Raw genomic sequence first — 57,463 nt, forward strand, 5'->3', positions numbered from 1 at the left:
TGCCGGGTGGTGTGGCAGGGGATCGGTCAGCACGCTGACCGCCCCTATGCCGATTTTTGCCCGCAGCACCCGCGTTACAGCCGTAGGGTGCGCACCTGTGCGCACGCGCTACGTGTGTGTACCGGAGCCAACGGCGTTCATCTGTACCGCGTGCGCACTGGTGCGCACCCTACGCCTCAGGTAAGCATGGTTCCACACTTAATGGGGACATAGCTATTTTTTTGTGCACCAGCGCGCGTTACAGTGCGGACAGCCGCTGCGCAAGTGGCTCGAAGGAGGAGGCGACATAGACCGGCCGCGGGGCCAGCGGAAACGGAACCTGTTCGCCGCGTTTGATGAAGGCGGTCTGCATGCCCGACCAGGCGGCGCCTGCCACATCCCAGCCGTGCGCCGCCACCATCATGCAGTCGCCCGGCGGCGCGCCCATCTGCTCCGCGGCCCAGCGGTAGACCTCGGGCGCCGGCTTGAACTTGCCGACCTGTTCGACGCCGAACTGCGCCTCGAACAGGTCGGCCAGTCCCGCGTGCGCGAGTTGCCCGGCAATTGCGGAGGTCGCCCCGTTCGACAGGGCGGCCAGCTTGTAGCCTTCGCCGCGCAGGCGCTCCAGCGCCGGGCGCACGTCCGGATGCGCCGGCAGGGTCGCGAGCGGGGCCAGCGCCTCGGCGGCGTCCTGGTCTTCAAGCAGGATGCCGCGCCCTTCCGCCAGCATCCTGAGCACCGCCTTGCCCACTTCCGGGAGCGGCGCGAACTGGTTATTGATCGTCATGACCACCGCGTAGTGGAGCATGGCGGAAAACCAGCGCCTGGCGCTGTCCGCGCCCGGCAGGACCTGGCCGATACTGGCCTGCATGGGCGCAAGGTCGAGCATCGTCTCGATGACGTCAAAGAACAGCACCGTCGGTTTAATCGGATTCATTGTGCCTCCCGGGCCACGCGCAGGCGCCTGCCGTCAGCGCTTGGTGGTCGCGCGGCCCCATTTGGTTCCGCCGCCAAGGAGAGTGCTTGCGCTACGTGGCCTTGCGCATGAATCGGATCAGGTTGACGGGCCGGGCAGGGAACCCGGTCAGCGGCTCGCCATCGAACCACGGTCGGCGCAGGCAGGCCGTGTGCCGGTGCTCCCAACCTGAAAGAGGAGAACGACAATGAAAGCGGTTGTATTTCATGACGTCGGCGATATTCGCCTGGAGGATGTTCCTGAGCCGAAGATCGAGAATCCCAACGATGCCATCGTGCGCGTGACCGTCAGCGCGATCTGCGGCACCGACCTGCACTTCGTGCGCGGCAGCGTCAGCGGAATGCGTGCAGGTACGATTCTTGGCCACGAGGCGGTGGGGATCGTCGAGCAGGTCGGCAGCAACGTGCGCAATGTCGCCGTGGGCGACCGCGTGGTCATTCCCTCGACCATTGCCTGCGGCTACTGCTCGTACTGCCGCGCCGGCTACTACTCGCAGTGCGACACGACCAATCCCAACGGGCCGGCGGCCGGCACCTCCTTTTACGGCGGGCCGGAGGCAAATGGGGGATTTAACGGGCTGCAGGCGGAAAAGGCGCGCATTCCGTTCGCCAGCGTCAACCTGGTCAAGCTGCCGGACGAGATCACGGACGACCAGGCCATCCTGCTGTCCGATATTTTTCCGACCGGCTATTTCGGTGCCGAGCTCGCCAACATCAAGCCCGGCCACACGGTGGTGGTGTTCGGGTGTGGCCCGGTGGGCCAGTTTGCGATCGCGTCCGCCAAGCTGATGGGGGCGGGCCGGATCCTGGCCGTCGATAATCTGCCGGATCGGCTGGAAATGGCACGCAAGCAGGGCGCCGAAACAATCAACTTCGACGAGGAAGATCCGGTGAAGATGTGCAAGGAGCTGACCGGGGGGATCGGCCCGGACTGCGCGATCGATGCCGTCGGCGTGGATGCCACGTGTGCGCATCACGGTCCGGCAGCGGCCCAGGCCCAGCAGATGAAGCAGCAGTTCCAGCAGGAAGTGGCGGCGGTGGCGCCGAAACAGCATCCCTCCGGGCCGAACTGGCATCCGGGCGAAGCGCCGTCGCAGGCCCAGCAGTGGGCGGTCGAGGCACTGGCCAAGGCCGGCACGCTGGCGGTGATCGGCGTCTATCCGACCAACGATATGGCGTTCCCGATCGGGAAGGCGATGAACAAGAACCTGACGATCAAGATGGGCAATTGCAACCACCGCAAGTACATCCCCAACCTGATCGAGCTGGTGCGCAGCGCCGCCTTCGATCCGACCAAGATCATCACCCAGCACGAGCCGATGGATTCGGTGATCGATGCATACAAGGCGTTTGACGAGCACCGTCCGGGCTGGCTCAAGGTCGAGGTGGTGCCGAGCGGCGGTGCCAGGCCGTCGTGACCCCAGGCGCAGCCACAGGCGGCGCGTCGCCCGCAGCGCGCGCGGCGGTTGCGCGCAACCCAATCGTTCCTGCCGACGGGGCCGCCTGCTGTCTGTCCATTTCCCTTGCCTGGCGTTGGCCAGGCAGGGTTGAACATTCAATTGTGCGTTGAACGTCCAGAGTCTGTGACACTCTTACGGTCTTTCGACAACCGGCTTGTGTTTGTGATTGAGTAATTTATCGAGTTAACAAACCCCATTGCTCCATTGAACAGGAGGCGACAATAAGATGTTCAAGAGTTTTTTCCTTGGTGGCTTTGAATGCACCACCGGCTACAACCGGGACGGCGAGTGGATCGATCTGGTGGTCGACACCGCACACCACGAGCACGTGAGCGAAGACTACCGGCGCTTGCGCGAAGTGGGAATCCTCACCGTGCGCGATGCGATCCGCTGGCCGCTGGTCGACCTTGGCGACGGGCGCTATGACTTTTCAACTGCCGAGCCGCTTACCCATGCCTCCAGGCGCTACGGCATCCAGGTCATCTGGGACCTTTTTCACTACGGTTATCCGACCGACGTGGACTTGCTGTCGGACGGCTTTGTCGACCGCTTCGCCGACTACTGCGGCGCCTGCGCGCGCTACCTCCGGCGCCGGGTCGAGGGGCCGATCTGGTTCACCCCGGTCAACGAACCTTCCTACTTCGCCTGGGCGGCCGGGGAGGTGGCCCACTTCGCACCGCACCTGTCCGGCCGTGCGCAGGAATTGAAAATCGCGCTGGTGCGCGCGGCGATCCGCGGCATCGACGCGATCCGCGCCGAACTGCCGGACGCACGCTTCCTGCATGCCGACCCGGTGTGCCGGGTCGTTCCGGCCGACGACGATCCGGACAAGGCCGCGGCTGCCGCGCACTTCAACGAGCGCTGCGTGTTCGAGGCGCTGGACATGATGTCCGGCCGGGTGATGCCGGAACTAGGCGGCAGCCGCGAGCATCTCGATGTCATCGGAATCAACTATTACTGGAACTGCCAGTGGGTGCATGGCGAGGACGGCACCTGGCTGGAGCCGGACGACCCGCGCCGGCAGCCGGTGAGCGATCTGGTCAAGTCGGTGTGGGAGCGTTACGGCGGCGACATCGTGATCTCGGAGACCTCGCATTGGGGCGACAACCGGCCCGGCTGGGTCGAGCACCTGACCGGCGAGATCGTTGCGATGTTGCAGGCGGGGGTGCCGCTGCGCGGAGTCTGCCTGTATCCGATCATCGGCATGCTTGACTGGCACGCGCCGCGCCAGTGGATGCCGATGGGGCTGTGGGACGTTGACCACGAGGGCAATATGTCGCGCATCCTGCACCTGCCGACCTTCGAGGCGTTGCGGCGGGCGCAGCGGCGGATTGGGCCATATCTTATGGCGCAGGGGGCTACGCGCCTGCGCGCCTGAGGGGCGGCAGCGGCTGGGCCATCGCGCTTAGTTTTGACACTGGAACAGGCGCACCGGGCGCGGGTTGATGTACCGGTCGAAGATATTTGTCATTCTTTGGTTTTGAATTCGCCGGTCTTCAAGTCACGCTGGAAGGCAACACCCGGGGCTGAGCCCAGCAGGTGCGCGAACGAATCGTCTTGATTGAGGACGGCACCCAGTGAGACGTACAACACGTTCTCCTGATCGTCCAGGTACTGATCGCTTTCATTGCCGGCCATGATCCGCCAGCCGCTATCGTCATCTTCTTCGGGCTCTTCCCGGTAGATGTAGCCCGCCTTCTCTCCGTCGTACAGAACCTTACGCGTAACAAAGCAGCGCGGACGGTACTTCTTGACGGTATCGCGCTCGACCTCATCAAGGTCCGTTTGGATGATGTGCCGCTCCTCGAACTCCACTGGGTCGCCAAGCTTAAGTGTCTTCAGATAAAAGGGCTCATTGTCCAATTCGCCTTTGAAACGATCGCCATCGATCTCCGTGAGAGTCACCCACATGCGCTCGGCCGAGAGGCCATCGGGATCTGGCTGATCGAACTCGAAAATGAGCTTGACCAGGCTTCCCACGTGGAGCTTGCTGATGGTTGCTTTCGAGGGCTTATAGAAAGTGTAGGGATAGTGGCGCTGCGACTCTGCAGCATCGGTGAGCCACCAAGACTGGTTTTCCATTTTGCTCTTAAAGAGAGAAATGATTAACAAGGAATGCGGCTGTCCACGCGACGAAGAATCTCGCTCCCGTCCGCCGCGTGTTATCGATAGCCTGGCAATCAGGCGCTCTCATGCGCCGACCAGCGTCGCAATCGCTTCACCCACCTGGGCCGTGGTGGCCTTGCCGCCCAGATCCGCAGTGCGCGGGCCATCCCTGAGTGACTGCTCGATGGCGGCGAGGATGGCGTCGTGTGCGGCGCGATAGCGCGCGCCATCGGCGCCAGGCGCATCGGCCAGGAACGCCAGCATCATGGCGCCCGACCAGATCATCGCGATCGGGTTGGCGATGCCCTTGCCGGCGATGTCTGGCGCCGAACCGTGCACCGGCTCGAACAACGAAGGAAAGTTTCGCTCTGGATTCAGATTGCCCGACGGCGCCAGGCCAATGGTGCCGGTGCAGGCCGGACCGAGGTCCGACAAGATGTCGCCGAACAGGTTGGAGGCAACCACCACGTCAAAACGATCCGGCTGCAGCACGAAGCGCGCGGTCAGGATGTCGATGTGCTGCTTGTCGACGGCCACGTCCGGGTAAGCTGTACCGACCGCGTCGGCGCGGCCGTCCCACCACGGCATGCTGATGGCGATGCCGTTCGACTTGGTGGCCACCGTCAGGTGCCGCCGGGGGCGGGCGTTGGCCAGTTCGAACGCATATTTGAGCACGCGGTCGGCACCGTGGCGGGTGAACACCGATTCCTGGATCACCATTTCGCGCTCGGTGCCAGGGAACATGATCCCGCCCAGGTTGGTATATTCGCCCTCGGTGTTCTCGCGCACTACCAGAAAATCGATGTCGCCCGGTTTGCGGTTGGCCAGCGGGCAGGGCACGCCGTCGAACAGACGTACCGGGCGCAGGTTGATGTACTGGTCGAATTCGCGGCGGAACTTGAGTAGGGACCCCCACAGCGAAATATGATCGGGCACGGTGGCGGGCCAGCCGACCGCGCCGAAGTAGATGGCATCCATGCCGGACAGCTGCTCTTTCCAGTCCGGTGGCATCATGGCGCCGGTCTGCAGGTAATAGTCGCAATTAGCCCAGTCGAACTGGGTGAATTCGAGCGCAAGTCCGAAGCGGCGCGCCGCCGCTTCCAGCACCTTGATACCTTCGGGAAGGACTTCCTTGCCAATGCCGTCGCCGGCGATCGCGGCAATCCTGAAACTGCGTGTCATGCTTGTGCCTCTACAAAACTACGCCGGCAACCGGCAAGTGCCTCTATGCGACCGCTACGCGCCCGTCCAGTTCAATCGAAATGCCTCACTTGCCCGGCGCGGCGCCGCCAGACGGATTCTGCGCCAGGGCTTGTTGCTGCGCTTTGGCCTGTTGCTCTTTCTCTTTCTGCTTCTTCTTCGACAGGTGATGCCCGACTACGCAGCCGACGGCGGCGCCCGCCAGCCCGTGCTTGCCGGCCACATGGCCGCCGATGCCACCCACAATAGCGCCTTTGACGCAGCCGGCGCTGGCAACACCGCTTGTCGCGCCCAGCATTAGCGCGAGGAATAACGCGATCAGTCTTTGCATGGCAGAACTCCTTAGCTTGATGGCGAGCAATGCCTTGATAGCTGTGCTCGCCACGAAAAAACATTATAGTTGTTGCGAGCTCGTCATTTTGCACGATTTGGCGCGCGGGCAACTGGAAGAATCATTCGATGCGAATCGTTCGATGCAGTAGGAGGCCCTATGCGTAGACCAATCCTGGTGCTTGCCATGTTACTCGCCACCGCAACGGCGCTTGCCGACGACGCGGCCACCTGCGCCGCAGGCAGCGGCACCTACCTGACCGGGGTCGTGGTCGATCCGCCCAGGTTCGCGCACGGCTCCTTCCGCAGGGGTATAGAGCTGTCGCACACCCACCTGCGCGTGCGCCCCGACGGCAGAGGCCAAGTCTACGATGTCGCGATCGACAACGTCTTTGCTTCCGGTTACGACCCTGCCAAGGCCACGATCCCGGCGCCGATCGATTCGATCCAGAAAAACGACAGGGTGGCGGTGTGCGGCGCAACCTACACCACCGGCGGCCCGGGAATCCACTGGGTTCATCCGAATTGCCGCGGCAAGTCCGATCCCGCACATCCCAACGGTTTTCTCAAACGTATCGGGCCGGACGGCAAGGCCAGCGGTAATCTCGAGTCGAGCACCAATTATTGCAGCTGGTTCTGACCTTCGGGCGGGCGCGTTTGATGCCTGTCAACCGGGGCAGGCGGCTGGCGCATAACATCGACTGACATGTTGCCATCGTTGGCAGGGCTCATGTCATGAATCCCACTCATGCCGCTTCCGACTGGATACGCTGGTTTGGCGATCTGGGCATCGACGACGTGCCGCTGGTCGGCGGCAAGAACGCGTCGCTCGGGGAAATGTACCGCAACCTCACGGCGCAGGGCGTGCGCGTGCCCAATGGCTTTGCCGTCACCGCGGCTGCCTATCGCGCCACCCTGGACCGGGCCAATGGCTGGCAGGCCCTGCACCAGACGCTGGACGGGTTAGACCCCGCCAACGTGGACGATCTGCGTCGCCGTGCACAGGCCGCGCGCGAGATCGTCTATTGTGCGCCGCTGCCGGGCGAACTCGTGAGCCAGATCGTCCAGGCGTACAGAAAATTGCGGGAGGAATACGGCGAACAGTTGACTGTGGCGGTGCGCAGCTCGGCCACGGCGGAAGATTTGCCGACCGCGAGTTTTGCCGGCCAACACGAGACCTATCTCAATGTGGCGGGAGAGGCGCAGCTGCTCGACAGCGTGCGCCGCTGCTATGCCAGTCTGTTCAAGGACCGGGCGATCGTCTACCGCATCGAGAATGGCTTTGACCATTACAAGGTGTACCTGTCGGTTGGCATCATGAAGATGGTGCGCTCGGACCTGGCGGCGGCCGGCGTGACCTTTACGCTGGATACCGAAACCGGCTTTCGCGACGTCGTCTTCATCACCGGCTCCTACGGACTGGGCGAAAACGTGGTGCAAGGCACGGTCGATCCAGACGAGTTTTACGTCTTCAAGCCCACGCTGCGCAGCGGCCACCGCGCGGTATTGCGCCGTAGCCTGGGCAGCAAGGAAGTGCGGATGATCTATGCGCAGGATGCCGGGCGCGACACGACCAAAAATGTTCCGACCGCCCCACGCGAGCGTGAGCGCTTCTGCCTGTTCGACGACGAAGTGCTGCAACTGGCGGACGCCGCGGTGCGCATCGAGGATCACTACAGCGCCCGCGCCGGCCACCCCGTGCCGATGGACATTGAATGGGCCAAAGACGGCATCGACGGCCAACTTTACATGGTGCAGGCGCGGCCGGAAACGGTGGCCGCGCGCAAGACCGGCACCTTACTGGACGAATATCGGCTGGAATCCAAGGGCAAGGTGCTGGCCGCAGGGCGCGCAGTCGGCAGCAAGGTTGCCGCCGGGCGTGCCCGGGTAATCGATGATGTGCGCCAGCTGGGCCAGTTCCAACCCGGCGAAATCCTGGTGGCGGATACCACGACACCTGACTGGGGCACGGTCATGAAGACGGCTGCCGCGATCGTGACCAATCGCGGCGGACGCACCGCGCACGCAGCGATCGTCGCGCGCGAGGTGGGCCTGCCCGCGATCGTCGGCTGCGGCAACGCCACCGAAGTCATCCGTACCGGCGACGAGGTCACAGTCTCGTGCGCGGAAGGTGACGTTGGCCAGGTCTACGAGGGAAAGATCGCCTTCACTAAGACCTGCGTCGACCTGGCGAACCTGCAAATGCCGCGCACCCGGATGATGATCAACATCGGCAACCCCGACACGGCGTTCCAGACGCGCTTTCTGCCGAACGATGGTGTTGGCCTGGCGCGCATGGAGTTCATCGTCGCCGAGCACATCCGGATCCACCCCATGGCGCTGGTGCATCCGGAGCGCATCGGCGACCCGCAAACCCGGGCGCAGATCGAACGGCTCACGCACGACTATCCGGCACCGGGCGACTATTTCGTGCGCGAGCTATCCGAAGGCGTGGGCATGATCGCCGCGGCGTTCTATCCCAAGCCGGTGATCGTGCGCATGTCCGACTTCAAGACCAACGAATACGCGAGCCTGATCGGCGGCTCGTTCTTCGAGCCCGCGGAGCCCAACCCGATGCTCGGCTTTCGCGGCGCCGCACGCTACACCCATCCGGCCTATGCCGAAGGGTTCGCGCTCGAGTGCCGCGCGATGCAAAGGGTGCGCGGCGAAATGGGCCTGTCCAACGTGCGCCTGATGATTCCGTTCTGCCGGCGCGTCAAGGAAGCCGAAGACGTGCTGCGCAGGATGGCGGAGCTGGGCCTGCAACGCGGCAAGGATGGTCTCGAAATCTACGTGATGTGCGAAATTCCCAACAACGTGATCCAGCTCGATGCTTTCGCGCCGCTGTTCGACGGCTTTTCGATCGGGTCGAACGACCTGACCCAGCTGGTGCTGGGCGTGGACCGCGATTCGGAGATCGTGTCCTTCGATTTCGACGAGCGCGACCCCGGCGTGCTCGACATGCTGAGGCTGACCGTCGTCGGTGCCAAACGCAACGGGCGGCATGTCGGCATCTGCGGGCAGGCGCCATCGGACTATCCCGAGGTGGCGCGCTTTCTGGTAGAGCAGGGCATCGAGTCGATCAGCCTGAACCCGGATTCCGTGGTTGCAACAGTGCGCAACCTGGTCCAGTTCGAGCGCGAACTGGGCATTGCGCCGCGGCCGCCAGCCTGAGCCGCCATGGTATAGTCACCGGAACAAGAGCCTGCCTGCCGGCGTGCCGTCGCTTCTTCGTTCGGCGTCGCATCCGGCGCGGCTCGCAGATCGCTTGAAGGAAATGGCTATGGCAATGGTTTTGTCCTCATGAGCAATCCTGTCACCCGCATCGGCATCATTACCGGCGGCGGTGACGCACCGGGCCTGAACGCCGTGATCCGCGCCGTGGTGTTATCAAGCGACCAGCTCGGCTGGGAGTGCTACGGCATCCGCGACGGTTTCAATGGCCTGCTGGCGCCGCAAACGTGCATCGGCGAGCCCGTGCGGCGCCTCACGCCGGATGACGTGCATGCGATCGCCCACCTCGGCGGCACCATTCTCGGCACCACCAACCATGGCAACCCCATGCGCTATCCCGTCCAGCAGCCGGACGGCAGCATCGCCGAGGTGGACCGCACCGACGAGGTCGCCGCGCTGTGCGGCGAACGCGGACTGGACGCGCTGGTGATCATCGGCGGCGACGGCTCGATGGGCATCGCCGAGTGCCTGCACCGCAAGGGATTGCGCGTGGTCGGCGTGCCCAAGACCATCGACAATGACCTCGATCATACCTTCTCGACCTTCGGGTTCGATACGGCGGTCGGCTTTGCCACCGAATGCATCGACCGGCTCCACACCACGGCGCATAGCCAGCACCGGGTGATGGTGGTTGAAGTGATGGGCCGCTACGCCGGCTGGATTGCACTGCATGCCGGCATGGCTGGCGGGGCACACGCGATCCTGCTGCCCGAAATTCCGTTCGACATCGGCGTCGTCGCCGCTGCGGTCCATGCGCGCGATGCGGCGGGTGGCCGCTACTCGATCGTGGTGGTGGCCGAAGGGGCGCAGGCGGCTACCGGAGAACGCCAACTGCGCGAAGCGGCCGGCGCCGGCCACGCCGAGCGCCTGGGCGGCATCGGCGCCTGGGTCGAATCCGAGCTGGGACAACGTACAGGCAAGGAATGCCGCAGCGTGGTGCTCGGCCACCTGCTGCGCGGTGGCAGTCCGTCGGCGTTCGACCGGGTTATCGCGTCGCGTTTTGGCGCGGCGGCGGTGCGCGCGCTGGCGCGCGGACAGGCCGGCGTGATGGTGGCGCTGGGAGGCGACGGGATCGAGTCCGTCGCGCTGTCGCAGGTGGCAGGGCGCACCAAGTGTGTTCCAGTGGACAGCGACACGGTGCTCACCGCGTGCGAGCTGGGCATTTGCCTCGGCAACGCCCCTGTGCCAACTTAACAGCGGCGTCAGGACAGCTGCGGGCTATACTATTTCGAAACAGCACCGTGGGAGAACGATGGAAAGCTGGATCGAACGCAGGCGGCAAACCGACGAACCGACCTATCAGGCCAAACCTTTCAACGCGCAGGGCGCCGAAGCGGAATTTCTGCGCGACCGGGCGCGCGTCATCCATTGCGCGGCGTTTCGCCGTTTGCAATCGAAAACCCAGGTGCTGGGCATCGGCGAAAGCGATTTCTATCGCACGCGCCTGACCCATTCCCTGGAAGTGGCGCAGATCGGCAGCAGTATCCGCCATGTGTTGCATAGTGCCGGCGCCGCACAGCCATGGCACGCCTATCTGCCGCCGCCCGCGCTGGTCGAAGCGGTCGGCCTGCTGCATGACCTGGGCCATCCACCGTTTGGGCATGGCGGCGAGGTGGCGCTTAATTTCCTGATGAAGGATCATGGAGGGTTCGAAGGCAATGCCCAGACCCTGCGCATTATGGCGCGGCTCGGCGAATATTCGTCCGAGCATGGCCTCGACCTCACGCGGCGCGCGATGCTGGGCGCAATGAAATATCCCTGCCTGTATTCGGAGCTGGCGGTGCCCGAGCATGACGGCATACGGCCAGCCGATTGCAAGCCGCCGAAGTGCATTTATGACGAAGAAGCGGCGGTGCGGGACTGGATATTGCAGCCCTTGTCAAATGCGGACCAGGCCCGGTTCGTCCAGTTCTCTGTGCGGGAAGTGCGCGGACGCCGCGTGGCGACGTCGTTGCACAAGTCATTCGACACGTCGATTATGGAGTTGGCCGACGACATCGCATATGGCGTCCACGATTTCGAGGATGCGCTGGCGTTGCAGCTGATCGATGAAAAGCGCTGGCATGGCGAGGTTTCGCCCGCGATTTTCGAATGTGCCAGGGACGGGATTGCGGGGCAGGGGACGGAATTTTATCGGGCCAAGCTCTTTTCGCATTCGGACAAGGAGCGCAAGCACGCGATCAGCAAGCTGGTGGACTATTTCGTGTCCAGCGTGATCGTTACCGAAAAGCCGGATTTCAGCGCGCCGCTGTTTCGCTATAACGCGGCGCTGCCAGCCGAGCAGGCGCACGTGCTGCGGATACTGAAGGAGTTTGTGTTCGATCAGGTGATCCGGCGACCGCAGGTCCAGGCCATGGAATTCAAGGGCCAGCGGATCGTGCGGCGCCTGTTTGAAGCGCTGTACGAAAACCTGGGTCGCCTGCTGCCGCGCGACACGGCCAAGGACTTCGAAGAGTGCGCGAGCGAGCGCGGGAAGATGCGGATCGTGTCGGATTACATCTCGGGCATGACGGACAGCGATGCGACCCGGCTCTATCATCGGCTGTTCAGTCCTGACGTGGGGTCGATCTACGACCGGATCTGAAAGATGCGACATGGGCAAGCCAGGCACAGGGCGCCGATGGAACTCAGCGGACGATCAAGCAGTTTGCTGCACAGGCTCGGCTGGCGATGAAGGGGCTCGCACCATCTCCGGTACCTTAACGTCTTGTGCAATCTTACCGCCCACTAATATAATGACTCGACTTGCGCTTGCTATAGTCTCAGGGCGGTGTGCAATTATCACACGCGTTATGTTGAGAGCGCGTACAGCCAAGTTAACTTGCCGTTCTTTCTCGATGTCAAGGTGACTGGTTGCTTCGTCCAAGAAAAGAATGCGCGGCCGCTTGTAAAGTGCGCGAGCCAGCAGGATTCGCTGCTTCTGCCCACCTGATAGGACTGTGCCCATGTCTCCCACCAAGGTGTTGTATCCCATCGGCATTGCAGCAATGTCTATCGCGACTGCCGCCAGTTCCGCGCATTGTTCGATCCAGGTCTGGCTCGCATGAGGATCAAAAAAGCTGATGTTATCAGCGATTGAACCGGCAAAAAGGACGTCGTCTTGTAACACCGTGCCAACCATCTGGCGAACAGCGTCCAGGCCTAGATGGTCGATCGGAATACCACCAAGTTTGATTTCACCCTCGGTTACGGGTAAGACGCCCAACAAAACGTTGATGAGAGTTGTTTTACCGCCCCCGGATGGGCCAACGATGGCGACCGATTCGCCCGGAGCCAATTCAAAATCGACGCCATTGAGCACGTAGGGTTCCTGTGCGCCATATCGAAAGCGCAGTCCACGCACGCCGAGGCTAGGTTTGATCGTGTCTGGATCAACCAAGTTTTTTGCATCAGTTGATTCCGGTTCGGCCAATACAATGTCGGCAAGTCGTTCACCTTGGATACGCAACATCTTTAGTTCAAAGAATTTGTCGATCAGGCTGCTTACCCGACTGCCGAATTGTCCTTTGTAGGCGCTAAACGCCATCAGCACGCCTACGCTGAAATTTCCATCGAGGACAGCGCGTGCACCTAACCAGATGATCAGGATGTTTTCGGCGCCAAACAGCAGGCCATTGAGCAACTTGTAAAGGAGTTGTAATTTTTGAGTACGCAGTTCCGCGTTGATCTGATCGACGACAAGTGTGAGCCAGCCGGAACGGCGCTCGTCCTCCCGTCGAAACAGTTTGATGGTCTTTACGCCGCGAACAGTTTCGAGGAAGTGACTTTGCTGTCGCGCGGCGTGGACAATTTGTTCTTCGGTTGCCTGGCGCAGCGGACGATACCAGGCCCAGCGACCTGCAGCATAAAGCAGCATTGCTGTAATGGTTACCGCTGTCAGCATCGGACCGTAAAGGAACATAATGCCCAGCGTGATGAAGGTCATGAGCCCGTCGAGAACGGCCTCAATCAACGACGTGGTCAACACATGTTGGATCTGGTCCGTGGCGCCAAAGCGCGACACTACGTCGCCCAAATGGCGCTTCTCGAAATACGGTACGGGCAGGCGCAACAGGTGAGCGAAGACGTTGGCACGCCACTGCAAACTCAATGTCGTGCTCATGTAGAGCAGTACCCAAGCTCGCAGGGCGCTAACCGCTTGCTGCATCAACATGAGCAAACCGAATCCTAGCGCCAACGTGGTCAGAAGGTCACGATCAGCCGAAGTGATCACATTGTCGATCACCCACTGCAGGAAGAAAGGGGAGATTAGCGCGAAAACTTCAAGCGCAAGTGCGAGTGCCAAGACCTGTGCGCACGACGCGAATAGGCCAGTCACGCGGCCAAGCAGAGTGCTTAGGCGGAACGGTGTGCGCTCATCCAGTTGCTTGAATTCGGCGCCAGGCCAACATTCGAGGGCAACTCCTGTGAACGCCTTTGAGACGTCCTCGAGCGGGAGTGTGCGTACGCCGAAAGCGGGATCGAAGATCGTGACGTCCTTCGTGCGAACATCTTTGAGGACCACGAAATGATTGAAGTTCCAGTGCAAAATACAGGGACATCTTAGCTTGCCTAAGTCATCCAGATCGAGCTTTAGCGGACGGGTGCCGAGTCCCAATTGACCTGCGACCTGGATGAGACCGGCGAGGGTCGCGCCTTTGAGCGAAATCGGGAAGCGGCGCCGCAGGCCGGCCAGGTCGGCCCGATAGCCGTGAAAGCCGGCAATCATCGCAAGGCATGCCAGGCCACACTCCGTTGCTTCAGTTTGCAGTATCAGTGGCAGGCGGGAACCGAAGCCGAAGGATATCCTGTCCTGAAGGAGCATCGTAATTCCTTTTGTTCCTGAAGACCGAGCACAGGCACTCAATGTATGAGTCAGAGTTTTCCGGTAAGGCTATATAGGGGTTCAAACACCCATTCATAAAGCTTGCGTCGCTCATGAAGGATGTCAGCGTCGACCAGCATCCCGGCTTGCAACGGCAAAGGCTTGCCGTAGGCAGTGATGGTCTGGCTAGCTAAGCTCACGGTAATCCGGTAAAACGGCTCGTTACTGCTAATGGCAGAAACAGGTGTGTCTGCCAGTTCGCGGGCGGATAACGCTACCTGAGAAAGTGTGGCGACGACGCCGTGGGCGTGGCCAAATTTTTGGTAGGGATAGGCCTGATAGCGGAGAAGGACATGATCGCCCGGACGGATAAATCCGACTGCTCTACTTGGGGCAAACAGATGCGCTTGCAAAACGGAACCGTCGGGGATGATGCTGACGAGCGGCTTGTCGCCATCAACTGCTTGTCCGATCTCAGCCGTCACTGCGCTTGCAATCCCGCTTTCGTGCGCGATAATCGCAGTCAGACGTTTGCCTTCGCTTTCTGTCCATTCCTGATCGGTACTTGCGATAAGACGTTCAATCTGAGCCAACTGCGTCTGTTGCCTGAGTGGCAGGCTATCCAGTTCGCTTTGCTGGCTCTGGAGTTCTCGCTGGACGTTAAGCTGATCCCGTTCCAGGGCTTTAAGCCGATTGCGTTGTTCGAGAAAGTCGGCTTGCTTTTGCTGATAAATTTCAGTGGAAATAAATCCCTGGGCGAGCAATTGCGCAGCTCGCCTAACTGCCGCCTCGGCCAAGTCGTTGCGCGACCGTTGACCCGCGATCTGATTTATTAGATTCGCCTGCTCGGCCTGAAATCCAGCGATCTTCTTCCGCAACACGCTTGCTTCGTCCTGTTGAAGCTGCCGGGTGTGGCGTAGCTCATCGCTTAATGATTGTTTGCGCAGTGCGACCTGTCGGCTGATGTTTGCCTGGATGTCGTGTTGAGTGCTGCTCTGTCGTTCACTGGATGTAACGAACAGAACCTCTCCCTTCTTGATCCATTGGCCTTCGCGAACGTGCTTCTCTAAAACAATTCCCGGCTGAGATGCATAAATTCTAAGTTGCCCAGCGTCGGGAATTAGTTGTCCGATAACAGTACTTCGCTTCGTATAGCTGCCAAACGCCACAAACGAAGCGACTAGCAGTGCCATGGCTACCGTTATTCCTGTCAAGACGCGGAAGGACAGAGGCCGGATTTGTACGATCTCACCGAGCCACTGGACTTTGTTTGCGTTGATAGCGGCGCTTCGGAAGAGTGGTGTCGAGCTCACGGTTGGCGTTTCCATTTCTTAACCTGGCAGCCCATATTGAGCCTTGTCGGGTAGCAAGATGTTGAAGCGTATCAAATTTCTTTATCAGCTGGCCGATCAGCGGGCACTAACAAAGTACGAACTGTGCCTGATTCCACTACTACGCCTCAACTTGTTTTCTGTCCGTAAACAAACTTGCTTGGAGAATGAGTTGACGATGGTCAAAGACAGAGTTTAATACCCACAGCTGATGCTTTTTTTGATTGACATATCGCAACTTTTGTTCTCATTTCGATACCGGTCCGAGAAATAAATATATACTTGAAGCAACCAATATTCCTTGAAAGAAATTTTTGGGGTATATGGTAACGTCAGTAATGAGATAACTGAAGGGCAATTTCGCAAATATTTCTTATTTACTTGTAAAAGGAGAAAAATCATGAACGACGCTATTGGTTTGCCGGGCATCAAAAGCGAAATCCGCGAACTGTCAATTGATGAGGTAAATTGTGTAAGCGGTGGAGGACTGTCTGCAGGAGCTTCGGCAGCAGCAGCAGCCGGAATCGGGGCGGCTGCGTTCGGAAGCGGTTGGGGCGCGGTCGCGGTGGGAGCCGCGGTAGCGTCTGCGCCTATTGCCGTGGTTGCAATGGTTGGCTTGGCAGCATATGCAGGATATGCATTTGCTTGTTCACTACGCTAAGATCGCTTAGCTTGTGCTTACCGCGTTGTGGAAGATCAATCTTTCCACAACGCACTTTTCTTGCCAACACTATGAAAACAGAAACAATAAGTTGGAGATTGCACAGCAATGCTGTCATTTCATTTTTCCGTGCCACATTGCTGACCATTACTTCGGCGTCTATCATTGCGATCCACTTGATCGTTATAGCTAACCAGGCCGCTTCGTATTTTTACATATCGCTTATTGTTGCCTTGTATGCTGTAATCCTCATGTTTTCAATTCGGAGATATTTCAAGCTTAGGACGAACGGTCAATTCATTTCTGTTCATAATGAGGTGTTGTCAGTTCCTCGATTTTTTTTGAAACAACACCTTATTCCTCTTTGTGAAATAAAGTCAATAGAAAGGTTTTTCAATTCAAAAGGAATTTTTGCTGTAATAATTGGTCGGATTAACAAATCGTCAATAATTATAGAGCGCCGAACATTTGAGTCGAGCGGCAATTTTGAGGACTTCGTTCGATTTATCGACAAATCGGTAGCGGCGAGACATCCTCTATCGCCATCAGAAGACGTTGCCGCGCTAACAGCAAAACGTGAAGCAAAGAGATTTTCGTTATCGGCTGTTTTGGGAATTGTTCTTTTTTTGATCTATTTAACCCTGGTGTCGTCGAATATTTCCGAAATCCGAATCGATGCGATAGAGCATGGTGGGCTTATTAAAGAGACACTAACCGCTCACGATTTCTATCGGCTCGCATCCTCATTCTTTTTACATTATTCGCCACTTCATCTGGGGTTTAATATTTTGGCACTGGCTATCATTGCTCGCAATATTGAGATAATTTTGGGAAATGTTCGGTTTGTCAACATATTATTCTTCTCTGCAGCTAGTGGATCACTTCTAAGTCTATTATTTTCCCCTTATCAAATAGTAGCTGGCGCCTCGGGCGGCATATTTGGTTTGTTTGGGGCGTATCTTCTAGTGTCATTGAAGTATCAAAAGCAACTTCCGGGGAGCGTTTCTGTTCCCGTACGAATATTAGCATTTGCGTTCTCTTTGCAGATCCTTCTCGATTTAACGAGTGACGGGGTAGATGTGTTTAGCCACATCGGTGGGTTCATATTTGGATTTTTCTACGCTTGGGTAACGTTATTTGGGAGCACGGCAACTGAGGCATCAAAGTCTTCATTCTCCGAGTTGTGCGCCGCATCTGCGGCAGCCTTTTTCTATATAGCGGGTCTTGCATATTTTCTTGTGCAATTTGCAATTGCCTAATGGTTGGAAAAGCCATGTCTACTTCACCAAGTTCAGAGACAGGAAAGAGGTCCGGCGGGGACGTAAAGCAACTGAATAACTATTGCCACGGGTGCTCGACGCAACATTGTGGGTAGGACGAGGCAACCCACAGCAAGGCCAGTTGCAGATCTGGCGCCGACGCACTAGATTTCCGTCGCTATTGTGCTGGGAGAGACCGTGGGAAAGACCATCGCCTTTTGCCATGCAGCGGCTAGCCCAGGTACGAAGTGTCGCGCAGCTCGTGCCGCAGTTCCTCGGCCACCTGCTGGCGAATCGCCTCGGTGACGAAACTGCCGACTTCGACCTTGACGCCGCGTGATTCGAGCCCGATCAGCGCGCGTCGCTTCGGCTCCGGCAGCGCAATCCGGGTCCACGCCGGGTCCAGCCGGACCTGCTGGCGGCGCCCCGCCAGCACGCGCTCGATCAGCAGGCAGCCGTCCGTCAGCGCGATGTGCTCATGGTCCAGTGCATGGCGCGCATAATGCAGCAGCGCGCAGGTGATGCCGGCCAGCTCGATCAGGGCGAACCCGAACACGACCCAGATCCCCTGCAGCACGAAGAACAGCGCAATGCCCAGCGCCCCGGAGCACAGCAGGGCATAGGCCATGCCCATCTGGCGCGGCGTCAGCGAGCAGTTGCGCTTGAGGATCCATTCGCGCTTCATGCCGGCCACCTCATCCCCCGCTATTTCACGACGGGCGGCGTCTCGAAGGTGTGGAACGGCGCTGGGCTGGGCACGGTCCATTCGAGCCCTTGGGCCCCTTCCCATGGCTTGGCCGGGGCCTTTTCGCCACCGCGGATGTTCGGAATCACGACCGCGAACAGCCAATAGACCTGGGACAGGCCGAACAGCCAGGCGCCGACCGAGGTCACCATGTTCCAGTCGGTGAACTGCGCGGGGTAATCGGCATAGCGGCGCGGCATGCCGGCCAGGCCCAGGAAGTGCATCGGGAAGAAGGTCACGTTGACCCATATCATCGAGTTCCAGAAATGGAACTTGGCGCGCTTTTCGTTAATCATGTGCCCGGTCCACTTGGGCGCCCAGTAGTAGTAGCCCGCAAACAGCGCAAACAGCGAGCCGGCCACCAGCACGTAGTGGAAGTGGGCCACGACGTAGTAGGTATCCTGGGCCTGGATGTCGATCGGCGCTGCCGCCAAAATCAGCCCGGAAAAGCCGCCGATGGTGAACACCCAGATGAAGCCGACCGCAAACAGCATGGCCGTCTCGAACGTCAGCGAGCCGCGCCACATCGTGGCCACCCAGTTGAAGATCTTCACGCCGGTCGGCACCGCGATCAGCATGGTGGCGTACATGAAGAACAGCTGGGCCGTGACCGGCATGCCGGTGGTGAACATGTGGTGCGCCCAGACGATGAACGACAGCAGCGCGATCGAGGCGGTGGCATACACCATTGACGCGTAGCCGAACAAGGGCTTGCGCGCGAAGGCCGGAACGACCTGCGAGATGATGCCAAAGCCCGGCAGGACCATGATATAGACCTCCGGGTGCCCGAAGAACCAGAAGATGTGCTGGAACATGACCGGGTCGCCGCCGCCCGCGGCGTCAAAGAAGGTGGTGCCGAAGTGGCGGTCGGTCAGCACCATCGTGACCGCCGTGGCCAGCACCGGCATGACCGCGATCAGCAGGTAGGCCGTGATCAGCCAGGTCCAGCAGAACATCGGCATCTTCATCAGCCCCATGCCGGGCGCGCGCATGTTGAGGATGGTGGTGATGATGTTGATGGCGCCCATGATCGACGAGGCGCCCATCATGTGCACCGCAAAGATGGTCATGTCCATGCCCGGGCCCATCTGCACCGACAACGGGGCGTACATGGTCCAGCCAGCCGCGTTGGCGCCGCCTGTCACGAAAAACGAGCCGACCAGCAGCAGCGCGGCCGGCGGCAGCAGCCAGAACGAGAAGTTGTTCATGCGCGCGAAGGCCATGTCCGAGGCGCCGACCATCAGCGGAATCATCCAGTTGGCGAATCCGACGAAGGCCGGCATGATCGCGCCGAAGATCATGATCAGGCCGTGCAGCGAGACGAACTGGTTGTACAGTTCGGGCGCGAAGAACTGCAGGCCTGGATGGAACAGCTCCAGCCGGATCAGCATCGCCAGCACGCCGCCGATCATGAACATCGTGACCGAGAACACCAGGTACATGGTCCCGATGTCCTTGTGGTTGGTGGCGTATAGCCAGCGCCGCCAGCCGTGCGGGTGTACGTTCTCGCCCTCGCCGTGGACGAAGTCCGGGCTCCTGCCGGTGGTGATGCCGCTCATCGCGCCTCCCTGCTGCGGTCCGTTCCCGACGACTATAGCGGGGCCGTGTCTGGCACGATTGGGGTGGAGGATGGGACTTGGCGCAGGTCATAAGGAGGAGGGAACAAGGGAACTAATGGCAGGGACGGCGCGAAATGGCAGCCCCTGCCAGGTGGGTCAATCCGGACTGGTGCATGCACCGCTGCCGTACGGACTGTACGCGCCGGGCGGCGAGATGGCGTACTTGCCGTAGTCGTTGGCCACGCCTCCCAGCCAGAGGGTGCTGCGCGCGACCGATTCGGTGCCGGCGACGACGCCGGTCACGGTCAGCTCGACCTCGACCCAATACGCGCGGTCGCGCGGATAACGCAGCGTGACGGTCGCCAGTCCCATCGCATCGGTCTTGCCGCTTGCGGTGACCACCAGCGGAATGCCCGGCTCCAGCGTGCCATTGCCGTTGGCGTCCAGCGCGCGGTCATAAACACCCTTGCGCTGCACGTCCTCGTTGGGGCAGATCGCGACCATGGTCGGTACCCACATGCCGGGCTCAAGCGTAGGGCCTTGCGGTTGCCAGCTCATAGAGCCCTTGGCGTAACGGGTTGGCCACGCGGCGGCGTTGATCGCCACGTCCTTCACCGGATTGCCGGCGTTGTCGGAAACAAACACTGCGAAATCCTGCTGCAGGACCGCGCTGGAAAACTCGAGCAACTTGGTGCCGGTGCCAAACTGGATCGACAGCGCCCGCTTGTTGACGGTCAGCGTAGCCATGGTGGTCGCGTACGGCATGCCGGCGATGCGCGCCTGGATCACGGTGCCGTTCCCGGCACCATCGCCGCTGCCGGCCACGAACACCGCGCGTGCGACCCCGTCGCTGCCGGTGACGGCCGAGAGCGGGGATAGCAGGTTGCCGCCGCTTGGATCGGACACGATTGTGAACTCCACCGTGGCGCCCTTGACCAGGTTGTTTGCGGCGGTGCCATCGCGCACCACCGCGATCAGGGTGCTGCGCTCGCCGCTGCCCACGATCGCCTGATCCGGCTGCACGGATACCCACGAAGTCGGGCCCAGCGGTGCGACGAATTCCACGCTGGTGCTTCCGCGCAAGCCGTTGGACAGGGCTGCCTCGATCGTGACGACGGCCGCGACGTCGGATTTGAGGTAGGTGCGTGGGAAATTGCCGCCGCTGAGCGCCAGTGCACCGCCCGCCGCGACCGTGCAGTCGGCGTCCCGGTACAGCATGCCGCGCGAGGCGTTCAGGGTCACGCTGGCGGCACCCGAAGTGGTGCTGCCGTCGATGGGCGTGCAGCTGCCGATCGTGATCTGCCTTAGCACCTGGTTGCCGCCGGCATCCATCGTCACCTCCGGCGACAGGCTCAGTTCGTTGCCACCGACCGTGATCGGCCTTGTGATCGTCGTGCCCAGTGCGCGCAGGGTGATTTCCTCGTCGCCCCGGTTGCTGGCCGCCAGGCGCACCGTGACCTGGCCGTTGCTGTCGCTGGGGCCGTTAACGCTGACGCTGTTGCCGTTCTTGGCCGTGGCTACCACTGCCTGTCCGGCGATCGGCTGGTTGGCCGAGTCGAGCAAGGTCGCGGTCAGGGTGGCGCTGTCGCCGGCCAGCACATAGGCCGGCGCGTTGACGGCCAGGTGGGTGCCGGTGACCTGCACCACCACGCTGGCCAGTTTGCCGGCGGCCTTGGCGGTGATCGTGATTGCGCGGTTGGCCTTGGAGCCGCCGGTACCGAGGGTGGCGCTTGCCTTGCCGCCGGCATCGCTGGTGCCATTGCCTACGGAAAGGAAGCCGGAATCGGCCGAGAACTGGACCGGCACGTTGGCGACCGCGACATTGTCGGCGGTCTTGACCAGCGCGGTGACCTTCACTTCGGTGCCGGCCAGGCCGCTCGATGCCAGCGAACCGTTGCTCACGACCAGATCCACCGAGCCGACTACCGCCGATTCCGGCGGCGTGGTGGGCGGCGGGTTCTTGGTATCGCCCGGCGCCGGGCCGCCGCCGCAGCCAACTGCGCTGCCTAGGGAACAACTGGCGCTCGTTCCCGAACCGCCTCCGCAACCGGCCAGCAGGAGCACCACGCCCAGCAGGCACGCACTTGCTTGTTTAGTGTTCAAGATTTACCCCCAATGAAAAAGAGCCGATCCAACCTGATCAGCGTAGCTTTTTAAGGTGGGAAACTTTTTGAGCGGCAACAACATACGCGCATGCAGAGGCCGTTTCGGGGTTTAGCGATCGTTCCAAAACGAGCAGGACAAGGCGCGGCGACGAAGACCGTGCTATTGCAGTGCAAGCAGGCGCCATGCAGCCATGCACATTTTGAAACGACCTCTTAAGCGCACTGGTCCGTGGCGGGCGGAATCTGCTACCATACCGCCCCTCCCAACGAAAGGCTCACATGGCGAATGCTTGCGGCGTCGACTTCGGCACCTCCAATTCCACCGTCGGCTGGGTCGGCATGCCCGGTTCGCTGCTTACGCTCGAGGATGGCAAACCGACCTTGCCCTCGGTCGTGTTCTTCAACGCCGACAGCGACGAGGTGAGCTACGGGCGCGCCGCGCTCGCGGAATATCTGGAAGGCTACGAAGGGCGCCTGATGCGATCGATGAAAAGCCTGCTCGGTTCCAGCCTGATCGACGGTCAGACCGAGGTGGCCGGGCGCGCGCTGCCGTTTCGCATGCTGCTCGCCCAGTTCATCGGCGAACTCAAACGCCGCGCAGAGCGCCAGGCGGGGCGGCCGTTCACGCGCGCGGTGTTCGGACGGCCAGTGTTCTTCGTCGACGGCGACCGCGAGGCCGACCGCCAGGCCGAGGACACGCTGGCCGGCATCGCGCGATCGGTCGGTTTTGCCGACATCGAATTCCAGTACGAGCCGATCGCCGCCGCATTCGACTATGAATCCCGCATCGACCGCGAGGAACTGGTGCTCATTGTCGACATCGGCGGCGGCACCTCGGACTTTTCACTGGTGCGGCTGGGGCCGCAGCGCGCCGGCCGCGCCGAGCGCCGCGACGACATCCTGGCCACAGGCGGCGTGCACATCGGCGGTACCGATTTCGATAAGTACCTGAGCCTGGCCACCGCAATGCCGCTGCTGGGCTATGGCGGTACGCTGGCGTCCGGTGCCGAAATCCCGTCCAGCTACTACTTCAACCTCGCGACCTGGCACACGATCAACCAGGCCTACAGCCGCAAGAACATTGCCCAGTTGACGGACCTGGTGCGCGATGCGCACGACCCGGCCAGGCTCCGGCGCCTGCAGCACCTGATCGATGAGCGGGCCGGCCACTGGCTGGCGATGCAGGTCGAGCAGGCCAAGATCGGCCTGTCCTCAAGCGACCAGGTTTTGCTTGAGCTGGACCGGTTGGCCCCACCCGAAACGCTGTCCGTCACCCGTGCCGGTTTCGAAACGGCGATCGCGCAACTGGTCGACGCATTGGACGCCACCGTGCTTGGCCTGCTGGCCGATGCCGGCGTCGCGCCCGAGGCGGTGGATACCGTCTTTTTTACCGGTGGTTCGAGCGGCGTGCAACTGCTGCGCCGGCGCATCGGCGCGCTGGTGCCAACGGCCAGGCAGATGGAGGGCGACCTGTTTGGCAGCATCGGCGCCGGGCTCGCGCGCGACGCCTTGCGCAAGTTCGGTTAAGGAGAGCAGGGATGAGTGTATTCGAACGACCCATCGTCATGCTCGACTTCGAGACCACTGGCCTGTCGCCCGTTGCTGGCGACCGCATCACCGAGGTTGCAGCGCTGCGTATCGTTGGCGGGCAGATAACGGAACGCTACGTCTCGCTGGTGAACTGCGCAGTGCGTATTCCGGCCTTCATCACCCAACTGACCGGCATCACGCAGGAGATGGTCGATGGCGCGCCGCCGGCCGCACGGGTGGTTCCGGAACTGATCGACTTCATCGGCAACGATGCGCTGTCCGCGCACAACGCCAGCTTCGACGAGAAATTCCTCAAGGCCGAGGGCGAGCGGCTCGGCCGCTCTTGCGGCCATGCGCACCTGGTCTGCTCGCTCAAGCTGTCGCGCCGCGTGTTCCCGGGACTTGCCAGCTACAAGCTGGGCCAGTTGTCCGGCCACCTGGGCATCCGCTTCGCCAGCCGGGCGCACCGCGCCGAAGCCGATGCCGAAGCAGCGGCCCAGGTCCTGCTGCATATTGGCCGCCACCTCGACACCACTTATGGATTGGGACAGGTTCAACCCGGCCTGCTGGCGGCATTGAACAAGGTGGCGGCTGCCAAGGTGCCGGCCTGGCTGGGTAAGTACGCGGCCGAACAGCGTGCCGCACAGCAGGCAGAGCCCGCGATATAAGCTCTGGCGCCCCTTCCGGGAGCGCCTGCTGCGACTGCGCCGGTTTTTTGGCGTTGATGTCAGCACGATTGTGCGCAGTCAAACGCCGGCCGAAGCGCACCATTAAACTTCTTGCAATTATTACAAGGTCGCTCGAGCAGACCGGCTCCGATTTTTCTGCGTTTTCAACGGCGGGTTCGCCGGAGGACACCATGAATCGCCAGAATGTTTCTCGCGAGGGCTATCAGACTTACATGTGGTTCCGGCAGGCGGCGGAGCGTGGCAATGCCTATGCGCAGTTCAACCTGGGGCTGATGTACAAAAAGGGAGAAGGCATCGAGCGCGACGATCTGTGCGCGGCGCGCTGGCTGCGCGAGGCGGCGCAGCAGGGGCTTGCGTTCGCCCAGAACCACCTGGGCGCCATGTACTACAACGGCCGCGGCGTGGACAAGAGCGATGTCGACGCCGCCCACTGGTTCCGCCGGGCAGCCGAGCAGGGCGACGCCTCGGCCCAGCAAAACCTGGGGCAGATGTACCGCAAGGGGCGCGGCGTGCAGCAGGACGACGAAATGGCCCTGGCATGGTTCTACCGAGCCGCCGAGCAGGGCGTGGCCAGCGCCCAGAATCTGCTGGGCGAATGCTACCTGTTCGGCCATGGCGCGGCAGTCAACTATCCGTTGGCGATGGCGTGGTTCCGCAAGTCTGCGGTCCAGGGCGAGGCCCAGGCCCAGCTCAACCTCGGTTTCATGTACAAGCGCGGGCTGGGGGTGGATGCCAACGACGCGCAAGCGGTTTGCTGGTACCGCCAGGCGGCGGCGCAAGGCGAGCGCGTTGCGCAGCGCCAACTCGGGATCGCCTATGCCGAAGGCCATGGCGTGCGCGCCGATCCTCTGCGCGCCTTCGCATGGCTGCAGCGCGCCGCCGATCAAGGCGACAAGGAAGCGCAATTCAACCTCGGGCTCATGCTGGCCAACGGCCACGGCGTCGAACAGGACGACGCCAGGGCGCTCAGCTGGTACCTGCGCGCGGCCGAGCAGGGGCACATATCGGCACAGTACAACCTGGGCAACATGTACGCCAACGGACGGGGCGCCGTGCGCGACGAACGGCGCGCGCTCGAGTGGTACCGGCGCGCGGCCGAGCAGGGCGCGGCCAACGCCCAGTTCAACGTCGGCGTCATCTATGCCAACGGACAGGGCGTGCCGAAAGACGAAGCCAAGGCCGCGCGCTGGTATCGGATGGCGGCGGAGCAGGGCGACGCCAGCGCCCAGAACAACCTCGGCGTCATGTACGCCAACGGCCAGGGGGTAGAACAGGACGACGTTCTGGCCGTGTACTGGTACGGCCAGGCAGCCGAGCAGGGCCATGCGCTGGCGCAGTACAACCTTGGCGGCATGTACAACAGCGGCCGCGGGGTCGAGCGCGACCCGGTACGTTCCTACATGTGGATGCTACTGGCTGCCGATGCCGGCGACGAGACGGCCAGCGCCAACAAGAGCATCGTCGCGCGCCGGCTTACGCCTTCCGAAATTGGCTGGGCGCTGGACATGACGCGCGAGTGGCAGGTCACGCATCGTCATTGCGCGTTTGAACGGCGCAGCCAATAGCCGTGTTCTGGAAACGGGCGGAACTTCGCCTTACCGGGGCGACACCCAGAACTGGCATGGGCGTAACGCAAACCGCAGAACCAGTCGTACCGCATGCCGAAGGCGTAGGGTGTGCACGAAGTGCGCACGCGGTCACCGTATACAGACTTGCGGCTGCCGCTTCTTAACGCTGCCTTTGACCGGAGTAGGCGTAGGGTGCGCACCCGTGCGCACGCGGTCATCGCATGCAGACTTGCGCCTGCCGCTTCTTGACGCTGCGCTTGCCCGATCGGCCGCACGTGGGCTCCCCCGCGCCGCGCAAACCAAACTGCAGAGCCGCCGATGACCACTTGCGTCATTGTTTCCGACTGGCACCCAGCTTTTACACTGCTTGGCTCCTGCTCGGCGCCTTGCCTTACTCCCGGCGTGGATTCGCGCTATGATGCAGCACGGCATCACGTCCGTCCCTTCAAACAGAAGAAAAGAGAATATCCATGCACCTGAGACACGCATCCCTTGCCACAGTGCTGCTTGCCGCCTTCGGCGCCGGCCCAATTCACGCCCAGACCTGCCCGCCGAACGGCCAGGCGCTCACCTATCCGGTGACCGCGAAAGTTGACCAAACAGACAACTACCACGGCACCGTGATTGCCGACCCCTACCGCTGGCTGGAAGACGCCAACAGCGACGCGACCAAGGCCTGGGTTGAGGCCGAAAACAAGGTCACCCAAGCATACCTGGGGCAGATTCCTGAGCGCGCGGCGATCCGCCAGCGCCTGACCCGCCTGTGGAACTACGAGCGCTACAGCGTGCCGTACAAGGAAGGCGGCCGCTACTTCTACAGCCGCAACGACGGGCTGCAGAACCAATCCGTCCTGTACACGATGACGTCGCTGGCCGACACCCCCCGCGTGCTGCTCGACCCGAACACCCTGGCAGCCGACGGCACCGTCGCCTTGTCCGGCGCCGAAGTCAGCCCGGACGGCAAACTGCTCGCCTACGGGACCGCCGCTTCGGGTTCGGACTGGAATGAATGGAAGGTACGCGACATCCAGACCGGCAAGGACCTGCCGGACCTGATCAAGTGGGTCAAGTTCTCCAAGACCGCCTGGACCAGCGACGGCAAGGGCTTCTTCTACAGCCGTTACGACGAACCGAAGGAAGCCACCAAGCTGGCTGACGTGAACTACTTCCAGAAGCTGTACTACCACAAGATCGGCACCGCCCAGGCCGAAGACAAGCTGGTGTACGACCGTCCGGACCAGAAGGAATGGGGCTTTGGCGCTACTACCACGGATGACGGCCGCTACCTGATCATCACCGCCACCAAAGGCACCGCCCACAAGTACCGCATCTTCTACAAAGACCTGGCGAAAGCCGACGCGCAGGTCGTGCCGCTGATCGACAACTTCGACGCGGCCTATGATTTCATCGACAATGTCGGCACCGTCTTCTACTTTACGACCGACCGTAACGCGCCGCGCAAGCGCATTGTCGCCATCGACATCAGCAAGCCGCAAGAAGCGAACTGGAAAGAAATCGTGCCGCAAGGCGAGGACACGCTGGTCGACGCGCGTTTGCTCAACGACCAGATCGTGGCCGAATACCTGAAGGACGCGCGCAGCGTAGTCAAGGTCTTCGACCGTGCCGGCAAGCCGGTACGCGAAATCGCGCTGCCGGGCATTGGCTCGGTCGCAGGCTTTAGCGGCAAGCGCGGCGACAACGAGACCTTCTTCTCCTTCACCGGCTTTACCACGCCGACCACGATCTATCGCCTTGACATGAAGAGCGGCAAGAGCAGCGTATTCCGCCAGCCGAAGGTCGAGTTCAATCCGGACGACTACGAAACCCGTCAGCAATTCTTCACCAGCCGTGACGGCACCAAAGTGCCGATGTTCATCGTCTCGAAGAAAGGCCTCAAGCTGGACGGCACCAACCCGACCTACCTGTACGGCTACGGCGGCTTCAACATCTCGCTGACCCCGAGCTTCTCGCCGGCCAACCTGGCCTGGATGGAAATGGGCGGCGTCTACGCGGTAGCCAACCTGCGCGGCGGCGGCGAATATGGCGAAGCCTGGCACGAAGCCGGCACCAAGCTGAAGAAACAGAACGTGTTCGACGATTTTCTGGGCGCGGCCGAATGGCTGATCGCCAACAAGGTGACCTCGCCGGCCAAGCTCGCGATCGGCGGCGGCAGCAACGGTGGCCTGTTGGTTGGTGCCGCGATGACCCAGCGTCCGGAACTGTTCGGCGCGGCGATTCCGCAGGTGGGCGTGATGGACATGCTGCGCTTCCACAAGTTCACGATCGGCTGGGCCTGGACATCGGACTACGGCTCGTCGGAAAACCCGGAAGAATTCAAGGCCCTGGTCAAATACTCGCCGCTGCACAACCTCAAGCCCGGCACCTGCTACCCGGCAACGATGATCACCACGGCGGACCACGACGACCGTGTGGTGCCTGCACACAGCTTCAAGTTCGCGGCCACAGCGCAGGCGGCACAGGGCGGCAGTGCACCGATCATCATCCGGATCGACACCAAGGCCGGCCACGGTGCCGGCAAGCCGACGGCCAAGCAGATCGACGAAGTCACCGACCGCTGGGGCTTCCTGCACAAGGCCCTCAATATGTAATCCTGCCGCTGGGGTCAGAGTCGATTTATTCGGCAAGTTCTTGAAGTTGCCGGGAAATTAGGGTCTGACCCTAGTTTAAAGCTGGGCGAGTGAAAAATAGGCAAGTGGGGTCAGAGTCGAATTGTTTTGCAACTGTCGGAAGTTGCTCAACAATTTGACTCTGACCCCATTTGTTTTGCGACAATCCCTAGAAATATGGGGTCAGCGTCGATTTATCCGGCAAGTTCCTGAAGTTGCCCAGAAATTAGGGTCTGACCCTCGTTTGAAGCTGGGTGAGCGGCAAATAGCCAATTGGGGTCAGAGCCAAATTGTTTTGCAACGATCGGAAGTTGCTCAATAATTCTACTCTGACCCCAATTGGCTTTCGGCATTACCTGTGCACGACCACCAACAAGGCTTTCGCCTCCGTCTTGCCGCCATTGCGCAGCACGTGGTCTTGATCTGCCGGGTAGCGCGCCGTGCCGCCAGCCTTTACCTTGCGTTTGCCAGAACCAACCTCGACCTCAAGCGCGCCGTGCAGCACTGTCAGGTGCTCATGCGTTCCGGGATCGTGCGCCTGCGACGCCAGTTCGCCACCCGGCGCCAACGTCAGCTCGTACCATTCGTATTTGCCGGCCAGTTCCATCGGGCCGAGGATGCGCAGCACGTAGCCGGCATGGTGGCCAGGCAAGGTTGGCGTTTCGTGGGCGTCGAGCACGCGGATCGCTTCGACCTCGCGCGTTTCCGTGGCCAGGAGTTCGCCGATCGGCACGCCCAGGGCATTGGCCAGGCGCCAGGTGATGGCAATTGTCGGGTTCGCCTTTTCGCGCTCGATTTGCGACAGCATCGATTTGGAGACGCCTGCAATGCGTGACAGGTCCTCGAGCGTGAGCCCGCGCGCCAGCCGCAGCCGCTGCAGGGTGGCGCCGACTTCAGGGGGGGCGTTGTTGACGGGAGGTTTCATCGGCTTTTTTGCCAGGTTGTGTTGGACTCAACTTCACACCTTGCCAAGTTCAACAGGCAGGCGTAATATTCATTATATTGAATTTGCGTTCGACATAGCGGATTGGTGCGATTGCCGCCGAAACTGTTCAAGACGGTACAGCATAGGGCAACGGCCGGTCAAGCCGGCATCGACAAACGAGGGAATGGAAATGAGCGATCAAGCGTTTTACACCGGCCTGCAGCAGAACTTGAGTACGCTGCGCGAACAGGGCCTGTTCAAGCCCGAGCGCGTGCTGGCTTCGCGCCAGGGCGCCGAGGTGGTGGCCGATGATGGCCGCACCTTGATCAACATGTGCGCGAATAACTACCTTGGCCTGTCGGGCGACCCCGAAACCCAGAAGGCTGCCGCCGCCGCGCTGGAAAAGTACGGCTATGGCCTGTCGTCGGTGCGCTTCATCTGCGGCACGCAAACCGTGCACAAGGAACTCGAGCGTGCTCTGTCGGATTTCCTCGGCACCGAAGACACGATCCTCTACGCAGCCGCCTTCGATGCCAATGGCGGCGTGTTCGAGCCGCTGTTCGACGAAAACGACGCGATCATTTCCGACGCCCTGAACCACGCCTCGATCATCGACGGCATCCGGCTGTGCAAGGCTGCGCGCTACCGCTACGCGAACAACGACATGGCCGACCTCGAGAAGCAGCTGCTGGCGGCCACGGACGCTGGCAAGCGCCACAAGATCATCGTGACCGACGGCGTGTTCTCGATGGACGGCACGATCGCCCAGCTCGACAAGATCTGCGACCTGGCAGACAAGTACGGCGCCCTGACCATGATCGACGAGTCGCACGCCTCCGGCTTCATGGGCAAGACCGGCCGCGGCACGCACGAGCACTGCGGCGTGATGGGCCGCATCGACATCATCACCGGCACCTTGGGCAAGGCGCTCGGCGGCGCGATGGGCGGATTCACGTCGGGCCGCAAGGAAGTGATCGAGACCCTGCGCCAGAAGTCACGCCCCTACCTGTTCTCCAACTCGCTGGCGCCGATGATCGCCGGCGCCTCGCTCTCGGTCCTCGATCGCATCTCGAAGTCGACCGAACTGCGCGACCGCCTGCATGAGAACACCGCCTACTTCCGCAAAGAGATTGAGCGCATCGGCTTCACCATCAAGTCGGGCACGCACCCTGTGGTGCCAGTGATGCTGTTCGATGCGCCGGTCGCGCAGAAATTCGCCGCGCGCATGTTCGAACTGGGCGTCCTGCTGTCCGGGTTCTTTTACCCGGTGGTGCCCATGGGGCAGGCTCGCGTTCGCGTCCAGCTGTCGGCGGCGCACACCCGCGAACAGCTCGACAAGGTCCTGGCCGCATTCGAGCAGGCCGGCCGCGAACTGGGCATCATCAAGTAAAAAACTGAAGTCAAAACGGAACACACAATGGAACGGATTCTCATCATCGGCGCGAATGGCCAGATCGGCAGCGAACTGGTCACGGCCTTGGCCGAAAAGCACGGCGCGGACAACGTCATCGCCTCCGACATCAGCGATAACAACGTATTCGGTGCCGCGCGCTACGTGCAGCTCAATGTGCTGGACAAGGAAAGTGTCGCGCAACTGGTCGCGGACGAAGGCATCACTCAGGTCTACCAGCTGGCCGCACTGCTGTCGGCAACCGGCGAACAGGCTCCCCTGAAGGCCTGGACCCTGAACATGGACGGGCTGCTCAACATCCTCGAGATCGCGCGCGAGCGTGGCGAGGCTGGCAAGCCGCTGAGCGTGTTCTGGCCGTCGTCGATCGCCGCCTTCGGTCCCAACACCCCGGCCGAGCACACCCCGCAGTACACGGTGATGGATCCAACCACCATCTACGGAATCAGCAAGCTCGCCGGCGAGCGGCTGTGCGAGTACTACCATACGAAATACGGCGTGGACGTGCGCAGCATCCGCTACCCCGGCATCATCAGCTTCAAGTCGCCCCCGGGCGGCGGCACCACCGACTATGCGATCGCGATCTTCCACGCAGCGCTGCGCGGCGAAACCTACGAGTGCTTCCTCGGCCCGGAAACCACGCTGCCGATGATTTACATGCCCGACGCCATTCGCGCTACCATTGAACTGATGGAAGCGCCAGCCGACAAGGTGGCGATTCGTTCGTCCTACAATGTCGCGGGTGTCTCGTTCAATCCGCGCGAGCTGGCCGCCGCCATCACCCGCAAGGTAGACGGCTTCACGATCGCCTACAAGCCGGACAGCCGCCAGGCCATCGCCGACACCTGGCCCAAGAGCCTGGACGACAGCCGCGCCAGCGCAGACTGGGGCTGGAAGGCGCATATCGGCATCGACGACATGGTCACCGACATGCTGGCCAATGTCGACGTGCGAGTCAGCGAAGCGGCGTAATAGCAGGGAACGAGGCGCGGCTAAGGCGCGCGCTTAAAAAAATAACGGAGACAATTCATGGACATGAGCGTATTCGATCTCTTCAAGATCGGCATTGGGCCGTCCAGTTCGCACACAGTGGGTCCGATGGTGGCGGCCCGCCGCTTCCTGGTCGAATGCGGTGCGCTGGACGACGCGGTCGGGATCGAAGCCCACCTTTACGGTTCGCTCGCGCTGACCGGCGTTGGCCATGCGACGGACAAGGCGGTGATCCTCGGCCTGATGGGCGAGACGCCGCAAGGCGTCGACCCTGACTCGGTCGAGGACAAGCTGGACGCGGCACAGCTCGATGGCGAGATCCATCTGCTGGGCGTTAAAGCAGTGCCGTTCAGCGCAAAGACGAATCTCTTCTGGCACAAGACGATTGCGCTGCCCGGGCACCCCAACGGCATGCGCTTTGTGCTGAAGTTTGCCGACGGCCGGATGGTCGAACGTACCTTCTACTCGATCGGCGGAGGATTCATCACCGCCGAAGGCGAGAGCGGCGCGCAGGCCGACGCGCAGCCCTCCACGCCGGTCCCATATCCGTTCGATACGATGCGCGAGCTGCTCGAGCACGGTCGCAGGCACGGCCTGTCGATCCCGTACATGTTGCGTGCAAACGAGTGCGCACGTATGAGCGATGCGGAACTCGACGCGGGCTTGGACAAAATCTGGCGCGTGATGCGCGAATGTATTGCGCACGGCCTGGTGACCGAAGGCCAGCTTCCCGGTGGCCTGAATGTACGCCGCCGAGCCGCGCGCCTGTGGAAGCAGGAGCAGGACGCGCTGCTGGCGGGCTCGCGCCGCAACGAACTGCCGCACGACGCGCTGAACCAGGTGAGCCTGTATGCGATGGCGGTCAACGAAGAAAACGCTGCGGGCGGCCGGGTGGTGACCGCGCCGACCAACGGCGCCGCGGGCATCATCCCCGCAGTCCTGCGCTACTATGCCGAGGACTGCCGGCCCAGCGATCCGGTGCGCGGCGTGCGTGACTTTCTGCTTACGTCGGCGGCCATCGGCATGCTGTGCAAGCGTAACGCCTCGATCTCGGGTGCCGAAATCGGTTGCCAGGGCGAGGTCGGTGTGGCGTGCGCGATGGCGGCGGCCGGCCTGGTGGCAGCACTGGGCGGCACCAATGAGCAGATCGAAAACGCGGCCGAAATCGGCATCGAGCACCATTTGGGCATGACTTGCGATCCGATCGGCGGCCTGGTGCAGATACCGTGCATCGAGCGTAACGGGATGGGTGCGATCAAGGCGATCACCGCCGCGTCGCTCGCGTTGAAGGGCGATGGCACGCACTTCGTCAGCCTGGATAACGTGATCGAGACGATGCGCCAGACCGGGGCGGACATGCAGGCGAAGTACAAGGAGACTTCGCTGGGCGGGCTGGCGATTCACGTCGTCACCGTGAACCACGCCGCCTGCTGACCACAGGCGTTTGAGACCATCGTAGGGTGCGCACCTGTGCGCACGCGGTTCGCAAAGGTCGCGTATCGTAGCGGGAGCCGCAAGTCAGCGTGCGGTGACCGCGTGCGCACTGGTGCGCACCCTACGACCGGGTCGCATCTGCCCCGGGACGAAGCCCCGTCCGAGTACAAGATCCGGCACCCGGACTATAATAAAGCTTCAACGCCAGCCAACCCGGATCTTTCTACAGTATGCAATACGTGTCTACCCGCGCGACGAGCGCGTCCGCATCACGCAATCCCCAGCAATTTTCCGACATCCTTCTTGGCGGCCTTGCGCCTGACGGCGGCCTGTACCTGCCCCAGGAGTATCCGCAGGTGACGGGCGCGGAGCTCGATGCCTGGCGCCGGTTGTCGTACGCCGAGCTGGCCTATGAAATCCTGCGCAAGTTCGCGACCGATATCCCGGACGCCGACCTGAAGGCGCTCACCGCAAAGACCTACACTGAGCAAGTGTATTGCAACGCGCGCGGCGACGAGTCCGCGGCCGAGATCACGCCTTTGCGCACCCTGGAACAGTCCGCGGGCAAAACCCTCATCCTCCAGGCGCTGTCGAACGGCCCCACGCTGGCGTTCAAGGACATGGCGATGCAGCTGCTCGGGAACCTGTTCGAATACGCGCTCGCCAAAAACAACGATGAACTGAACATCTTCGGCGCCACCTCTGGCGACACCGGCAGCGCCGCCGAGTATGCGATGCGCGGCAAGCGCGGCATCCGCGTGTTCATGCTCTCGCCGCACAAGAAGATGAGCGCATTCCAGACCGCGCAGATGTTCAGCCTGCAGGACCCGAACATCTTCAACATCGCGGTCGAAGGCGTATTCGACGACTGCCAGGACATGGTCAAGGCGGTGTCGAACGACTTGTCGTTCAAAGCGCGCCACAAGATCGGCACCGTCAATTCGATTAACTGGGCACGGGTCGTGGCGCAGGTGGTGTACTACTTCCGCGGCTACCTCAAGGCCACCACCAGTAACGATCAGAAGGTCTCGTTCACCGTCCCGTCGGGGAATTTCGGTAACATCTGCGCCGGCCACATTTCGCGCATGATGGGTCTGCCGATCGACAAACTGGTCGTCGCCACCAACGAGAACGACGTGCTCGACGAATTCTTCCGCACCGGCGTGTACCGCGTGCGCAAATCGGCCGAAACCTTTCATACCAGCAGCCCGTCGATGGATATCTCGAAGGCTTCGAACTTCGAGCGCTTCGTCTACGATCTGGTCGGCCGCGACGCGGATCGCGTGCATGCGCTGTTCCGTAAGGTCGAAACCCACGGCGGCTTCGACCTGTCCGGCGCGCCCGGCAGCGACGGTGACGAGTTCAGGCTGGTGGGCCAGTACGGTTTCCAGTCCGGGAAATCGACCCACGTAGACCGCCTCGACACCATCCGCATGGTGGCGGACGACTACGGCATCGTGATCGACACCCATACCGCCGACGGCATCAAGGTGGCGCGCGAGCACATGGCCGAAGGCGTGCCGATGATCGTGCTGGAGACCGCGCTGGCAGCCAAGTTCAATGAGACCATCCTGGAGGCGATCGGCACCGACGCCGAACGCCCGGCCGGCTTCGGGAGCATCGAAGAACTGCCGCAGAAGTTCGTCGTGATGCCGGCGGACGTCGCAAGGATGAAGGCCTACATCGCCGAACATACCGGGCTGTAAAAAACCATGAACACGCAAACCGGGAAACCCGCACCCAAGCCGATGCTGTCAGTGCGCGAAGCGCTCGACTTTCTGCTTGCTGCGGCGCGTCCTGTCGCGCAGACCGAGATCGTGGCCACCTTGGAGGCCAACGGCCGCGTGCTGGCCGAGGACCAGGCGTCGACCATCAACGTGCCCTCGGCCGACAACACGCAAATGGATGGCTACGCGGTGCGCGCGGACGATTGCGCAAGCGGGCACGCGACGCTCCGGGTGTCGCAGCGCATCCCGGCTGGCACCGTGGGCCAGCCGCTCGAACCCGGTACTGCGGCGCGCATCTTTACGGGGGCGTTGATCCCGCAAGGGGCGGACGCGGTGGTGATGCAGGAGCAGTGCGAGGCGGTGGGCGACAGCGTGACGATCCGCCACACGCCCAAGGCTGGCGACTGGATCCGCCGCACAGGCGAAGACATTGTGGCGGACTCGGTGATTCTGCCGGCCGGCACCCGGCTGCGCAGCCAGGAGCTAGGCCTTGCCGCCTCGGTCGGCCTCGCGCGACTGCCCGTGCGGCGCCGTGTGCGCGTGGCGGTGTTTTTCACCGGTGACGAATTGACAATGCCCGGCGAGGCGCCGGGCGGCAAACTGGCGGCTGGCGCCATCTACAATTCGAATCGTTTCACCTTACGCGGCCTGCTCGAAAACTTCGGCTGCGAGATCACGGATTTCGGCATCGTTCCCGACTCCTTCGAAGCGACACGCGAAACGCTGCGTAACGCGGCGCGCGGACATGACCTGATCATCACTTCCGGCGGCGTGTCCGTTGGCGAGGAAGACCACGTCAAGCCCGCGGTGGAAGCGGAAGGGCGGCTGAACATGTGGCAGATCGCGGTCAAGCCTGGCAAGCCGCTGGCGTTCGGCGAAATCCGGCACGACAATGGCGCGGCGTTTTTCCTCGGTCTCCCCGGTAATCCTGTGTCGAGCTTCATCACGTTCCTGCTGTTCGTGCGTCCGTTTTTGCTGCGATTGCAGGGTGTGAGCGGTTCCGTCGAACCGCGTTCCTACCCGATGCGTGCCGACTTCAACTGGCCCAAGGCCGATCGCCGCAACGAGTTCCTGCGGGCGCGGATCAACGCCGCAGGTGGACTCGACCTGTTCCCCAACCAGGGCTCGGGCGTGCTCACCTCCACTGTCTGGGCCGACGGCCTGATCGACAACCCGCCAGGCAATCCGATCGCGCCCGGCGATGTCGTCCGCTTCATCCCGTTCGCCGAACTCCAGTATTAGGAATCTGATGAATATCGACCTTCGATTTTTTGCCAGTGTGCGCGAAGCGCTTGGCGTTTCCCAGGAAAAGATCGACCTGCCTGTGGGCGTGACCACGGTGGGCGCGGTGCGCGACTTCCTGATCGGACGAGGCGGCGCCTGGGCCGAGGCGCTGTCGTACGATCGCGCGCTGCGCACGGCGTTTAACCACCAGATGTGCGATCCGGAGACCCCGATCAAGGAGGGCGGAGAGGTCGCGTTTTTCCCGCCGGTGACTGGCGGCTAAATGGGCTGGTAGGCAGGGCTGCCGGAGATGGCGGCTGCGCCGCCGCCCCCAGCTCCAGCCGAGGCTTACATGGCTTGCTCCGCCAGCGCCAGCAGCCTGGCGCAGCTGGCATTGCGTTCGCCATAGTCCTTCCAGGCGGTCGCACGCGCGATCTCCTGCCACTTCTTCAGGGCGTCGGGATTCAGGTCGACCACGCGCGCCCCGGTCTTCTGGTAGACCGAAGCCACTGCCGCATCGTCCTGCTGCGCAGCTTTGCGGGCGAAAGTCTCGAGCTCAGCGCCAACGGCCATGATCGCCGCCTGCTGGTCCTTGGTCAGCCGGTCGTAAATGGCCTTGGACATGAGCAGCGGCTCAAACATGAACCAGTAGGCGCCGGCTCGCCCGGTAGTCAGCGAGCGCGATACCTCGTCCAGGCGGAACGAGATCAACGACGTGGAAGAGGTGAGAGCCGCATCCATCGCACCGGTCTGCATGCCGCCGTGGATCTCGTTGGACGGCAGGTTCACCACTTCGGCGCCGGCTTCCTTGAGCATCAGATCCATCTCGCGCGAGCCGCCGCGCACCTTCAGGCCGCGAACGTCTTCCGGTTCGATGATCGGTTTGCCGCGCGAGGCGACGCCGCCGGCCTGCCAGATCCAGCTCACGATCACGATCCCCTTGTCGGCCAGGATGCGCGCCAGCTCCTTGCCCACTTCCTTGTTCTTCCACGCGTAACCCTGTTCGTATGACGTGACCAGGCCCGGCATCAGGCCAATGTTTACCTCGGGGATGTCACCGCCCGCATACGACAGCGGCACCAGCGACATGTCGAGCGCGCCCTTGCTCATTGCCGCGAACTGGGAATTGGTCGTCATCAGCGACGAGCCGGGGTAGATCGAAAACTTCAGGCTGCCGCGGGTACGCTTTTCGACGTCGGCCGCAAACATGCGGCACAGGCGGTCGCGAAAATCGCCCTCGGCGACGCTGCCGCTTGGGAACTGGTGGGAAATCTTAAGGCTGGTGGACTGCGCCCAGGCGGTTTGCAGCCAAAGCGGGCTGGACGCGAGCGCGCCCAGAAGGGTCCTGCGGGTGAACACCGACATTTACATCCTCCAAGACGTGATACGGATTGCTGGTTTTATTACTTCGTGCATCAGTCGGTCTGCGCCGCTGTATGCACTGTTCCGTTTCCTTTCATGTAAAAAATAAGCTCGGCAAAGACGCGTCGAGCATATTTTTGCTTTCATCAAAGACAAAAGCGTGAACAATTTAGCATGAAAGGTCGCTTAAAAGCACTGCGCGATGCAATAGAGGAATGATTTTTCAGCCGCGAACGTGGGCTGTTGCACGGCGTAGGGTGTGCACCTTTGGTGCGCACGCGGTACGTGTGCGTACAAGAGCCAACGACATTCAACCGTACAGCGTGCGCACAGGTGCGCACCCTACGAACTGCCACCGCATACGCTCAGGTGCCAGTCACAGACTTTCAAGATAACGGCGAATGGCCTCGACCAACTGCTGCGGCTGGTCAATCATGACGAAGTGCCGTGACGGCGAAATGGCCACCAAATCCAGGTTTTGCGCGCCCTTCATCAATTCCCTGTAATACTCGACCTTGCCCTCGAGCGACTGACCTTCCTGGCTCGCGTCCGGCCCGAAATAGGGCGCTACCAACAGCACCGGCCCCTTGATGTTGGCGAGACCGGGCCGCAGGTCGAGCGCGAACGCTTCGGCCGTGTAGCGCAACACTGCCGCTGGGTCGCTGCGTGCGGTGAGCGCGGCCAGGTCGGCCGCCTTGCCCATGTCGAGCAAGCCGACCTCGCGCAGGTACTGCTCCTGCTGTTCTTTGAAGACCTCGGCGCTGACCGGAGCGGCATTCGCCTTCATTTCGCTTGCGTCGATTGCCCGCCGCGAAGGTGGCACGCCTTCCGATCCGGGCACTACGGGAAGACCGTCGATCGTGACGACGCCTTTGACAAGATCCGGCTGCTGCTCTGCCACCTCGAGCGCCAGTGTCCCGCCCAGGCTGTGGCCGATCAGCACGGGCTGGTCCAGTTTGCGTGAAACGATCAGCTCTTGCAGCGCGTTGGCGGCTGCCGCAAGCGCGTCACCCTCGACCGCCGGTCGTCCGTCGAAGCCGGGCAGGGTAACCACATACACCGCGTGATCGCTTGAGAACTCACGCACGATGTCCTGCCACACCCAGGCGCCGCTCGCCAGGCCCGGCACCAGCACCAACGGGCGCGCGCCCTGGCCGTGGCGCTCGACCTGCAGCACGCCGACCTCGAAGCGCTCGCTGGGAACCAAGGTTGAGGCGAAGCGGTTTGGTGCCCGGGGGTTGTCGGCGCAAGAGGCGGCGGGTGCGCCGATGGCAAGCGCGATTGCGAGGGCAAACGACAAAGCTACTTTCATGCGGATTCCTGATCAGGCGTGAATATGGTTTCGATCGGCAGAGAGAACAATTTGGAGATCGCGAATGCGAGCGGCAGGCTGGGATCGTATTTCCCGGTCTCGATCGCAATCACGGTCTGGCGCGACACGGACAACAGGTCGGCCAGGTGCGCCTGACTCCAGCTGCGTTCGGCGCGTAGCTGACGAATCGTGTTTTTCATCGACAGCAGACCCTGCGCGCGATGTTCACCACACCGAATGCGCTGCCCATGATGATCCAGACGGCGAACATGGACAGCCGCGGGAAGCCGGCCGTTTCGAGGAAGCCGTAGGTAAATGTGGCCGCCGCCGTCACCGCGGCCGTCAGCGCCACCGTTTCGAGCAGCCGCTGGCGAATGTATTCGTCCGAGTGTGCGAGCTTGCGCGCCACGGCCCGGATCATCAGGCCGAAACCGGCCATGGGGCTGATCAGCACTAATGTGCGCAGCACGCCCTCCGGCATCGGGCGGCCGAATTTTTGCGACAAGAGTAGCAGCGTCAAATACGCGGCAAACGCTATGCCGAGCTCCTTGTAGTAGATCTTCGTGATGGTCTTCTCGTGCATCATCATCTCCAGTGGTGGTAAAGGATACTTGACATCGTAGGCTTAAATATTTGCCGTGTCAAGTGACCTTTACAAATACTTCGACACGTCCGATCGACTACAATGCTGCTCTTTTTCGGTTCATGACGGCCCCAGACATGGCTACCACTTCCCAACCTTCCCGCGTCGCCGTAATCGGCGGCGGTCCCGCCGGCCTGATGGCAGCCGAAGTGCTGGCCGCAGGTGGTGTGGGCGTCGACCTCTACGACGCCATGCCCTCGTGCGGACGCAAATTTCTGCTGGCGGGTAAGGGCGGAATGAACATTACCCACTCGGAGCCGTACGACGCGTTCGTGCCCCGGTACGGCAAGCGCAGCGCGGAGGTCGCGGCATGGCTCGAACACTTCAACCCCGACGCGGTGCGGGAATGGATACATGGCCTGGGCATTGACACCTTCGTGGGCACTTCCGGCCGCGTGTTCCCTACCGACATGAAGGCCGCGCCGCTGCTGCGCGCGTGGCTGCACCGGCTGCGCGCTGCGGGCGTGCAGTTCCACATGCGCCACCGCTGGCTTGGCTGGCGTGATGGTGCGCTGCTGTTTTCGACCCCTGACGGGGAGCGGACGATCGCAGCGCAGGCGACCGTGCTCGCGCTGGGCGGCGCCAGTTGGCCACGGCTCGGATCGGATGGCGCATGGGCGCCGGTGCTAAGCGACGAGCAGGTCGAATTGGCCCCACTGGTTCCATCTAACTGCGGATTTGATTGCAACTGGAGCGCCCATTTCAGCGAGCGCCACGCCGGTGCGCCGCTGACCACCGTCGCCATCGGCTATCTCGACGCCAACGGCGCCAGGGCCAAGCGCAAGGGGCAGTTCGTGGTGACTGCGACCGGGATCGAAGGCAGCCTTGTCTATGCGTTGTCGTCACCACTGCGCGACCAGATTGCCGCGCTGGGTTGCACCACCGTCTGGATTGATCTCGTGCCCGACCATAGCGAAGAACGGGTGGCGGCGGAAGTGTTGCGCCCTCGCGGTTCGCGCTCGATTTCGAGCCACCTGCAAAGCCGCCTGGGCATCCACGGCGTCAAGGCCGGACTGCTGCGCGAATGCCTGAGCATGGAGGAATATAACGACCCGGCGCGGCTGGCTGCAGCGATCAAGGCGCTGCCGCTGGTGCTCAGGCGCACGCGCCCGATCGCCGAGGCGATCAGTAGCGCTGGTGGAGTGCGTTTCGACGCGCTCGAGGCATCCGGCATGCTCAAGGCAAAGCCGGGCGTGTTCGTGGCGGGCGAGATGATCGACTGGGAAGCGCCGACCGGCGGCTACCTGCTCACCGCCTGTTTTGCCAGCGGCCGAGCGGCGGGGCAGGGCGCGCTGGACTGGCTTCTACGCAGCTAGCGCCAGCGGGCGCGTCCGACCCATTTGGTTCGCCCATTCTCATTTTAGGGCTCCGCGTACTCATGTGTTACAGTAGAAATTGGCATCTTTTCTACCGCTAATTTCGCCTCGTCCGTCCGCTGCCTACCGTTGGGGCGAATGGAGTGGAAAGAATCTGAGATATGCTCGCATACCAATTGCTCAGGAATCACGCCGGGATTCTGCTGTGCGGTGATTACCTTACGCTAAAAGCGTTGCACGACGCTGTGCACGAAGTCAACGAACGTTCACCAATCATACAAGACAAGGAGGGCTCGTTTTTGGCACTCGCTTACGACGCGAGAATGGCATATGAGCGAAAGCGCCGCGTAATAACACCTCCCGAGCATACTCCGGAAATCGGCATTCGGTTCGGCGTCGAGATTTTGTGGCCAGTGCTGGTGGTGCAAGCTCGAATGCTACGAACGTCGCTCGGATATATCGATAGCAGCAAGCAACAGCAAGCGATCACGTATGCACTGGAGTCGGTGATAGAGGAAGCAATTAACGAAGATTTCGGCGAAAAAGCTCTGTCTATCCGTGAACAGTGGGGCAGATTAGATCCAGCACATCCGTCCATCGAAGAACGGCTTGACAGTCGTGGAGCACAGTTTTGCGCATGGACGAAAGCCGAGCGTAAAGCAAAGCTGGCAGGACTCCTGGCGAGTTTTGATCCAATGTACGAAAACTTGTATCCCCACTGGGTCGCAAGCGGCGCTGTTGACTTGGTTGCACCTGACGAACTGGCTTCGTTTTCAGGAACGGAATGGAAAGATCCGCGCTGGTAGAACACCATGCCGTGTCCCAAGTAGCGTTCCTGTAATCGCGCCCTAAGGGTCCACAGCACCGGCACCTTCCACGAAAAGACGAACCACCGCTTCGAACTCCTGCATTAGATTCAGTCGCCGGTCGGTGATCCAACGCATCAGCGCGCCGAAATACAGGTAATGAAAATAGATGGCCAGTTGTGGTGCCGGTCGAGTGGCATCCAGCTCGCCACGGTCCTGACCGGCCGCGATCAACATTGTCCACGCCTGCACCATATCGCCATCGTCCTCGCCTTTGCCAGCCATTGTTGCTCGCGGTTCGAAACTCGCGAATTTATAGCGGATGTAGGGGAGCAGATAGTCAGGATGGCGCTCGCACCAGGCAGCCGATTCAGCCAGCAGTGCCAATACAGTGGACCGAAACGGGGCATCTAAATCGGATCGAAAGCGCAGGTTGGCCAGATCACGGGCCAGTTCTGTTTCGAGCAGATGCGCCAATACGGCTTCCTTGGCCGGAAAATACTTGTACAAAGTGCGCTTGGAGACCTCAGCGCAAGCCGCGATCTGCTCCATCGTTACCGCGCCATAACCGTGTGCATGAAACAACTCGCCTGCAGTAGAGGCAATGCGATTGAGGAGGCGTGCCTTCTTCTGAGGGCGCAGGCCCTCGACGGAGACGGCGGGCAGGCTTTCCGGTGCGTACGGGATTGTCATTGTTGCGGAGTATAGAGCATGTTAAAGTATACGGCGTATACATTTCAGGAGTTTGCATGAAGCTGCTGATCCTCACCTACGGCACCGAGGGCGATACTCGGCCCCTCGCTGCCGTCGGTCATGCCCTGCGGCACGCCGGCCACGATGTGCATCTGCTAGGAGACGCGCGTACCCTTGGTTCGGCAGCGGAACTGGGCCTTCCTCACTCCGCGCTGACCGGCGACATCCGCCAGTTGTTTGCCGAATGGGGCAGCCAGGGACCGAAAGCCACGGCCAAGGCGTTAGTACAGCTGACCAACGCCAATACTCACGCCTGGATGCAGGAAACTCTGGCCGCTGCCGAGGGCTGCGATGCCATTCTGACCTCCGGCCTGGCTGCCTTTGTCGGCCTTTCGGTTGCCGAACGCTTGAGTATTCAGGCCATCGGCGCGGGCATGATCCCGCTTACGCCCTCGCGCGAATTCCCTTCGCCCTTCCTGCCTCCTGATATCGTACCCCGCTGGCTCAACCACGCCAGCCTCCGGCTGACCAATCAATTGCTCTGGCTGGCGTTCCGCAAAACCCTGAATCAAGCGCGGCAGACCGTGCTCGGCCTGCCGCCGCGCCGCGCAATGCCGAATGAACACCCGATGCTTTACGGCATATCGCCAAGTATTCTCCCGCAACCCGCTGACTGGCCGGCCAACGCCCGCCTATGCGGGCAATGGCAAGTGCCGGCCGGCGACTTCACCCCGCCACCGGAACTTGCTGCTTTCCTCGACGCAGGCGCGCCACCGGCCTACGTGGGTTTTGGCAGCATGGCAGGGATGGACGGGCAGCAAATGGCCGCAACCTTGATCAGCGCGCTAGCTGGCCGCCGCGCGCTGTTTTACCCGGGCTGGAGCGGTATGGACGACATCGAGCTGCCCGAAAACATACTGCGCATTGGAGCCATCCCGCACGACTGGCTGTTCCCCCGTACAGCCGCCGTCATCCACCATGGTGGTTCCGGTACCACCCATTCGGCCACGCGTGCTGGCAAACCGTCGGTCGTCGTTCCCTTTGCCGGGGACCAGCCCTTTTGGGCAAAATGTCTCTACGATCTGGGTATTGCGCCACCAGCGCTCGACGCGACGACGTTGGATTTCGGGAAGTTGGGCAACGCGATCGAGTTTGCGGAACGTTTGGACGTTCAGAAACAGGCAGCGCAGGTTGGCGAACGGATGCAACGCGAAAACGCCCTGTTGACAGCTATCGAAGAGATTGAGAAGCTGATCGCGCGGTAGCGGGAGTAGCCCGCACGGGTCGCTTAGTATCGAAAACGGACTGCTGCGCTAGGTTCGCTACCGACCCAAAGCTGAAGTTCACGTTATAAGACGCTTTCAGGGCCTTTCGACCAACATTGGGGACATAGCTCCAATAATTGGCCGTCGCTCGGAACCTGATTCTTTGCCATGGCAAGTGCGCCCTTCCGATCATTCGTACCAACAGATTCCCTGCATTCACTAGGGTTTGGCATAGCTTTACAACCCAGTTTATGAACCAAACGCTTCCCGTTCTGAAGCGGGGCAATGAAGATTGTAGTCATGCATCATTCTCTAGCTTAAAAAATAAATCCCTAGGCTACCTGAAACCGGCCGCTTGCTGACGGTAAGGGCCCCACGAAAGCTCTAGCTCATCTGATATGTAGTTTGCGTCAGGTCAAGCCTGTAGTGCCCATCCTCTTCACCGATGCTTAAAGCGGTTGCCCATACGTGTTCCAAACACTTATGTTTTTGTTCGTCTTCCAATCCTCTGCCGTAGCAAGATTATGCCGTTTCGCAACATCAAGAACTGCCAATATGATGGAATCGGCAGCTGGGTCAGTCGATAACACAAATTTATCACCGAAGGGCTTTCCATCGTAGAGGATATTGTCAGATGGCGTCTGCTCAATCCGGCAGCCCTTCTCTTTACCATCAACCTTTACGTGTGTCTCGATCACCGGATACGGCCCCAGATCAAGCCTTAAACTGTAGTATGAAATGCTTATCATCTGCTCTCCTGGACTCGGTTGCTGTTCGAGGAATTTATAAAGAACCTATTCATGCTGGGGAAGCCGTCGTTCACGAACGTCCGCTTCTGCCGATTGCGGACCTTCATCAGCGCATCCGACTTTTCCGCCAAGCCCTGACCGCGCCGAAACCGTCAGTGCGCGAGGAGAGTTACCTGCGAGTACTTGGGATTTGGCTCGACGCTCTTTACTCGGTCCTGAAGATCACTTCGCCGCTGCCGTTGCGACTGACGCTGCGCTGGGGCGGATCGCCGAGCACCTCGATGTCCCCGGTGCCGCTGAGCGAGGCGGTGACGCTGTTGCGTGCAAAGACCGTGCTGTTGCCTGAGCCGACCTGCTCGATCTCGACCACGTCGGCGCGCAGGTGGCGCGCATCGAGGTCGCCCGAGCCGCGCAGCATGCCGCGGAAATCCTTGGCGCCGCCGACCAGCGTCAGTTCGCCCGAGCCGTTGATCTCGGCCACGAGTTTGTCACTGTTGCCGCTCTCCAGTTCGAGGTCGCCGCTGCCATGCAGGATCGCGGAAACCTGGCGGTAGCGTCCGTTGAACTTCGCCGTACCGGAGCCATCGAGCCGCAGTTCGACGCGCTCGCCCGAAAAGCCGTCGATTTTGCTGTCGCCGCTGCCGTCGATGGTCAGCCGCGTCAAGCTGGGCAGCACCAGGGTGACCTGCAGCGGACGGCGGTGGCGCAGGACGATGCCGCGGGTGCCGATGTGCAGCACTCCGCCGTCTTCCACCGTCTCCACGTTCCCCAGCAGGCGCTGCTCGCCGCGCACGACCAGTGAGGGTTCCTGGCCGTAGCGCAGGGACAGGTCGATCGGGCCGGACAGTTCGACCGCGCTGATCCGCTTGCTGACCGTGCGCACTTCGCTGCCGGCCATCCGGCCGGCGGTCGTGGCCGGGCCGCTGATTCCCTGCGAGCGCAGCATGCCGTAGCTGGCGCCGATCAGCACGAAAGCCAGCACGAGCAGGGCCAATCCGATTTTCAGCAGAGCGCGCATCTTCAGCTCCCCCTGAGCAGAGAAAGGTTCATCTGGAGATAGCGCTTGGCGCCGATGAAGGTGTAGCGGGTGACGACGATCGCGAGCAGGAACAACGCGATCCCGCCCAGCACCATACCCAGGCCGAAAGCCGTCTGCGTGGTGCGCGAGCCGGCATCGACCTCGCTCGAGATGCGGATTTTGCGGCCAGCCACCGCTTCCGCGCTGCGCAGCACGCGCGGCTCGCGTGCCTCGTCCTCGCTCGCGCCCGGCGTTTGCGCCGACTTGTCCTGGGACATCTGGACGCCGCTTTCGCTGATCGTGATTCGGGTCTGGTCGCCGCTATCGGCGTCGTGGACGATCACCTGCGGCACGTTCAGCATAAGTTCATTGGCCCCGGCCAGGCCGCTGGCGGTGACGGCGATCCCGGCCACGTAGAAACCGAGCGCGCAGGCGTACACCGCCGTCAGCAGGGCCGAAAACACGATGGCCGGTACCACCATGAACAGATTGAAGATGGAAAGCCCGGCAAACGTCACCAGCATGCGCAGCAGGTTGGCGGGGTTCTTCTTTTCCTGGAACGCATGCAGGTGCTTGCTGGCGCGCAGAGTCATCGCGATCTTGCGGGGATCGTCCAGTTCGTTTGCCACGTCTTCTTCGCTGCGCCCGGCGGCTACGCCGTCCACGAAAAGCTGTTCGTAGCCGGCCAGGGTCTTGGCCTGGGTCTCGGGCGGCAGGCCAACCATGGCCCGCTTGAGCGCGTCGAGGTACTCGAGTTTGTGCATGTACTGCTGCTTCCCAGTGTCAGTTATGCCCGACGCCCAGCATCAAGGCGATCGCCGGCGAGGTGGTTGCGGCCGAACCGCCGATCAGATCCGGTTTGACCAGCACCACGGTGCTCGCGAGGACAAGGGCCAGCAGGGCCAGTGTACGCAATCCAAGATGTAGGTTCATTTGCATTTCCGTCAATACCAGTTTGGATGATGCTACTGTACCGGCGGGGGCGTATTGCCGCCATCGGGTTGCGACAGACTGCAGATTTCGCGGGGCAGGCGGCCGTAGGCGAGGATGGCCGTGGCAGCCTGCTTCGCGCTGCGCACCGCGGTTTCGAGGGTGGCCGGGTAGCTTGATGCCGTGTAGTCGCCGGCCAGTACCAGGCCGGGCAGGCCGGTCTCGTTCGCCGGGCGGGCCAGATTCGGCGTGCAGGCAAAGGTTGCGCGCTTCTCGGTGACTACCTGGCTCCACACTGGGCTTGCGAGCTCGGGGCGGCCAAATGCATCGGCGAGCTGGCGTGCGAGGGACGCGGCCAGTTGCTCACGGCTGGCTTGCGCCGCCGGGCCGGCGCTGCTTACCACGACCGCCAGCAGGCCGGCGTGGCCGGGATCGAGCTGGCCGCGGTCGAAGACGAACTGGCCCCAGTAATCGGAACCGGGATCGTCCAGCAGGGCGCAAAACGGCAGGTCGAGGTGCACATGCGGGGCGTATTGCAGGTAGCAGGTGGCGATCGGCTCGTACTCGAAGGCCGCCAGTTGGGCACGCAGTGCGTCGGTGCCGGGCAGCGTTTCGATGAGCGTGGCCGACTGCCATGGCGGCGTGGCCAGCACCACGGCGTCGAACACCGTCTGAACGCCCTTGGCCTGCACCTGCCAGCAGCCGTCGGCTTGGGCAAGGCCGGTCACTGCCGCCCCGAGCCGCACCGATCCGCCTCGGCCCTCCACAAAAGCCGCGGCCGCCGCCGGGAACAGTTCCCCGAGCGCGAGGCGCGGCACCAGCATGTCGGATGCCGCGCGCCTGGCGCCCAGGCTGTCGCGCAGCACGGCCAGGAACACCCGCGCCGACGCCTGGTCAGGCGGGGTGTTGAGCGCCGCCAGGCACAACGGGCGCCACATCAGGCGCGCCAGGCGTTCGGTCTGGTCGAAGCGCTCCAGCATCTCAGACACGCTGCAGTCCACGTCGAGCCGCCACTCCATCCAGCGTGCGGTCGTGGTAAACCGGGCCAGCGCCAGCTTGTCCGCGCGCGTCAAGCCTTTCGCGGTCAGCAGGCCGGCCAGCATGTGCATCGGCGCGGGCAGGCGCGGCGCGACGAAATCCATGCCGCCGGAACCGGGTGGGTAGCGCAGCTGCAGGGGCAGGCGCAGGAGGGCGCGCTTTGGGTCCACCCCCACGGTGCGCAGCAGGCCAAGGGTATCCGAGTAGGCGCCCAGCAGGATATGCTGGCCGTTGTCGAGCATGCGCCCGTCCAGCTCCACGGCGCGGGCGCGGCCGCCCAGGGTGCGTGCGGCCTCGTACAGCGTTACGGCGCAGCCGGCGCGCGCCAGCAGGGCGGCTGCGGCGCAGCCTGCCCAGCCGCCGCCTGCCACGGCCACGCGCAGCGCTGTCTTAGCCGCGCACATAGGTCTTCCACGCCAGCCACAGCTTGCGCAGCGGGGTGAGCGAGATGCGCTGGTTGAGGACGTGGAAATTGTCGCGTTCGATCTCGTCGAGCAGGGTGCGGTAGATCGCCGCCATCATCAGGCCCGGACGCTGGGCGCGCCGGTCTTCCTTGGGCAGCAGCGCGAATGCTTCGTCGTAGGTCTTGCGCGCGCGCTCGGCTTGAAAACGCATCAGCGCCTCGAATTTGTCGCTGTGGCGCGAATTGAGGATGTCGGCCGCGGTCACGTTAAACTGCTGCAGCTCGTTCACCGGAATGTAGATGCGGCCCTTGCGCGCGTCGTCGCCCACGTCGCGAATGATGTTCGTGAGCTGGAACGCCAGGCCCAGCTTCTCCGCGTACTCCAGGGTCTGCGGCTTGGTCACGCCAAAAATCTTGGCCGACAGGATGCCGACCACGCCGGCCACGTGCCAGCAATAGCGCTTCAACCCGGCAAAGTCGAGATAGCGCGACTGATCAAGGTCCATCTCCATGCCGTCGATGATCGCCTGCAGGTGCTGCTGCTCGATCTGGTAAACATCAAGGTGCGGCGCCAGCGCCTGGGTCACCGGGTGCGTCGGCGCGCCCTTGTACATGGCCGCCACTTCGCCGCGCCACCATGCCAGCTTGATGCGCGCCACCGATTGGTCCGAAGCCTCGTCGACCGTATCGTCGACCTCGCGGCAGAACGCATACAGCGCCGTGATTGCGCGCCGCCGCTCGGGGACGAGGAACAGGAAGCTGTAGTAGAAGCTGGAGCCGCTTTGGACGGTCTTTTGCTGGCAGTATTCGTCTGGGAACATGTAAAAAAAACAATAGTGGCGTAGCGAATCCGCTATCTTAGCCGAAGCGCAAGCGTGGAGGGAGCCTTATCCACCCCCGGCGGCGCGGTCCGTAGGGTGCGCACCTGTGCGCACGCGGTACGGGTGACTGTCGTTGGCGCCGGTATTCATACGTACCGCGTGCGCACTGGTCCTCGGTGGCCCCGCGCCCCCTACGCCTCCTGCAAGCTGTGCCTAATCCGTCCGGTTCATGCGCAGCGCCCGCCAGCCCATCGCCAGCCAGTCGGTTGCTGCGAGCACCGGCCGATGGCGGAACACGTCGTAATCCACCCGTTCGATCATCTCGAGAATGCGCAGTCCGCCCTGGACCACCATCCGTATTTCCCAGCCGACGCGGCCCGGCAGGCGTAGTGCCAGCGGCGCGCCGTCAATCATCAGGGACCGGGCGCGCGCCACTTGGAACGCCATCAACGCGCGCCAGGCGGCATTGGCTTCGCCACGGACGATCGCGTCTTCGCCAACGCCAAAACGGGCGAGGTCGTCCTGTGGAATGTAGATGCGGCCCTTGCCGATGTCGATGCCGACGTCCTGCCAGAAATTGATGAGCTGTAGCGCGGTGCAGATCGCGTTCGATTGCGCCAGGTTGCGCTCGTCCGCCGCGCCATACAGGCACAGCATCAGATGGCCGACCGGATTGGCCGAGCGCCGGCAGTAGTCGAGCAGAAGGGGAAAGTCGGCGTAGCGGTCGGTGACCACGTCCTGGCTGAAGGCCGAGAGCAGATCGCGCAACGGCTGCAGCGGCAGCCGGTATTGCTGCACCACGGCGGCCAGGCGCCGGAACATTGGATCGCCGGCATCGTCACCGCGGGCGATCGCGTCCAGCCGTGTGTCGTAGGCCTGCAACGCTGCCAGCCGTTCGGCCGGTGCGGCATCGCCCTCGTCGGCCAGATCGTCGGCGCTGCGCGCGAAGGCGTAGACCGCCTGCACGGCTGGCACCAGGCGGCGCGGCATCAGGATGGAAGCGACAGGAAAGTTTTCGTAGTGATTAACTGACATTTTACTCTAATTGACCCGCGCGTCATTTGCATTCATTTGTTGCATGATTATAATTTTAAATTCGCATTGCGCAGTTTGCTCTAGGATGACTACCGCGCTTGCCTTTTCGCCTGTTGGACGATCTGCATAACAAAACCTGCATAATAAAGGAGGCTTTGTGCCAGCCCTTGATCGCTTTTCCCGGCCGATGGCCGTAGTGGTATTGCCGTTGTTTGCCGCGCTGCTTGCGAGCTGCTCCAAGCCAGAACCCAAAGTCGAGGACGTGCGCCCGGTGCGCACGATGACGGTGACTGCGGCCGACGTGACGGCCACCGACGAATTTGCCGGCGACGTGCGTCCGCGGTTCGAGTCGCGCTTGGGCTTTCGGGTGGGTGGCAAGATCGTCGCGCGCAAGGTGGACGTGGGCGCGGCGGTCGTGCGCGGCCAGGTGCTGATGCAGCTCGACCCGCAGGATCTCAAGCTTGGCCAGGCCCAGGCGCTGGCCAGCCTGCGTGTCGCCGAGACCAATCGCGACCTGGCCCAGACCGACTACAACCGCTACAAGGAACTGCTCTCCAAGAACTTCGTCAGCCAGGAGGTGCTCGAGTCCAAGGCCGCGTCGCTCAAGGCGAGCCAGGCCAACGTCGACGCCGCGCGCGCCGTCTATCACGAGCAGTCGAATCAGTCGGGCTATGCGCGGCTGGTGGCGGACTCCGACGGCGTGGTGACGGGCATCGACGCGGAGGTCGGCCAGGTGGTGGCGCCCGGCACGCCGGTGGTGCGCATCGCGCGTACCGACGAGAAGGAAGTGGTGATCGGGGTGCCGGAAGGCCGGGTCGACGAACTGCGCAAGGTCGAAGATGTCTCGGTCCGGCTATGGGCCGACCGGAACCAGGCGATCCCGGGCAAGATACGCGAGATTTCGCCCATGGCCGATCCGGCCACTCGCACCTACACGGTCAAGATCATGGTGCCGCCCAATCCCGCCATCCACCTTGGCATGACGGCGACCGTCCAGTTCGCGGCCAAGAGCGATGCGCCTCAAATTCACCTGCCGCTGACGGCGCTGGTCCGCAACAAGGGCGCAACTGGCGTCTGGGTAGTCGAGAACAACGCAGTCCATCTGGTGCCGGTGCAGTTGGGCGGCCCGGCCGGGAACGACATCGTGGTGGCAAATGGCCTGCGTAGCGGCCAGATCGTGGTGACGGCCGGCGTCAACCGCCTCAGGGACGGCCAGAAGGTGAAGATTCTCACCGCCGACGTATCCCGCCGGGCCGATACCGAGGCGCTGGCGCTCGGCGGCGGAGCCGCAAAATGAGAGGCTTTAACCTTTCGCGCTGGGCGCTGGAGCATATTCCGCTCACGCGCTACCTGATCGCCGCGCTGCTCATCGGCGGGATTATCAGCTACGGCCAACTGGGCCAGGACGAGGATCCGCCGTTCACCTTCCGCGTGATGGTGGTGCGTGCAATGTGGCCGGGCGCCACCGCGCTCCAGATGGCCGAACAGGTCACCGACAAGCTCGAACGCAAGCTGCAGGAAACGCCCTACATCGACAAGATCCGCAGCTATTCCAAGCCTGGCGAGACCACCATCATCCTCGAGCTGCGCCAGTCGACGCCGCCCAAGGAGACCGCCAATTCCTGGTACCAGGTGCGCAAGAAGATCGGCGACATCGCCGCCACCTTGCCGCCGGGCGTGATCGGCCCGTTCTTCAACGACGAATTCGGCGACACCTACGGCTCGATTTTCGCGCTGTCCGGCGACGGCTTCAGTTACGCCGAAATGCGCGACTACGCGGACTTCGTGCGCCAGCAGTTGCTGGCGGTGCCGCTGGTGGCCAAGGTCGAGGAGTTCGGCGTGCAGGAAGAGAAGATCAACATCCTCTTCTCGAACAAGAAGTTCGCCCAGCTCGGCATTCCGTTCCAGCAGGTGGTGAACCAGATCGCGACCCAGAACCAGGTCGAGTCCAGCGGCCTCTTGGTCACGCCGCTGGAAAACCTGCAGGTGCGCGTTTCCGGCTCGCTCAAGAAGGTCAAGGACATCGAAGACCTGCAGCTGCGCGCCGGCGACACCACGTTCCGCCTCGGCGACTTTGCCACCGTGGAGCGAGCCTACCAGGACCCGCCACAGGAACGGATGCGCTTCAACGGCAAGGAGGTGATCGGCCTTGGCGTATCGATGGAAAAAGGCGGCAACATCGTCCACATGGGGAAGGCGATGGAAGAAACCGTCGCGAAGGTGCGCGCCCAGCTCCCGGTCGGTATCGAGCTCGAACGGGTGTCCGACCAGCCGCGCGCGGTGACCGGGTCAGTCAGCGAGTTCATTCACACCCTGGTCGAGGCGGTGCTGATCGTGCTCGCGGTGTCGTTCGTCTCGCTCGGCCTGCATACCAGCCCCAGGCTGCGCATCGACGCCAGGCCCGGCCTGGTGGTGGCGCTGACCATTCCAATGGTCCTGGCGATCACCTTCCTGTTCATGAAAATCTTCGACATCTCGCTGCACAAGGTTTCGCTCGGCGCGCTGATCATCGCGCTGGGCCTGTTGGTCGACGATGCGATCATCGCGGTCGAAATGATGGTGCGGAAGATGGAGGAGGGCATGTCGCGCCTGGATGCCGCCAGCTTCGCCTACACCTCGACCGCAATGCCGATGCTCACCGGTACCCTGATCACGGCCGCAGGCTTTCTGCCTATTGGGCTGGCCAAGTCCATGGCCGGTGAGTACACGTTCTCGATGTTCTCGGTGAACGCGATTGCGCTGCTGGTATCGTGGTGCGTGGCGGTGACCTTTACGCCCTATGTTGGCTTCGTGCTCCTGAAGGTCAAGCCGCACAGTCACGCGCAAAACGGGCATGACCTCTACGATACCCCGTTCTACCGGCGCTTCAGGCGCTTGGTGAACTGGTGCGTCGAGTGGCGCATGACCACGGTCGTGCTCAGCCTGGGGGTGTTTGCGCTGGGCGTGTTCGGCTTTAAGTTCATCGAAAAGCAGTTCTTCCCCGACTCCAACCGCCCCGAGCTGATGGTCGAATTGTGGATGCCGGAGGGGACCAGCTTTGCCGCCAACGAGGAGCAGGTGAAGAAGTTCGAGGCCTTCCTGGCCACGCAGAAGGGCATCGAAAGCGTCACCAGCTACGTCGGCACCGGCAGCCCGCGCTTTTACCTGCCGCTCGACCAGATCCTGCCGCAGACGAACGTGTCGCAGGTGGTCGTGCTGCCGGTCGACCGTGCGACACGCGACGCGTTGCAGAAGAAGATAGTCGATCTGTTCAGGACCGACTTCCCCGAAGTGCGCGGGCGCGTCAAGCTGCTGCCGAACGGGCCGCCGGTGAGCTATCCGGTGCAGTTCCAGGTATCCGGTCCCGACATCGGCGTGGTGCGCGACCTGGCCGACCAGGTCAAGCAAGTCATGCGCCATAACCCCGCGACAGTTGGCGTGAACGACAACTGGAACGAATCGGTCAAGGTGCTGCGCCTGGACGTCGACCAGGACAAACTGCGTGCGCTGGGCGTCACTTCACAGGATGTGCGGCGGGTCGCCAATACCGTGCTGTCCGGGATGACGATCGGCCAGTTCCGCGAAAGTAATCGCCTGATCGACATCGCGGTGCGCCAGCCGCTCGAGGAGCGCTCGACGATCTCGGTCCTGAATGAGACCAATGTGCCCACGCCGTCGGGGCGGGCGGTCACTATCGGCCAGCTGGCGCGCGTGCACTTCGTCTGGGAGCCGGGCGTGGTGTGGCGCAAGGGGCGCGAGTGGGCGATCATGGTCCAGTCGGACGTGGTCGAAGGCATTCAGGGACCGACCGTCACCAGCCAGGTCGATGAAAAGCTGGCGGCGATGCGTGCCAGGCTGCCAGCCGGCTACCTCATCAAGGCCGAGGGCGAATCGGCCGGCAGCGCCGAGGCGGAAGCATCGATTGCGCAGAACGTGCCGCTGGTGCTGTTCATTATTTTCACGCTGCTGATGCTCCAGCTGCACAGCTTCTCGCGTTCGCTGATGGTGTTCCTCACCGGACCGTTGGGCATCGCCGGCGCGGCGCTCGCGCTGCTGATCTTGCACCGGCCATTCGGATTCGTCGCCAACCTCGGGGTGATTGCGCTGTTTGGCATGATCATCCGTAATTCGGTGATCCTGGTCGACCAGATCGAGCAGGACATCCTGGCGGGCAGGCAGGCGTGGGATGCGATCGTCGAGGCGGCGGTGCGGCGCCTGCGGCCGATCCTGCTGACGGCGGCGGCTGCGGCGCTGGCGATGATCCCGCTCTCGCGCTCGACGTTCTGGGGGCCGATGGCGGTGGCGATCATGGGTGGTTTGGTGCTGGCGACGGCGCTGACATTGCTGTTTTTGCCGGCGTTGTATGCGCTGTGGTTCAGGGTGAGGAAGCCTGTGGTGCGAGATCCGGAGAATCGGCCAGTGCACGCGACCGAAGTCGAAACGGCCAAATAGCCGAAGGCGTATCGCATGGGCGTAGGGTGCGCACCAGTGCGCACGCGGTTACGTGCGCGTGCCGGAGCAAACATTACTCAACCGTACCGCGTGCGCACAGGTCCTCGCCGGCCGCGCGCCCCCTACGCCTGCCGTAATCGCTAGGGGTGCACTCGAGGGCGGCGCAAAAAACGCTCCTATGGTGTCAGAAAATCCAGTAAAATAACGGGTTGAAGTTGTAGCCCCTAAACAAAGGAGTGCAGGGCGGCCGGTTTCACTGTCGGACGCCCTTTGTTTTTGCGGCAAGATGCAGCAATCCTGCGCGAGGATGGCGAAATTGGTAGACGCACCAGGTTTAGGTCCTGACGCCAGTGATGGTGTGGGGGTTCGAGTCCCCCTCCTCGCACCACGAATAATTATTTTTTTGGACGATTTTTACAATGGCAACTGCAGTCGAAACCCTGGAAAAACTCGAGCGTCGCTTGACCATCACTCTGCCCGTGGCTGATGTCCGCTCGGAAGTCGAGAAGCGCCTCAAGCAGCAGGCGAAGACGGCCCGTGCCCCTGGCTTCCGTCCGGGCAAGGTGCCGATGAAGATGGTCGCTGCGCAGTACGGTTACCAGATCGAATCCGACGTGCTGAACGACAAGGTTGGCCGCGCATTCAACGAGGCTGCCAACGAGAACCAGCTGCGCGTTGCCGGTTTCCCGAAAATCGAACCGAAACAAGAGGCGCCGGAAGGCATGCTGGCGTTTGACGCGACCTTCGAAGTGTTCCCGGAAGTGGTGATCGGCGACCTGTCGAAGGTGGAAGTGTCGACCGTCAAGACCGACGTCACCGACGCTGAAATCGACAAGACCATCGACATCCTGCGCAAGCAGCGCGTGCACTACCACACCAAGGGCGAGGCAGGCGAGCATGGCACCGGCGGCGAAGCCGTGGCGGCCAACGGCGACCGCGTGACGGTCGACTTCGTCGGCAAGATCGATGGCGAAGAGTTCGCCGGCGGCAAGGCCGAGAACTATGCATTCGTGCTGGGCGAAGGCCGCATGCTGCCGGAATTCGAAGCCGCCACCGTCGGCCTGAAAGTGGGCGAGTCGAAGACCTTCCCGCTGTCGTTCCCTGAGGATTACCACGGCAAGGACGTGGCTGGCAAAACCGCCGAGTTCACCATCACCTTGACCCGTCTGGAATGGGCGCACCTGCCGGAAGTGGATGCCGAGTTCGCCAAGTCGCTGGGCATCGAAGACGGCAACCTGGAAAAAATGCGCGCCGACATCAAGGTCAACCTGGAGCGTGAAGTCAACGCCCGCGTCAAGGCCCGCAACAAGGAAGCCGTGATGGACGCGCTGGTCAAGTCAACCGAGATGGACGTGCCCAAGGTCATGATCGAGCAGGACGCACAGCGCCTGGCCGAGATGACCCGCCAGGACATGGCGCAGCGTGGCATGGACGTAAAGAACCTGCAATTCCCGGCCGACCTGTTCGCCGAGCGCGCCGAGCGCCGCGTGCGCCTGGGCCTGATTCTCCAGCAGCTGGTGAGCGATAACAACCTGCAAGCGACCTCGGAGCAGGTGAAGGCCCAGATCGAAGACTTCGCACAGAGCTACGAAGATCCGAAGGAAGTGCTGAAGTACTACTACAGCGATCGCCGTCGCCTGGGTGAAGTGGAATCCCTTGTATTGGAAGAAAACGTCGTTAACTACGTGCTGGACAAGGCAAAGGTCGAGACCAAGGACGTTGCCTTCGACGAATTGATGGGCAGCAACGCACAGGCCTGATCGAGGCGTAAGCTTCTTCCCTGGCCCGTCTCGTACGAGCAGGCGCCTGATGCGCATCCCGGCGGGATGCGCATTTTGCTCGCGCGAGCGCTGTTCACGCGGCTCCGTTATACTCAGCGTGGTGTCCCGCGCGGCCCATCCCGGGTTGCGGGAATGCCACCGGGCAGCGGGCCTTTTTATGCTTCTTACAAGGAACGAGACAGGTATGAACCGAAATCCAGCATTGGACACTCAAGCACTCGGCCTCGTGCCGATGGTGGTGGAACAAAGCGGCCGCGGCGAGCGCGCCTACGACATCTACTCGCGCCTGCTCAAAGAGCGCGTGGTTTTCCTGGTCGGTCCTGTCAATGACCAGATGGCCAACCTGATCGTGGCCCAGCTGCTGTTCCTGGAGAGCGAGAATCCGGACAAGGACATCTCCCTCTACATCAACTCGCCGGGCGGTTCGGTGTCGGCAGGCCTGGCGATCTTCGACACGATGAACTTTATCAAGCCGGACGTGTCAACCCTGTGCACCGGCCTGGCCGCGTCGATGGGCGCATTCCTGCTCGCTGCTGGCGCCAAGGGCAAGCGGTTCTCGCTGCCGAACTCGCGTATCATGATCCACCAGCCGTCCGGTGGCTCCCAGGGCCAGGCGTCGGATATCGAAATCCAGGCCAAGGAAATCCTGTACCTGCGCGAACGCCTGAACCGCATTTTGGCCGAGCGTACCGGCCAGAGCATGGAGCAGATCCACAAAGATACCGATCGCGACCGCTTCATGTCGGGCGATGAGGCCGTGGAGTATGGACTGATCGACAAGGTCTTGACGACCCGGGGTTGATCCATCCCACAAGGTGTTGCTGAAAAACGCCCGGGCGCGAACACGTTCGGGCGTTTGTTTTTCATTTCGGGTAGCATGGTGTCGTGCGCACTTGTTGCGCCCCCGTATTAGCGTTATATTGATAGCATTCAACAGAATCCTGCCCCATGTCAGACAAAAAATCCTCTAGCGGCGAAAAACTCCTGTACTGCTCGTTCTGTGGCAAGAGCCAGCACGAGGTCAAGAAGCTCATCGCGGGACCGTCGGTCTTCATTTGCGACGAGTGCATCGACTTGTGCAATGACATCATCCGCGATGAGACCTCGAACGTCGAATCGGTGGCGGGCTCCAAGTCCGACCTGCCGACGCCGCACGAAATTTGCGAACTGCTCGACCAGTATGTGATCGGCCAGCAGACGGCCAAGCGCATCCTGTCGGTGGCGGTGTACAACCACTACAAGCGCCTCAAGCACCTGGGCAAGAAGGACGACGTCGAACTGGCCAAGAGCAACATCCTGCTGGTCGGCCCGACCGGTTCCGGCAAGACGCTGCTGGCCCAGACCCTGGCGCGCATGCTCAACGTGCCGTTCGTGATCGCGGACGCCACCACGCTGACCGAAGCGGGCTACGTGGGCGAAGACGTCGAGAACATCATCCAGAAGCTGCTGCAAAGCTGCAACTACGAGGTCGAAAAGGCGCAGCGCGGGATCGTCTACATCGACGAGATCGACAAGATTTCGCGCAAGTCCGACAATCCGTCGATCACGCGTGACGTGTCCGGCGAAGGCGTGCAGCAGGCGCTGCTCAAGCTGATCGAAGGTACGATGGCATCGGTGCCCCCGCAGGGCGGGCGCAAGCACCCGAACCAGGACTTCGTGCAGATCGACACCACCAACATCATGTTCATCTGCGGTGGCGCGTTCGACGGCCTGGCCAAGATCATCCAGAACCGCTCCGAGAAGAGCGGCATCGGTTTCGCGGCCAGCGTCAAGAGCCAGACCCAGCGCTCGAACAGCGAGATCCTGATGGAAGTGGAGCCGGAAGACCTGATCAAGTTCGGCCTGATCCCCGAACTGGTGGGCCGCCTGCCGGTGGTCGCCACGCTGGCCGAGCTGACCGAGGAAGCGCTGATCGAGATCCTGATCGAGCCGAAGAACGCGCTGATCAAGCAGTACAGCAAGCTGCTCGAGATGGAAGGCGCCGAGCTGG

At 62.0% G+C, this 57,463-nt stretch carries 48 protein-coding genes and 1 tRNA gene (1 of these 49 cut by a window edge); 27 read left to right on the top strand and 22 right to left on the bottom strand.

Annotated features, from left to right (window positions below):
• Positions 1-238 precede the first annotated feature (238 nt).
• Positions 239-916 carry a haloacid dehalogenase type II gene (locus tag E4O92_RS19755; protein ID WP_135191376.1) on the bottom strand — a complete coding sequence of 226 codons (678 nt, stop codon included), beginning with the start codon at positions 914-916 and terminating at the stop codon, positions 239-241.
• 226 nt (positions 917-1,142) lie between these two features.
• Here E4O92_RS19755 and E4O92_RS19760 point away from each other — a divergent pair, with 226 nt between their 5' ends.
• The gene (locus E4O92_RS19760; RefSeq protein WP_135191377.1) at positions 1,143-2,372 is read left to right on the top strand and encodes a zinc-dependent alcohol dehydrogenase; all 1,230 of its coding nucleotides are present in this window, start codon (positions 1,143-1,145) and stop codon (positions 2,370-2,372) included.
• Positions 2,373-2,640: 268 nt separating this feature from the next.
• The gene (locus E4O92_RS19765; RefSeq protein WP_135191378.1) at positions 2,641-3,792 is read left to right on the top strand and encodes a family 1 glycosylhydrolase; all 1,152 of its coding nucleotides are present in this window, start codon (positions 2,641-2,643) and stop codon (positions 3,790-3,792) included.
• An 89-nt stretch (positions 3,793-3,881) separates the two neighbouring features.
• Here E4O92_RS19765 and E4O92_RS19770 read toward each other — a convergent pair whose 3' ends face one another.
• The 3 genes from E4O92_RS19770 to E4O92_RS19780 form a co-directional block, all read right to left on the bottom strand.
• Entirely contained in the window at positions 3,882-4,496 is a 615-nt protein-coding gene (locus E4O92_RS19770) for an immunity protein Imm33 domain-containing protein (RefSeq protein ID WP_135191379.1), read from the bottom strand.
• 108 nt (positions 4,497-4,604) lie between these two features.
• A complete protein-coding gene (locus E4O92_RS19775) occupies positions 4,605-5,702 on the bottom strand; it encodes a tartrate dehydrogenase (protein ID WP_135191380.1) in 1,098 nt (365 codons plus the stop codon).
• An 85-nt stretch (positions 5,703-5,787) separates the two neighbouring features.
• Positions 5,788-6,051 carry a hypothetical protein gene (locus tag E4O92_RS19780; protein ID WP_135191381.1) on the bottom strand — a complete coding sequence of 88 codons (264 nt, stop codon included), beginning with the start codon at positions 6,049-6,051 and terminating at the stop codon, positions 5,788-5,790.
• A gap of 159 nt (positions 6,052-6,210) precedes the next feature.
• Between E4O92_RS19780 and E4O92_RS19785 the strand changes: the two genes are divergently transcribed.
• From E4O92_RS19785 to E4O92_RS19800, 4 genes are all read left to right on the top strand, one after another.
• Positions 6,211-6,690 (top strand): hypothetical protein, encoded by a 480-nt coding sequence (locus E4O92_RS19785; protein WP_135191382.1) that lies wholly within the window; start codon positions 6,211-6,213, stop codon positions 6,688-6,690.
• 95 nt (positions 6,691-6,785) lie between these two features.
• On the top strand, positions 6,786-9,224 hold the full coding sequence (gene ppsA / locus E4O92_RS19790; RefSeq protein ID WP_135191383.1) for a phosphoenolpyruvate synthase: 2,439 nt from the start codon (positions 6,786-6,788) through the stop codon (positions 9,222-9,224).
• Positions 9,225-9,353: 129 nt separating this feature from the next.
• A complete protein-coding gene (locus E4O92_RS19795) occupies positions 9,354-10,478 on the top strand; it encodes a 6-phosphofructokinase (protein WP_135191384.1) in 1,125 nt (374 codons plus the stop codon).
• A gap of 58 nt (positions 10,479-10,536) precedes the next feature.
• On the top strand, positions 10,537-11,868 hold the full coding sequence (locus E4O92_RS19800; RefSeq protein ID WP_135191385.1) for an anti-phage deoxyguanosine triphosphatase: 1,332 nt from the start codon (positions 10,537-10,539) through the stop codon (positions 11,866-11,868).
• A gap of 54 nt (positions 11,869-11,922) precedes the next feature.
• On the opposite strand, the gene E4O92_RS19805 is transcribed toward E4O92_RS19800, so the two are convergent.
• On the bottom strand, positions 11,923-14,088 hold the full coding sequence (locus E4O92_RS19805) for a peptidase domain-containing ABC transporter (protein WP_135191386.1): 2,166 nt from the start codon (positions 14,086-14,088) through the stop codon (positions 11,923-11,925).
• Positions 14,089-14,138: 50 nt separating this feature from the next.
• Positions 14,139-15,416 carry an HlyD family secretion protein gene (locus E4O92_RS19810; RefSeq protein ID WP_206076912.1) on the bottom strand — a complete coding sequence of 426 codons (1,278 nt, stop codon included), beginning with the start codon at positions 15,414-15,416 and terminating at the stop codon, positions 14,139-14,141.
• Positions 15,417-15,720: 304 nt separating this feature from the next.
• Here E4O92_RS19810 and E4O92_RS19815 point away from each other — a divergent pair, with 304 nt between their 5' ends.
• Both E4O92_RS19815 and E4O92_RS19820 read left to right on the top strand, forming a co-directional pair.
• Entirely contained in the window at positions 15,721-16,080 is a 360-nt protein-coding gene (locus E4O92_RS19815; protein ID WP_206076913.1) for a hypothetical protein, read from the top strand.
• 71 nt (positions 16,081-16,151) lie between these two features.
• On the top strand, positions 16,152-17,339 hold the full coding sequence (locus E4O92_RS19820) for a rhomboid family intramembrane serine protease (RefSeq protein ID WP_135191387.1): 1,188 nt from the start codon (positions 16,152-16,154) through the stop codon (positions 17,337-17,339).
• Between the two features lie 232 nt (positions 17,340-17,571).
• Here the strand turns inward: E4O92_RS19820 and E4O92_RS19825 are convergent, their stop codons facing one another.
• The 3 genes from E4O92_RS19825 to E4O92_RS19835 all read right to left on the bottom strand — a co-directional run bounded on the left by E4O92_RS19825 (position 17,572) and on the right by E4O92_RS19835 (position 21,746).
• On the bottom strand, positions 17,572-18,024 hold the full coding sequence (locus tag E4O92_RS19825; RefSeq protein WP_135191388.1) for a DUF2244 domain-containing protein: 453 nt from the start codon (positions 18,022-18,024) through the stop codon (positions 17,572-17,574).
• Between the two features lie 20 nt (positions 18,025-18,044).
• The gene (ctaD, locus tag E4O92_RS19830; RefSeq protein ID WP_135191389.1) at positions 18,045-19,643 is read right to left on the bottom strand and encodes a cytochrome c oxidase subunit I; all 1,599 of its coding nucleotides are present in this window, start codon (positions 19,641-19,643) and stop codon (positions 18,045-18,047) included.
• 156 nt (positions 19,644-19,799) lie between these two features.
• The gene (locus tag E4O92_RS19835; protein ID WP_135191390.1) at positions 19,800-21,746 is read right to left on the bottom strand and encodes an Ig-like domain-containing protein; all 1,947 of its coding nucleotides are present in this window, start codon (positions 21,744-21,746) and stop codon (positions 19,800-19,802) included.
• 281 nt (positions 21,747-22,027) lie between these two features.
• Between E4O92_RS19835 and E4O92_RS19840 the strand changes: the two genes are divergently transcribed.
• From E4O92_RS19840 to E4O92_RS19855, 4 genes are all read left to right on the top strand, one after another.
• The gene (locus E4O92_RS19840) at positions 22,028-23,275 is read left to right on the top strand and encodes an Hsp70 family protein (RefSeq protein ID WP_135191391.1); all 1,248 of its coding nucleotides are present in this window, start codon (positions 22,028-22,030) and stop codon (positions 23,273-23,275) included.
• 11 nt (positions 23,276-23,286) lie between these two features.
• Entirely contained in the window at positions 23,287-23,946 is a 660-nt protein-coding gene (locus E4O92_RS19845) for a 3'-5' exonuclease (protein ID WP_135191392.1), read from the top strand.
• A 191-nt stretch (positions 23,947-24,137) separates the two neighbouring features.
• On the top strand, positions 24,138-25,532 hold the full coding sequence (locus E4O92_RS25400; protein WP_135191393.1) for an SEL1-like repeat protein: 1,395 nt from the start codon (positions 24,138-24,140) through the stop codon (positions 25,530-25,532).
• 473 nt (positions 25,533-26,005) lie between these two features.
• Positions 26,006-28,144: a prolyl oligopeptidase family serine peptidase gene (locus E4O92_RS19855; protein ID WP_135191394.1), complete on the top strand. Its 2,139-nt coding sequence runs from the start codon at positions 26,006-26,008 to the stop codon at positions 28,142-28,144.
• 370 nt (positions 28,145-28,514) lie between these two features.
• Here the strand turns inward: E4O92_RS19855 and E4O92_RS19860 are convergent, their stop codons facing one another.
• The gene (locus E4O92_RS19860) at positions 28,515-29,087 is read right to left on the bottom strand and encodes a helix-turn-helix domain-containing protein (RefSeq protein WP_135191395.1); all 573 of its coding nucleotides are present in this window, start codon (positions 29,085-29,087) and stop codon (positions 28,515-28,517) included.
• 190 nt (positions 29,088-29,277) lie between these two features.
• Between E4O92_RS19860 and E4O92_RS19865 the strand changes: the two genes are divergently transcribed.
• From E4O92_RS19865 to moaD, 6 genes are all read left to right on the top strand, one after another.
• Entirely contained in the window at positions 29,278-30,477 is a 1,200-nt protein-coding gene (locus E4O92_RS19865; RefSeq protein ID WP_135191396.1) for a glycine C-acetyltransferase, read from the top strand.
• A 27-nt stretch (positions 30,478-30,504) separates the two neighbouring features.
• Complete coding sequence (locus E4O92_RS19870; protein WP_135191397.1) at positions 30,505-31,467, top strand: NAD-dependent epimerase/dehydratase family protein; 963 nt, start codon at positions 30,505-30,507, stop codon at positions 31,465-31,467.
• A 57-nt stretch (positions 31,468-31,524) separates the two neighbouring features.
• Complete coding sequence (locus E4O92_RS19875) at positions 31,525-32,919, top strand: L-serine ammonia-lyase (RefSeq protein ID WP_135191398.1); 1,395 nt, start codon at positions 31,525-31,527, stop codon at positions 32,917-32,919.
• A 230-nt stretch (positions 32,920-33,149) separates the two neighbouring features.
• Positions 33,150-34,625, top strand: a complete 1,476-nt coding sequence (gene thrC, locus E4O92_RS19880; RefSeq protein WP_135191399.1) for a threonine synthase — start codon at positions 33,150-33,152, stop codon at positions 34,623-34,625.
• A gap of 6 nt (positions 34,626-34,631) precedes the next feature.
• Positions 34,632-35,888 (top strand): molybdopterin molybdotransferase MoeA, encoded by a 1,257-nt coding sequence (locus E4O92_RS19885; protein WP_229483580.1) that lies wholly within the window; start codon positions 34,632-34,634, stop codon positions 35,886-35,888.
• A gap of 7 nt (positions 35,889-35,895) precedes the next feature.
• The gene (moaD, locus tag E4O92_RS19890) at positions 35,896-36,153 is read left to right on the top strand and encodes a molybdopterin converting factor subunit 1 (RefSeq protein ID WP_135191400.1); all 258 of its coding nucleotides are present in this window, start codon (positions 35,896-35,898) and stop codon (positions 36,151-36,153) included.
• 65 nt (positions 36,154-36,218) lie between these two features.
• Here the strand turns inward: moaD and dctP are convergent, their stop codons facing one another.
• The 4 genes from dctP to E4O92_RS19910 form a co-directional block, all read right to left on the bottom strand.
• Positions 36,219-37,235: a TRAP transporter substrate-binding protein DctP gene (dctP, locus tag E4O92_RS19895; protein WP_135191401.1), complete on the bottom strand. Its 1,017-nt coding sequence runs from the start codon at positions 37,233-37,235 to the stop codon at positions 36,219-36,221.
• A gap of 373 nt (positions 37,236-37,608) precedes the next feature.
• Entirely contained in the window at positions 37,609-38,544 is a 936-nt protein-coding gene (locus tag E4O92_RS19900; RefSeq protein WP_135191402.1) for an alpha/beta fold hydrolase, read from the bottom strand.
• Entirely contained in the window at positions 38,541-38,744 is a 204-nt protein-coding gene (locus E4O92_RS19905) for a helix-turn-helix transcriptional regulator (RefSeq protein ID WP_135191403.1), read from the bottom strand. The genes E4O92_RS19900 and E4O92_RS19905 overlap by 4 nt, the downstream gene beginning before the upstream one ends.
• On the bottom strand, positions 38,741-39,127 hold the full coding sequence (locus E4O92_RS19910; RefSeq protein WP_135191404.1) for a hypothetical protein: 387 nt from the start codon (positions 39,125-39,127) through the stop codon (positions 38,741-38,743). Before E4O92_RS19910 ends, E4O92_RS19905 begins: the two co-directional genes overlap by 4 nt.
• Positions 39,128-39,264: 137 nt before the next feature.
• Between E4O92_RS19910 and E4O92_RS19915 the strand changes: the two genes are divergently transcribed.
• Entirely contained in the window at positions 39,265-40,503 is a 1,239-nt protein-coding gene (locus E4O92_RS19915; protein ID WP_135191405.1) for a TIGR03862 family flavoprotein, read from the top strand.
• Between the two features lie 161 nt (positions 40,504-40,664).
• Positions 40,665-41,309, top strand: coding sequence for a DUF6904 family protein (locus E4O92_RS19920; RefSeq protein ID WP_135191406.1), 645 nt, complete (start codon positions 40,665-40,667; stop codon positions 41,307-41,309).
• A 42-nt stretch (positions 41,310-41,351) separates the two neighbouring features.
• Here the strand turns inward: E4O92_RS19920 and E4O92_RS19925 are convergent, their stop codons facing one another.
• Positions 41,352-42,002, bottom strand: a complete 651-nt coding sequence (locus E4O92_RS19925; RefSeq protein WP_135191407.1) for a TetR/AcrR family transcriptional regulator — start codon at positions 42,000-42,002, stop codon at positions 41,352-41,354.
• Positions 42,003-42,058: 56 nt separating this feature from the next.
• Between E4O92_RS19925 and E4O92_RS19930 the strand changes: the two genes are divergently transcribed.
• Complete coding sequence (locus tag E4O92_RS19930) at positions 42,059-43,267, top strand: glycosyltransferase (RefSeq protein ID WP_135191408.1); 1,209 nt, start codon at positions 42,059-42,061, stop codon at positions 43,265-43,267.
• Positions 43,268-43,716: 449 nt separating this feature from the next.
• Here the strand turns inward: E4O92_RS19930 and E4O92_RS19935 are convergent, their stop codons facing one another.
• The 7 genes from E4O92_RS19935 to hpnC all read right to left on the bottom strand — a co-directional run bounded on the left by E4O92_RS19935 (position 43,717) and on the right by hpnC (position 49,261).
• Positions 43,717-44,016: a hypothetical protein gene (locus E4O92_RS19935; protein WP_135191409.1), complete on the bottom strand. Its 300-nt coding sequence runs from the start codon at positions 44,014-44,016 to the stop codon at positions 43,717-43,719.
• A 205-nt stretch (positions 44,017-44,221) separates the two neighbouring features.
• Complete coding sequence (locus E4O92_RS19940) at positions 44,222-45,034, bottom strand: head GIN domain-containing protein (protein ID WP_135191410.1); 813 nt, start codon at positions 45,032-45,034, stop codon at positions 44,222-44,224.
• Between the two features lie 2 nt (positions 45,035-45,036).
• A complete protein-coding gene (locus E4O92_RS19945; protein ID WP_135191411.1) occupies positions 45,037-45,798 on the bottom strand; it encodes a DUF1700 domain-containing protein in 762 nt (253 codons plus the stop codon).
• A gap of 19 nt (positions 45,799-45,817) precedes the next feature.
• On the bottom strand, positions 45,818-45,967 hold the full coding sequence (locus E4O92_RS24935) for a hypothetical protein (protein ID WP_167759840.1): 150 nt from the start codon (positions 45,965-45,967) through the stop codon (positions 45,818-45,820).
• Between the two features lie 32 nt (positions 45,968-45,999).
• The gene (hpnE, locus tag E4O92_RS19950) at positions 46,000-47,406 is read right to left on the bottom strand and encodes a hydroxysqualene dehydroxylase HpnE (RefSeq protein WP_135191412.1); all 1,407 of its coding nucleotides are present in this window, start codon (positions 47,404-47,406) and stop codon (positions 46,000-46,002) included.
• Complete coding sequence (gene hpnD, locus E4O92_RS19955; RefSeq protein ID WP_135191413.1) at positions 47,393-48,226, bottom strand: presqualene diphosphate synthase HpnD; 834 nt, start codon at positions 48,224-48,226, stop codon at positions 47,393-47,395. The genes hpnE and hpnD overlap by 14 nt, the downstream gene beginning before the upstream one ends.
• Before the next feature lie 213 nt (positions 48,227-48,439).
• A complete protein-coding gene (gene hpnC / locus E4O92_RS19960; RefSeq protein ID WP_135191414.1) occupies positions 48,440-49,261 on the bottom strand; it encodes a squalene synthase HpnC in 822 nt (273 codons plus the stop codon).
• 157 nt (positions 49,262-49,418) lie between these two features.
• Between hpnC and E4O92_RS19965 the strand changes: the two genes are divergently transcribed.
• From E4O92_RS19965 to clpX, 6 genes are all read left to right on the top strand, one after another.
• The gene (locus E4O92_RS19965) at positions 49,419-50,558 is read left to right on the top strand and encodes an efflux RND transporter periplasmic adaptor subunit (RefSeq protein ID WP_229483582.1); all 1,140 of its coding nucleotides are present in this window, start codon (positions 49,419-49,421) and stop codon (positions 50,556-50,558) included.
• Positions 50,555-53,692 (top strand): efflux RND transporter permease subunit, encoded by a 3,138-nt coding sequence (locus E4O92_RS19970; protein ID WP_135191415.1) that lies wholly within the window; start codon positions 50,555-50,557, stop codon positions 53,690-53,692. The genes E4O92_RS19965 and E4O92_RS19970 overlap by 4 nt, the downstream gene beginning before the upstream one ends.
• A gap of 301 nt (positions 53,693-53,993) precedes the next feature.
• A tRNA-Leu gene (locus E4O92_RS19975) sits at positions 53,994-54,080 on the top strand.
• 31 nt (positions 54,081-54,111) lie between these two features.
• The gene (tig, locus tag E4O92_RS19980; RefSeq protein ID WP_135191416.1) at positions 54,112-55,452 is read left to right on the top strand and encodes a trigger factor; all 1,341 of its coding nucleotides are present in this window, start codon (positions 54,112-54,114) and stop codon (positions 55,450-55,452) included.
• Positions 55,453-55,657: 205 nt separating this feature from the next.
• The gene (gene clpP / locus E4O92_RS19985) at positions 55,658-56,275 is read left to right on the top strand and encodes an ATP-dependent Clp endopeptidase proteolytic subunit ClpP (protein ID WP_135191417.1); all 618 of its coding nucleotides are present in this window, start codon (positions 55,658-55,660) and stop codon (positions 56,273-56,275) included.
• 146 nt (positions 56,276-56,421) lie between these two features.
• A protein-coding gene (gene clpX / locus E4O92_RS19990; protein WP_135191418.1) for an ATP-dependent Clp protease ATP-binding subunit ClpX crosses the window boundary here: on the top strand, positions 56,422-57,463 show its 5' portion. 227 nt of this gene lie beyond the right edge of the window; 1,042 of the gene's 1,269 nt are visible here — the first part of the coding sequence; the start codon lies at positions 56,422-56,424; the stop codon falls past the right edge of the window.

Origin of the sequence: Massilia horti, from assembly GCF_004614195.1 — a bacterium.
Taxonomy (GTDB): Bacteria; Pseudomonadota; Gammaproteobacteria; order Burkholderiales; family Burkholderiaceae_D; genus Telluria; species Telluria horti.

Bases quoted from the DNA above. Each gene is read 5' to 3' on its own strand.
- E4O92_RS19915 (WP_135191405.1), top strand. From the start codon at position 39,265: ATGGCTACCACTTCCCAACCTTCCCGCGTCGCCGTAATCGGCGGCGGT.
- E4O92_RS19925 (WP_135191407.1), bottom strand. From the start codon at position 42,002: ATGACAATCCCGTACGCACCGGAAAGCCTGCCCGCCGTCTCCGTCGAG.
- E4O92_RS25400 (WP_135191393.1), top strand. From the start codon at position 24,138: ATGAATCGCCAGAATGTTTCTCGCGAGGGCTATCAGACTTACATGTGG.
- clpP (WP_135191417.1), top strand. From the start codon at position 55,658: ATGAACCGAAATCCAGCATTGGACACTCAAGCACTCGGCCTCGTGCCG.
- hpnC (WP_135191414.1), bottom strand. From the start codon at position 49,261: ATGTCAGTTAATCACTACGAAAACTTTCCTGTCGCTTCCATCCTGATG.
- E4O92_RS19800 (WP_135191385.1), top strand. From the start codon at position 10,537: ATGGAAAGCTGGATCGAACGCAGGCGGCAAACCGACGAACCGACCTAT.
- E4O92_RS19970 (WP_135191415.1), top strand. From the start codon at position 50,555: ATGAGAGGCTTTAACCTTTCGCGCTGGGCGCTGGAGCATATTCCGCTC.
- E4O92_RS19795 (WP_135191384.1), top strand. From the start codon at position 9,354: ATGAGCAATCCTGTCACCCGCATCGGCATCATTACCGGCGGCGGTGAC.
- E4O92_RS19765 (WP_135191378.1), top strand. From the start codon at position 2,641: ATGTTCAAGAGTTTTTTCCTTGGTGGCTTTGAATGCACCACCGGCTAC.
- E4O92_RS19910 (WP_135191404.1), bottom strand. From the start codon at position 39,127: ATGCACGAGAAGACCATCACGAAGATCTACTACAAGGAGCTCGGCATA.
- E4O92_RS24935 (WP_167759840.1), bottom strand. From the start codon at position 45,967: ATGAACCTACATCTTGGATTGCGTACACTGGCCCTGCTGGCCCTTGTC.
- E4O92_RS19755 (WP_135191376.1), bottom strand. From the start codon at position 916: ATGAATCCGATTAAACCGACGGTGCTGTTCTTTGACGTCATCGAGACG.
- E4O92_RS19805 (WP_135191386.1), bottom strand. From the start codon at position 14,088: ATGCTCCTTCAGGACAGGATATCCTTCGGCTTCGGTTCCCGCCTGCCA.
- E4O92_RS19940 (WP_135191410.1), bottom strand. From the start codon at position 45,034: ATGCGCGCTCTGCTGAAAATCGGATTGGCCCTGCTCGTGCTGGCTTTC.
- E4O92_RS19840 (WP_135191391.1), top strand. From the start codon at position 22,028: ATGGCGAATGCTTGCGGCGTCGACTTCGGCACCTCCAATTCCACCGTC.
- E4O92_RS19780 (WP_135191381.1), bottom strand. From the start codon at position 6,051: ATGCAAAGACTGATCGCGTTATTCCTCGCGCTAATGCTGGGCGCGACA.
- moaD (WP_135191400.1), top strand. From the start codon at position 35,896: ATGAATATCGACCTTCGATTTTTTGCCAGTGTGCGCGAAGCGCTTGGC.
- E4O92_RS19870 (WP_135191397.1), top strand. From the start codon at position 30,505: ATGGAACGGATTCTCATCATCGGCGCGAATGGCCAGATCGGCAGCGAA.
- E4O92_RS19845 (WP_135191392.1), top strand. From the start codon at position 23,287: ATGAGTGTATTCGAACGACCCATCGTCATGCTCGACTTCGAGACCACT.
- tig (WP_135191416.1), top strand. From the start codon at position 54,112: ATGGCAACTGCAGTCGAAACCCTGGAAAAACTCGAGCGTCGCTTGACC.
- E4O92_RS19820 (WP_135191387.1), top strand. From the start codon at position 16,152: ATGAAAACAGAAACAATAAGTTGGAGATTGCACAGCAATGCTGTCATT.
- ppsA (WP_135191383.1), top strand. From the start codon at position 6,786: ATGAATCCCACTCATGCCGCTTCCGACTGGATACGCTGGTTTGGCGAT.
- E4O92_RS19855 (WP_135191394.1), top strand. From the start codon at position 26,006: ATGCACCTGAGACACGCATCCCTTGCCACAGTGCTGCTTGCCGCCTTC.
- E4O92_RS19785 (WP_135191382.1), top strand. From the start codon at position 6,211: ATGCGTAGACCAATCCTGGTGCTTGCCATGTTACTCGCCACCGCAACG.
- ctaD (WP_135191389.1), bottom strand. From the start codon at position 19,643: ATGAGCGGCATCACCACCGGCAGGAGCCCGGACTTCGTCCACGGCGAG.
- E4O92_RS19825 (WP_135191388.1), bottom strand. From the start codon at position 18,024: ATGAAGCGCGAATGGATCCTCAAGCGCAACTGCTCGCTGACGCCGCGC.
- E4O92_RS19775 (WP_135191380.1), bottom strand. From the start codon at position 5,702: ATGACACGCAGTTTCAGGATTGCCGCGATCGCCGGCGACGGCATTGGC.
- hpnE (WP_135191412.1), bottom strand. From the start codon at position 47,406: ATGTGCGCGGCTAAGACAGCGCTGCGCGTGGCCGTGGCAGGCGGCGGC.
- E4O92_RS19930 (WP_135191408.1), top strand. From the start codon at position 42,059: ATGAAGCTGCTGATCCTCACCTACGGCACCGAGGGCGATACTCGGCCC.
- E4O92_RS19860 (WP_135191395.1), bottom strand. From the start codon at position 29,087: ATGAAACCTCCCGTCAACAACGCCCCCCCTGAAGTCGGCGCCACCCTG.
- E4O92_RS19905 (WP_135191403.1), bottom strand. From the start codon at position 38,744: ATGAAAAACACGATTCGTCAGCTACGCGCCGAACGCAGCTGGAGTCAG.
- E4O92_RS19810 (WP_206076912.1), bottom strand. From the start codon at position 15,416: ATGGAAACGCCAACCGTGAGCTCGACACCACTCTTCCGAAGCGCCGCT.
- E4O92_RS19945 (WP_135191411.1), bottom strand. From the start codon at position 45,798: ATGCACAAACTCGAGTACCTCGACGCGCTCAAGCGGGCCATGGTTGGC.
- hpnD (WP_135191413.1), bottom strand. From the start codon at position 48,226: ATGTTCCCAGACGAATACTGCCAGCAAAAGACCGTCCAAAGCGGCTCC.
- thrC (WP_135191399.1), top strand. From the start codon at position 33,150: ATGCAATACGTGTCTACCCGCGCGACGAGCGCGTCCGCATCACGCAAT.
- E4O92_RS19770 (WP_135191379.1), bottom strand. From the start codon at position 4,496: ATGGAAAACCAGTCTTGGTGGCTCACCGATGCTGCAGAGTCGCAGCGC.
- E4O92_RS19935 (WP_135191409.1), bottom strand. From the start codon at position 44,016: ATGATAAGCATTTCATACTACAGTTTAAGGCTTGATCTGGGGCCGTAT.
- E4O92_RS19865 (WP_135191396.1), top strand. From the start codon at position 29,278: ATGAGCGATCAAGCGTTTTACACCGGCCTGCAGCAGAACTTGAGTACG.
- dctP (WP_135191401.1), bottom strand. From the start codon at position 37,235: ATGTCGGTGTTCACCCGCAGGACCCTTCTGGGCGCGCTCGCGTCCAGC.
- E4O92_RS19885 (WP_229483580.1), top strand. From the start codon at position 34,632: ATGAACACGCAAACCGGGAAACCCGCACCCAAGCCGATGCTGTCAGTG.
- E4O92_RS19875 (WP_135191398.1), top strand. From the start codon at position 31,525: ATGGACATGAGCGTATTCGATCTCTTCAAGATCGGCATTGGGCCGTCC.
- E4O92_RS19760 (WP_135191377.1), top strand. From the start codon at position 1,143: ATGAAAGCGGTTGTATTTCATGACGTCGGCGATATTCGCCTGGAGGAT.
- E4O92_RS19920 (WP_135191406.1), top strand. From the start codon at position 40,665: ATGCTCGCATACCAATTGCTCAGGAATCACGCCGGGATTCTGCTGTGC.
- E4O92_RS19900 (WP_135191402.1), bottom strand. From the start codon at position 38,544: ATGAAAGTAGCTTTGTCGTTTGCCCTCGCAATCGCGCTTGCCATCGGC.